Below are 57,139 nucleotides of genomic sequence, written 5' to 3'. Positions count from 1 at the left end.
CGATCTCGTCGAGCGCGAATCGACTTCCGCCGCGAAATCCGTACCGAAGTCCACACACGCGGTCGCCGCGCAGGCGAGCCCGTGCGATGAACTCGTCATCCGCGCGCAGCCCACGGCCGTCGACCGGCCGTGCCGGCGCAAGCGTCTCGCGCTCGCGGCCACCATACTCGGCTCGAGTATGGCCTTTATCGACGGCTCGGTCGTCAACGTGGCGCTGCCGTCGATTCAGGCCGAACTCGGCGCGAGCGTCGCGGCCATGCAGTGGGTCGTGAACGCGTATCTGCTGTTTCTCGGCTCGCTCGTGCTGGTAGGCGGCTCGATGGGCGACAAACTCGGCCGCCGTACGATTTTCATCGCGGGCATCGCGTTGTTCACGCTCGCGTCGGCCGCGTGCGGATTCGCGTCGAACGCGGCAGCGCTGATCGCCGCGCGCGCGGTGCAGGGGATCGGCGCGGCCTTGCTCGTGCCCAGCAGCCTCGCGATCATCGGCGCGGTGTTCGACGATGCCGCGCGCGGACGCGCCATCGGCACCTGGGCGGGCGTGGGCGCGATCACGTCGGCGGTGGGGCCGGTGGCGGGCGGCTGGCTCGTCGACGCGCTGTCCTGGCGCGCGATCTTCTTCCTGAACGTGCCGCTCGCCGTGCTGACGACTGCGCTCGCGCTGGCTTCGGTGCCGAACAGCCACAAGGCCGATGCGCCCGAGCGGCTCGACTGGCCCGGCGCGCTGGCGGCGGCCGCGGGACTCGCGGCGCTCACGTTCGGGCTGACGCTGGCGTCGACGCTCGGTTTTGCGCAGGCACGTGTGTTGGGTTCGATCGGCGCGGGCGTGCTCTTGCTCGGCGTTTTTGTGTGGATCGAGGCGCACAGCGAGAACCCGATGATGCCGCTCGACGTGTTCCGTTCGCGCGACTTCAGCGGCGCGAATCTCGTGACGTTGCTGCTGTATTTCGGGCTGGGCGGCGCGCTGTTCTTCCTGCCGTTCACGCTGATCCGCGCGCATGGCTATCACGCGACGCAGGCGGGCGCGGCGCTGCTGCCGGTGCCGGTGATCATCGGCCTGCTCTCGCGCTTCACGGGCGGTCTGACGAGCCGCTTCGGCGCGCGCGCGTTGCTGACGGTGGGGCCGGGCATCGCCGGAATCGGTTTCGCGCTGCTGGCGGCGCCGTGGGCGCGCGGCGGCGGCTACTGGAGTGGATTTTTTCCCGCGCTCGTCGTGCTCGGGATCGGGCTGACGATCACCGTCGCGCCGCTGACCACGGTCGTGATGGGCGCGGTGGCGGCCGATCGCACGGGCGTCGCGTCCGGCATCAATAACGCCGTGGCGCGCGTGGCGAGCCTGCTCGCGATTGCGGTGCTGGGGATCGTGTTCGTGTGGGCGCACGATGCGGCGCTCGCGGCGCGGCTCGATGCGCTTCAGGTGCCGCGGGAGGCGTGGCAGACCGGGTTGTCGCTGGAACCGGCGGCGCATGCGGATGCGAACCCGAACCCGGCTTCCGTGCCGCTGGCGACGCCGGTCGCGCGTGCGCAAGCCGAGGCGATCGCCGACGCGTTGCGCGCCGTCGCGCTCGTCTCGGCGGCGTGCGCGTTCGCGGCGGCAGGGCTCGCGCTGACGACTATCCGGCCCTTGAAACCTTCGGCGCTACCGCCCCAGATCGCGCATCACGGAGATCAGTGAGCGGATCGATGAGGCGGTGAACGTTGAAGCGATGCTTCGATGCTGCGGATTACTGGCCGAAGTAGACCGGCTTCATGCCGTCGTAGGCGGGGCGCACTGCGGCGACCGGCGCGCCCGAAGCGGCCGAACCGTTCGCCACGCCGCCGACGGCGTTGTTCTGCGCGGCAACCTTGGCTTCGGCGGCAAGGATGTCGTCGGGGTAGTGCGGGTCGTTGCCGCGCGACGGGCTATAGCCGGCCTTTTCGAGCTGGACGAGTTCGGCGCGAACCTGGGCGCGGGTCAGCGGGCCATTCGACTGGGCGAACGAAGCAACCGGGACAACGAGAGCAACGGCAACTGCAACGGCCTGGATCAGGGACTTCATGATTACTACCTCCGTGGTTTTCTGGTTTTCGGTTGGGCTGATTTGTCGCAACCGATGACCAGAGTCTAGGAGTTTCGCGCCCTGGGGTTAACCATGATCTGGCGAAGGGATTCTTGCAGCCGGCAGCAAGATCGGAGAGTGCTTTGCGGCGTTGAGCGGAGTGGGGCGGTGCGGGGGCGGCGAAAGTCCGTCGCGCGAGGGCGTTCAACCGCCCGAACGCGCGCGGAATGACTTTCGACGGTCTCCGGCCGGGCGTTTTACGCGCAAATCGGGGTGTCAAATCGGGCGCGATCATGACAAAATGTCGCTTTGAGTCCCGATGAGGCGGGACATTTTGTCGTTTTTGTTGTTTTCGTCGAGACAGTCATGAAACCCGCAGATCTCTCCTACGCCCTCGCGCGCCTCGGCTGGACTCACGTGACGTTCGCCGACTATTCGGGCTACGACCGCCGCACTATCGGTCGATGGATCAACGGCCAGTCGGCGATTCCGCTGCTGGTGGAGCGGCACATCGACCTGCTGCTGGCGATACGCGACCGGATGCCGTGAGGGCGTGCCGTTATCGCCTTCGTTGATCGCGGGGTGCTGCGCACCGCGAACCCGCGAACCTTCGGTCGATCGCCCCGATGGGCGCATTGGCGCGTCGCCTCCGCGACCCCTTCAAGGCCCGACCGGCGCCGTCGTGTATCGCAGAATCCGGTCGCGTGAAGTCTCCAGCAAACGCGTCATCGCCCCCGCCGCCGCGTCCGCTTCGCGCGCCACGATATGCCCGCGGACGGCGTCGTGCAGTACGAGATCCTCGCTCGGCTGCGCGGCCTCGCGCTGCATCATCTCCGAGGAGACGCGCAGCGCGGCCTTGATCGCATTGCCGATCGTGATGAACATGCCGTTCTGCGAAGCCGTGATGATCGCGAGGTGAAACTCCAGGTTCGCGTCCGCCGCCGCGCGAATCGCCGACACGCCATGCTGCGCCGACTGATCGTAGGCGGCCACGAGTTCGAGGTAACGCCGCTCGATGATCTGCACGGTGTCCTCGTTGCCGTGACGCGCTGCGAGAAAACTCGCGCGTGGCTCGAAACAGATGCGCATTTCGAAAATGTCCTCGACGATCTTCGAGTCGAATTGCGCATTGAGCCGCCACGCGAGCACGTCGCGATCGAGCAGATTCCAGTCGGAAAAAGGCAGCACGCGTGTGCCGATTTTCGGCGACACGGCAATCAAACGCTTGCCCGCCAGTTGCTTGATGGCTTCGCGCAGGGTGGTGCGGCTCACGCCATACGCACTGCACAGTTCGCTTTCGACCGGCAGCGCGTCGCCGGGCGCGAACTCGCCCGAGACCACGCGCATGCCGATAATCTTGGCGATCTGCGTCGTGATATTGCCGACGATCGGTTCGCGCTCGAACATCCCTTCCCCTTCGTAGACATCGTGCACGGCGTGTCCGCGCCGTGTTATCGGGCGGTCGTCACAATCACGTTCCACGAGCCCGGTTTGAGCTTCGCGCGCACGCGTTCCCCGTCGACCGACACGGCGTCGTTGATCGCCGGCGCCACCGTCGACGGCGCCTCCACCGTGTTCACCGCTTTCATGTTGGCATGATACAACTCGAGCGCGTGATCGAGCGTGCGTTCCTTGCCGAGTCCGCGCAATTCGATATTCAGTTCCATCTCCTCGCTCAAATGCCGGTTGAGCGCGAAAATCGCCGTCGTGCCGGTCGCGCGATCGTCCACGACCGCCGGGCAGAGATACGGAATTTCAGGGAACGTTTCCGCTTCATACGAGGCCGATTCGACCACCGGTTTGAGCACGCGGCCATGCGCGAATTTCGAGGCCTGCGAGAACGGATGGAAAATCGTTTGACGCCACGCGCGGCCGCCCGGCTCGGTCATGATCGGCCCGATCACATTGACGAGCTGCGCGAGACACGCGGTCTTCACGCGGTCGGCATTGTTCATCATCGTGATCAGCGCGCCGCCCACCACGAGTGCGTCTTCGTGGTTATAAACTTCTTCGATCAGACGCGGCGCTTCGGGCCAGCCGGGCTTGCGCAAATCGTTGATCGTTCGCGCCTTGTACCAGACATTCCATTCGTCGAACGAAAGCATGATGCGTTTGGACGAATGCTTGCGCGCCGCCACGCTGTCCGCCACCGCCACGATTTCCTTGATGAACAGATCCATCACTTCGATATTGCCGAAGAATTCGGCGGTCGAATCGCGCTTGTTTTCAAAGTAAGTATGTAGCGAAATGAAATCGACCTGCTCGAAACAATGATCGAGCACGCGGTCTTCCCACGCGCCATACGTAGGCATCTCATGCGTGGACGAACCGCAGGCCGCAAGCTGGATCGTGGGATCGACCGAACGCATCAGCTTGGCCGTTTCGAGCGCGGCGCGCCCGTATTCCTCGGCCGTTTTGCGGCAGATTTGCCATGGGCCGTCCATCTCGTTGCCGAGGCACCAGAACTTGATGTCGTGAGGTTTTTCGTGGCCGTGTTCGTGGCGCAGATCGGACAGCGCCGTGCCGCCCGGGTGATTGCAATACTCCACGAAACGGCGCGCTTCGTCGGGGCCGCGCGTGCCGAGATTCACGCCATACATCGGCTCGATATCGAGCTTGCGGCACCATTCGATGAATTCATTGGTGCCGAACTGATTCGTTTCGGTCGAGTACCACGCCAGATCGAGTCGGCGCGGACGTTTTTCGCGCGGGCCCACGCCGTCTTCCCAGTTGTAGCCCGAGAGAAAATTGCCGCCCGGATAGCGCACGATCGTCGGACCGAGTTCGCGCGTGAGCGCCATGACGTCCTGACGAAAACCGTTTTCGTCGGCTTCCGGATGGCCAGGTTCGAAAATGCCGGTGTAGACGCAGCGGCCCATGTGTTCGACGAACGCGCCGAACACGCGCCGGTCGAGATCGGAGACGACAAAGTCGCGGTCGACAATGAGGCGTGAAGCGATCATGGTGTTCCTCTATCCATCTTTGAGCGTTATCGGAAGGCGCGCAATGCCTGCGCGCCGTTACCTCGATTACCTGGTATGACGAACTAATCGCTGGCGGATTTAACGCGCCAGCAGGGCGTTCGTGCGCTGTTCCGCTTCCTTCTGCACATCGGCGACGGACTTGCCGGTCGAGAGCATATTGCTGATTTCCTCGCCCACGATCTGCTGGATCGCGAACTGGCGCGGCACCGTATTCGGCAGCGCATAGCCGGTGCTGGAAATCTCCTTGATGGCGTCGCGATGCGGCAGCGCGCTAAACGCGGCGCTGGTGATGACCGACTGACGCGCGGGCAGATGGCCGGTGCGGGCCCAGTCGCCGTCGTGGTCGTAGAGGAACTTCAGGAACACCAGCGCGGCGTGGCGGGTCTTTTCGTCCTTCGCGCCGCCCTTGAGCATCACCCACGAATGACCGTCGGCCCACACGGCCTTCTTCTGGAACAGGTTCGGAAACGGCACCACGTCGTAGCCGTTTGCGAGCGCGCTGCCCGGCTTGTTCGAGAGATTCGTGAAGTCCTCGATCACCCACGTGCCGCACATGAGCACGCCGGCCTTGCCGTTTTCAAATGCCTGGTTCGCCGCGCCATAGTCGAGCCCCGGCGTAATGTCGCCCGCCTTCATGAGCTTGTCGTAAAGCGTGAGCGCATTGGTGGCCGCGGGCGTGTGCAGGTCGATCTTCGTCGGCCCATTCGGGAACAGCGTGCCGTTCTGCTGATACACCCAGGTATAGAACGTACGCGTTTGCGCGGCCGATTCATTGGCGATCGGCACCGCGAAGTAGGGCAGTCCGGTCTTGTCCTTGAACTGCTTCGCCTGCGCGAGCAATTCGTCGGGCGTTTTCGGCAGGATGGGCTTGCCGTTCGCATCCACGAGGCCCGCCTTCTTGAACAGATTCACGTTGATGTGCCAGAGCCACGAATGCGTGTCGAACGGCAGCGCATAGGTCTTGTCGCCGAACGTGACGCCGCGATGCGCATGCGGCGTGAAATCGTTTTTGTCGATGCCGACTGACTTGAAACCGTCGTCGAGCGGCTCGACGAGATTGCGCTTCACGTAGTCGCCGAGCACGGCCTCGTGCATGACCGAAATGGTCGGCACATCGCGGCTCAGAATGCGCGCGTCGAGCTGTGTGTAATACGGCGACCATTCGATGATCTGCGGCTTGACGACGATGTCTTCCTTGTTCGTGGCGTTGAACTGATTCACGAGCGTCGTGATGATGCCGCACTCGCCCGACGCCTTGCTCACGTCGTTGACCTTGCCGTACTCGGCGTCGCAAGCGCCGAAAAAGCGCGACAGCGTGATTTCCGTCCTGGCCTGCACCGGCGCGGTCAAGGTTGCCGCGAGCCCGAGCGCCGCGAGTGTGAGCACGCCGCGCACCAACGTTCTTCTCATGTCTCTCTCCTATGGACGTCCGGATGGCGCGAATGAATCGAACGGCGCGCGCGGGACGCTATTTTGTTTGCATAACGAATCAATAAAAATCGGAGGCATGTGTGCATGGAACGGCACGCCATGCCGGACGAGTGATGCCGGGGACTAGCGAACCGCCGTGCCGGCCACGGCCGCCACGATGTACTTCTGGAAGAACAGATAGAGCACGAAGATGGGCAGCCCGGCGAAGATCGCCTGCGCCATCAGATAGCCGATGCCTTCGGACTGCGCGAAATTGCCTTGCGTGGACGCGAGACCGATGGTCAACGTGTACATCTCGGGCTTCGACGCGGATACCAGCGGCCACAGATAATCGTTCCAGGCGCTGAGAAACGTGAAGATCGCGAGCGTGGCTTGCGCGGGCAGCGAAAGCGGCAGCACGACGCGCCAAAACACCTTGAAACGCGAGGCATTGTCGAGCAGCGCAGCTTCTTCGATCTCGACCGGCACCGCCTTGAAATACTGCGTCATCAGATAGACGCCGAACGGCGAGGCAAGACGCGGCAGGATCAGTGCGCCGTAGGTGTTGTGCCAGTCGAGCGTCGCGAAGATATGATGCAGCGGAATCACGAGCGCCTGTTCGGGCACGGCGAGTCCGCAAAGGCAAATGACGTAGACATAGCGCTTGCCCGGAAACTCCGTGCGCGCAAAGCCATAACCCGCGAGCGACGCGATCATCAGCGTGAGCAGCGTCTGGCCGATCGAGACGATCAGGCTGTTCACCAGCCAGCCGCCCACCGCCGAGGTCTGCAGAATGTTCGTGTAGTTTTGCAGCGTGAACGGCGGAGAAAACAGTACGTCGGTGTGCTGCTCGAGAAACGCATTCGGCTTGAACGAGAGACACAGCACCCAGACCAGCGGGGTGATCCACAGCAGGGCGAGCGCCACGACCGCGCCCAGCATCAGGCGATCGCCCAGACGTCCGGCCAGCGCGCCGCGCGGCCGCGATTCGAAAGCGAGCGTGCTCATGCCTTCTCCTTTTTACGCAGCAGCCATGCTTGCGCGACCACGCCGATCAGCATCAACGCGAACAGAACTTGTGCCGCCGCGGCGGAATAACCGAACGACCATTGGCGGAAACCGGTCTCGTAGATGAACTGCACGAGCGGGCGCGTGGAGTTGTTCGGGCCGCCGTCGGTGAGCAGTTGCGCCTGACCGAACACCTGAAATTGCAGCACCGCTTCGATCACCGCCACAAGCGCGACTGTGCGCCAGATCGAAGGCAATGTGATCTTCGTGAAGGTGCGCCAGCGTGTGGCGTTGTCGAGCGCCGCCGCTTCGTAAAGCTCTTGCGGCATCTGCTGGAGCGCGGCGAGAAAGAGCATCATCGGCAGCCCCACGATCCACCAGACCGTGACGACGGCGACGGCCGGCAGCGCCGTGGCTTCGTGCATCAGCGGCAGGAATTCGGGCCAATGGAGTGCGTGGCTCACATCGGCGAGCAGACCGTTTCCGGGCATCATCACGAGCTTCCAGACCAGCGTGACGATGGTGACCGACAACACCGACGAACCGAAAAAGAGTGCGCGCAATGCGGCGCCGAAGCGGCCGGGGCGGTTCAGCACCAGTGCGAGCGCGAGACCGAGCAGCACGAAAACCGGAACGGTCAGAATGACGAAATAGAACGTGTTGCGCATCGCGCCGCGAAAGATCGGATCGAGCGCGAGGTCGAGGTAATTGCGGATGCCGATGAAGTCGCTCGTGCCCGCGAGCAGATCCACGCGTTGAAGACTGAGCCACCAGCCGAATGCGAGCGGCACGATCAGCAGCAGCACGTAGACGATCACGAAAGGCAACACGAACAGCGCGTTGGACCACGGCGCGCGCAGCTTGCGGCGGCGGTCCTCGCGGGTGGTCGGCAGCGGCATGGCGAGCGAGCGGTCAGAGGCCATGATATGCCGCGCCCGTTTCGTCGAACAGATGCAGGTGCGCCGCGTCCAGACTCAGGCGGACCTCGTCTCCGGTTTCGAGTTCGCGCTCGCGCGGCAGTTCGGCCACGATCAACTGGCCGTTGGGCAGGCTCACGTGGGCGAGCGAGCGGTCGCCGAGCCGTTCGATGACTTCGGCGCGGCCCGTGATCGGCCCTTGCGGATCGAGCACGACATGTTCGGCGCGCACGCCCAGCGTGAGCTTGCCCGCAGGCAGGCTGGAGGTCGCGACGGCGGTGGGAACGGTCACGGAGTCGAAGGGCAGCGCAACGGTCAGCCTGCCGCCGTTCTCGCCTGCGCGTTCGACGTCGATGAAATTCATCGCCGGTGCGCCGATAAAGCCCGCCACGAAGCGCGTAGCGGGGCGGCGGTAGATGTCGAGCGGCGCACCGATCTGCTCGATACGCCCGCGGTTCATCACCACAATGCGAGTGGCGAGCGTCATCGCTTCGACCTGATCGTGCGTGACGAATACCATCGTGGCGTGCAGACGTTGATGAATGCGCGCGAGTTCGAGCCGGGTGCGATTTCGCAGCGCGGCGTCGAGATTCGAGAGCGGTTCGTCGAACAGAAACGCTTCGGGTTCCTTAACGACTGCGCGGCCGATCGCAACGCGCTGACGCTGCCCGCCGGACAGCTGCGCCGGACGGCGTTGCAGCAGGGTGCCGAGTTCGAGCATGCGGGCGGCTTCGTTAATGCGCTTGTCGACCTCGCCCGCGTTCACGCCCGTATTGCGCAGACCGAACGCCATATTGTCGTAGACGGTCATGTGCGGATAGAGCGCGTAATGCTGAAACACCATCGCCACGCCGCGCTTGCCGGGCGGCTGCTCGTTCACGCGCCGCTCGCCAATGCTGATCTGACCGTCGCTCACGGTTTCGAGCCCGGCGATCATGCGTAGCAAGGTGGATTTCCCGCATCCGGACGGGCCGAGGAAAACAAGGAATTCACCGGAGTGAATGTCGAGGTCGAGGCCGGTAATGACCTCGGTGTCTCCGTACCGCTTCGTTACGCCGCTCAGCCGGATGCCCGTCACGGTGCCTCCTGGGTGGTTGTCTCGTATCGTCGCTTGTCGATTTAGTGCGTTGATATTATGAAAAGAACGAGGACGTGACCCATTCGTGTAAACACTGATCATCCGTAATCCCAAATAATGAGCAAAGAATCATTCGATGCGATACGAATATTCAATTCGAAACGCTAATAAAAATCGCGCGGCACGGTGATTGCGCAATGCAAGTCATGATCGAGCCTGCGCGTTTGCGTGCGCCGATCTTCCTGTCCAACTCACGGAGGAACGGATCATGAAAAAGGGCACTGGCACTTTATTGGCAGCCGTTGCGGCACTGGCACTGTCCGGCGGCGCGTTTGCACAAACGAGCGGCGGCATGAGCAGCGGTTCGTCGAGTCATGGCGCGACGGCCAATCCGGCAACGAATCAGATGAACGACACGACGAGCGGTTACGGCATGCCTGGCGCAACCAATTCGGACAGCGGCATGAGCGCGCCTGGCTCGAACATGGGTCAACAACCGGGCATGAATAACGGCGCCACGACCGCCACCCCCGCGCCGAAGACCAACAACACGCTGGCTACGCCGAGCGTGAAGTCGCCTGTCGGAAATTAATTAAGGCGACGCGTTGGAATTGATAAAACTGTCTGTGTAAAAAAAGCCGCTAGCCTTTCGGTTAGCGGCTTTTTATTTTCCCACGTCATTCCGCTCGAATTACGGTTTCGCGCGCAATTCGGTTTGCAGTTTTCCGATCCAGTCAGCAAGCTGGGCTTCGCCGCTTTCGTCGAGTTTGCCCTTGAGTTCGCGATACCAGTTCACGACGTCTTCACGCGGGAGATTGCCTTCGAGAATGGGCAGACTCTTTTCCAGAAAAGTCTCGAAGAACGGCACGCCGCGCATGTACAGGAACGTGGAATCGGTGATGTGCAGATGTGCGTAGGCATCGCGCATCCACGTGATATGCGGTAGCGCTTCGCTCAGATAGCCGCGCTGAACCAGCGCCGAAAGAAAGTTCGTCCGCGCCGACACATCGGACTGCTCGTGCGTTTCCTGATTCACCTGCATCGACTTCGTCAGCCACGCTTCTCCGCGTTCGACTTCGCCGCACATGACGGAGGTCGTCGCGAGTTGCACGGCGTTGTGCGCCGTGGGTTCGTGCTCGAATAGCGCGAGCCAGTGTGAGAACGCTTGCGGATAACGGTGCGATTGCGAATAACTGAGTGCGCACAAGCGGCTCGCGTCGGCGAAACGCCCGGTGTGCGGCGTGGCTGACGCGATGGCGTCGTCGTAGCGACCGGCCTTGAACGCCGCCAACGCATGCGCGAGTTCGGGCGCGATCTCGCCGCCGCTTTCCTGCTTCGGCGTGTCCTGCATGTCTTGCCTGGCGGCTGCCGACGTGGCGTCGATAGTGTCAGCCGGACGTTTCTTGCGGAAGAGCGTGCTGAACAGGCTCATCGTGGTTGGAGGCGATGGAAAGCGCCCGATGATACGTGAATCCGTTACGGGATTCGCCGATCCCTGCGCATTCGATTCGCGATGCATCGCCTTTCGCCATGGGCGTTGGATTGACATACCGCTTCGCATACGCGAACACGATTTCCCACTCGCGCATCGCGACGGAAAAAACTCGACTATGATGGAGCGCTCTTGCGTCGACCGCGCATGTTGCCGCGCTCGACGTTCAGTCCGACGACCCTCGCGCGGGCTGCGGCGCGCGCCTCGATTCACGACGAGCCGACATTGACTTCCCCACACGGTTTCAAGGCGCGGCTGAGCGCCGCCGCGTTCATCGCTTGCACGTTGTCTACTGCCGCGCACGCGCAAACGACGACCGATCCCGTCGCGTCGATTTGCCAGGCACGCGCGCATAACGCGCAACTCGTCGCGCAAGACCGCGACGCGGGCATCACGCGCGAGCAGGAAATGCAGAAGGCGTATCGCGTAGCGGGCGCCATGCCCATCGGGCGTCAGCAATATGCACTCGCGGAAATGAGCCAGTTTGTCGACGGGCTTTATGGCCGCTATGCGAAAGTCTCGCCGCAGGACGCCTATACGAAGTACCTCGCGTATTGCGAAGGGCAGCAGTCGCGCGTGCCGGTGCAGTGAATCGTCGGCCGATTCACGTCATGCACAACGCAACAAGTGAGCAAGCCGGCGTGGCTTGCTTCGCGTGACGCTTCGTGAGTTCGCATTCGCCTGCGCGCCCCGGCTTTTCGCCGCCAAAGATGGACGATCGTCGTCGTAAAGCCATCGACGACAACCGACTATCGACGGGAGAGCGCCTGTGGGGAATCCGTTCAACTTCAACATTCGATCATTGCTGGGCGGCGGTTCCGCCGCCCAGCAGCAAGCCCCGCAGCCACCGGCGCCGCAGGCGAACCAGCCCCTGACGAATAGCGATCCGCTGCCCGATCGGCGTGCGCCGGACAGTGTGCTCGGCGGCCTGAAGTCGCTGAAAAACGAGTTACCGAATGCAACGCCGCCCGCGAACGGCGAGGCGATGCCGCCCACGTCCGCGTTGCGCAAGAATCTCAGCGGCGGCGGCATTCGACAGAACCTCACGCCGTTCGCGGCGTCGAGCAGCGTCAGTGCCTCGCGGCCTGCGCCGCAAGTCGAGGTGGCGGCCGACCAGATCCGCACGCCGAAGCCGAACGCCAAAACGCCGCTTGGTGTTGCGTCGCAGCACCCCACCAACGTGAACACGGCGCTCGGCAAAAACGCGCGTGAGACGGCATCGAGCGCGCACCTGGAATTGCGGCAGGACGATGCGTTCGATCGCAAGCTCGAAACGCTGTTCCCGCTGCCCGCCCATGCCACGGCGCAGGCGCGCCAGGAGCGCACGCAACTGATTCAGGACGTGCGTGCCGCGATCCCGCAGAACGTGCGCGGCGAGCCGCCGCTCGCGAAGGCGCGCTATCTGGGCCATGCGCTTGCCGAGGCGAGCGGCGGCGACGTCGCGCGCGCCCGCGCGGCGCTCGCGAATCTGCAAGGCACGCCGGGCGCTCCGCAGGCGCAGCAGGACGGCTTCGCGGCGCGCTGCGCGATGGCGCGTTCGCACGCGGCGTTCGGCGCGTTGCGCGATGTCGATCAGGGACCGGCGATCAATCCGCGCAACGGTCCGGGGCAGGGCGGCGTCGATGCGCGTGACCACAAGATTCACGACGAAGCCGACTGGCAGACCTGGCGCGCCGCCGATGCGCTGCTCGCCGCGTGGCCGCGTAACGCCGCTGCAAACGGTGCAGCGCCGCCCGCGCCACCCGCTTCGCTCGACGAACTTGGGCACGCCGCCAATGCGATGTTGCCCGCCGCCGAGCGTCTGGATTTGCCGAACGCACCAGTTGCCAATGCTACGGTATCCGAAGCACTGGCCGGACAGACGCAGAACGCCAAGGCGTTTCTCTGCGCGCGCGCGCTCGTCGACGACACGCACGCGCAACCGCCCATCGCATTGCGCTCGGCCTATCTTGCGCATCGCAACGGCATTGCCGAAGCCGACGTCGGCAAGATCCAGGGGCGTATGTACTCGCTCGTCAAACACGCGCAGCGCAACACCACCGCGCCGCGCACCGGCTCCTGGCTCAATCGTCAGACGCAGCGCTTCAAGCAGGCCATGACGCACGACGTCAAGCAGGGCGTGAAGCAGGCGTTCGGCCACGAGAAGAATCCGATCGGCGCGCTCGGTCTCGGCACGGCGGGCGGCGTGATGGATCATCCGGAGGAAGATTTCAGCACGCTGCATTCGATCGATGCGGTGGTCAATCATCTGAACGGGAATGTCGCCAGCGCCGCGCCCACGCAAAACATGCAGCCGAACGATCCCGTGCTGGAGCAGGCGGTCCGCGCCGCCGCATTGATCCAGTGGAAGAATTCGATCGGCACCAAGGGCTGGCTTCACGACGACATGAAACTCGGCCGCTTCCAGCGCGCTCAGATGGCGCGCGACGTCGCGCAGGCGCTGCATATCGACAAGGAAACGGTGCGCAGCAATCCGACTTTCCAGTCGCTTTCGAAGATGCGCGGCGCGAAGAAACTGAACGCGCAGACGCTCGATGAGTGGGCGACCGGCGCCGGCATGAACATGGGCGCGGCGGTCCCCGGCAGCGGACGCTCGCTGCGCGAGAACCTCGACCGCATGAAGGCGATTCGCCAGGACCCGATCGAAACGCCGCAGACGCCGCAAGGCAATGTGGGCGCGCTGTGCAATCTGATCGACACCATTCCGAAGACGTGGAGCGTGCAGATGTCGAGCGGCGGCGTCTACGGGCTCGATGCGAATATTTCCGAAAACCTCGCCACGGCGCTGGGCCTCGTCGGCGCGCCGAGCGCCTCGGTCGCGCCCGACGTGCGCTACCTGAAAGGCCGTCATGCGGTGCTCGAAGTGGGCTCGACCTCGCACCACGGCGAAGTGTTCATCGGCACCGATACGCGTAAGTCCGCGCACCTCGGCGCGTCGGGATTCATCGGTTGGAGTCTCGCGGGCGGCAAGGTGCTGGCGAGCGTGGCGCCCTCGCTCGTGGGCGGGCGCGACAAGAGCAGCCCGCGCGGCGTGGTGATCCGCGCGCCGTACTCGCAGACGAATCATCCGAACGACGACAACGCCTGGCGCGGCAAGCTCGGCGACGCCGTGCGCACGATCGGCGGTTCGGGGCCCGGCGGCACGATGCCGCAAAACAAGGACGAGATGTGGAACGGCATGGCGCACGAATATTTCGCGGACCCGGATCTCTCGATCGGTTGGGTCGAGAACAAGGCGCATACCGATTACGCCTCGCTCTCCGGCACGGGCGGCGTGCGCTACGTGACCTCGGCGAACGTGAAGGTGGGCGCGTTCGTGAGCGGCGAAGTGACCGGCAATCGCAGTGTCGCCCACGCGACCGACGAGAGCGGTGCGCGCACCGTCAACAAGTCGTCGAACAGTCTTAACTTCGCGGCGAACGCGAGCGCCGCTGTGGTGGCGAGCCCGCCGCCCGTGCCCGTGTCCGGACCGGGGCCGTTCAACTCGCTGTCGTTTTCGAGCGTGCCGGTTTATGGCATCGGCACCACGGTGCTGCAATCGGGCAAGGGCTCGACGTTGCGTCTTTACGAGGAGCACGGCGAGATCGTGCCCGAGCGCACCTATCGCGACACGGAGTTCACGCGCGTGGGCGATTATCTGCAATACATCGACAGCCGCAACGACGCGTGGGTTACGTCGATGGAGGGCAACCAGAACGAGCTGAGCACGTATCAGACACGCGTGAAGCTCAACGCCACGCGCAGCAACCAGTATCACGGCGAGCGCCAGCGCATGGTGCCGGGCGCGGCGCGCGAGATCAACGCCTATCGCGGCGCGCTGCGCATGTACGAGGAGCGCGGGCACGAGCCGACGCAGTCCGAGCAGCAGGAGATGCTGCGCATTCGCGGCGAGATCGCGCGCGTGCTCGAAGCGCCGTCGAGCTGGACCAATCACGTGCTCTACAGCTACGAGTCGAATCAGGCGCAACGCACCAAGGGGCTGTCGTACGTGTTCGCCGCGCAGACGGTGCGCTCGGTCACGGCCCAGCGCGAACTGAGTGCATTGTCCGCGCGCGCGTGACGCGGACGCCGCCGTTGCGTGCGTCAGCGTCATCCGTTGCCTGTTTGATTCGCGGGCGCGTTCGGGTCCGGTCGCGCGCGCTGATCGACTCGTTCGAGCAAGCCGAACGGAACGGTCTGCGCGAACAGTTCGCGGTCGCCGGTCGCGCTCGTCTGCGTGTTCATCTGCACCATGAAATTCAGGCCGGGGCTGCGCGTGACGGTGGTGCGCTCTTTCACCTTCAATTCGGCGGGCATCCATGATGCCGGGTCCTGGAGAATGCGTGCCGACTTCGCGTCGAGTTGCGCGTGCTCCGCGTGCGCGTCTGCGGGCAACTGCATTTTGACGGCCGCGACCGTATCGAGCCGGGACGCGGCGTCGCGACGCAAACGATAGCGGTGGAAGTAAGTCTGATTGGGCCGGCGATTGGCCTTTACGTCGCCCAGATGCTGATCGAGCCGTTCGGCCGCGAGTTCGCGCGGCGGTCGTAGCTGCACGTCGGGATCGGCTTGACGCTGCGTGTGCTGCTCATCGGCAATCTGTTCGGCAAACAGATCGATCCATTGCTCGCGGCTCGCGTCGATCGCCTGCGTGTAGCTGTGCGCGCTCGAATACTCGGTGTCGAACAGACAGGCGCGGTGCATCAGCTTGCCGTCTTCGCGCACGAGCTGGATCTTCGCGAGATGGCTGTCGTCGGCGAAAGTCAGTGTGCCCGAGGGCGCGTCGAGCGACGCGAAGCCGACGCCCACCTTGCCCACGTTTTCGGTGGCGCTCACGCTCGCGCCGAAGCGTCCCAGCAATCGCGAGCCCGCGCCCACGCGATGCTGCTCGATCTGCATGCGTCCGCTGGTTTCCTTCGAGTCGAGCGTCTGTTTCGCGGTGCGTTCGTAGCCGACGCCGGCCGTCGCGCCCACGCGCGCGAACGAAGCCGGGCCGGGCAGCTTGACCGATACGCCGACGTCGGCGGACGCGCCGCGCTTGACCGTGCGCGCGACGGTGTCGGTCCAGCTCACCGACACATCGGGGTCGTCGAAATAACGCTGCGCGAGCCGGTTCCAGGTGCCTTGCGAACCGCCCGAATCCGGTGCGTGCGCGTGCGTGGTTTCGTCGAACACATGATCGATGATGCCGCTGAGTTTCTCGCGCATCGCGTTGTCGTCGTAACCGGTGCCGTCGTCTTTCACGCGCCGCGCCACGCGCAGCGAAACGCCGCTCGGCTCCGAGAGTTCGCGCGAATGCAGCACCGCTTGCGTGGTCAGGCCCGCGCGCATCTGCGTGAGGCCGACGTCGAAGTCATAACCCACCAGCACGCCCGCGCCCGCATGGCGCACCGAGGTTTTCGTGGTGCCGAGGAACATCTCGACGCCCTGCGTGCCGCGGCTCAGTTCGACCACGGCCTCGCGGGATTTCGACGCGCGCAGATCGAGGCGCGGCGCGACGGGCACCGCGCCCGCATGCAGCACCTTGCCGATGTTCGCGCTCAGGCCGCGCGTGCTCACGCCGAGGCGCGCGCCATCGGTCAGACGCAGACGCGAACTCGACTGCAACCCGTTGGCGACGTCCTTGAGCGACTGGCGCAGATCGTCGGCGCTCCTGGGATCGGCGGGCGTGGCGGTCGAGACGTCGGGCGTGGCTTTCTGCTTCAGGTCGTCGAGTTGCGCCCAGAACGGCGAGTCGGCGGGCACCTGCGCGACCTTGCCCCACGACGCGAGGCGTTCGAGATCGAACGGGCCGCGCGCGATCGATTTGAACGGCGCGCTGCGTGCGAGTTCGTGCGGCGTGGCGGCGGCCCAGCGGTGGGCGACGTCGCGCACGCGCGCGAGCGTGGCGGGCGAGGGCACGTCGCGCGGCGTCAGTTCCGTGGCCACGGTTTCGGCGCGTTGCGCGATGGCGCTGAGCTGCTCGGCGTTCGGGCGGCCGTTGGCGAAGCCGCCGCTTTCGAGCCAGACGTGCAGCGCCGCCAGTTCGGCGATCGAACGTTCGGGCCGCGCGTGCGCGAGCGCGGCGGCGGGGCGCATCTCGGGGCGCTCGACGAGCGGCGGCAGCGCGTCTTGCATCGCTTCCTTGAGCGCCTTCCGCTCGTCGGCGACGGTCTTGCGCGGCACGCCCTGGGTGCCGTAACGCAGTGCCGAGAGCGGCGAGCGCTGCTTGCCGAACAGGCGCGGCAGAAAGCTTTTCCAGCGGCTGTCGCCCGCGCGGTCGATGGTCTTGCCCGAGAACTTGTTCAGACGCTCGCGGGCGCGCGACAGTTCGGTGCCGGGACCGTCCTCGCGGAAGTTCTGCCGCCACGCGAAGAACGCGCCTTTTTGGTCGTCGGTGAGCGCCTGGCGGCCGTAGCGCGAGAACGTCGATGCCGCGTTGTACGCGCGCCAGGCGAGCGGCGTGTCCTTCAGCGATGCGCCGGGCGCGGGCGCGTGGCGCGCGGCGACGGCGGCGGGCGAGACATCGTGCGTGGCGGCGTTCATCGCGGGTTCGAGCGTATCGGCGGTTTGCAGCATCATGCGTTGGGCGAGGCGCTGCGACGCTGTCTGCGTGGGCGGCTGCGCGGCTTCCTGTGAAGCGTCGGGCGCGGCGGCGCCCGCTTGCGCGCGCAAGTGTTCGAGCGCTTCGAAGCCCGCGTCGCTGCGCGAGAGCAGCGTCGCGACATGCCACGCGCGGTTCTGCGCGGGCGTGACGGGCGCGCTCGACTGCATGCGCGTGAAGTCGAGTCCGCCGAGCGCGTCGAGCACGTCGTTCGCTTGCCGCGCGTCGCCGACGTGCGCGCCGTGCAGCGCCTGCGCGAGCAGCGCGCCGCGCGTGGCGGCGGGGGCGTCGGCGGGCGCGCCGAGCGTGTGCAGCCGCTGCGAAAGCCGCGCGGAGGCCTGGGCGTCGTCGCGCGGGCCGGGCAGACGCTGCGCCACGTAGCTGAGCAGCGCATGGCCGCCGTCCATCGCGTCCGCGAGCGCGTGGCCCGCGCCCTGGTCGGCGGCGGTGGCGGCGACAGGGTGGGCGGTTTGCGCGGACGCCTGCGCGCTTGACGCCGCCGTTTTCGCCAGCGCCGCGCGGCCCGTCTTCGCGCCGTTTTCGAGCGGCGTGGCGGCGACGGTCGAGGCCGTCACCGGCCGCTCGGGCAGGCGCTGGCCCTCGGCCTTGAAATCGGTCGGCGCGAACGGCTTGCCGTGCGAACTGCGCTGCCAGGCGGCCGTGCTGATATCGAATTTCGCCGCGCGCAGACGCTGACCGGTGCGCGACAGCGCATGAGCGAAGCGGCCCAGCGTCGAGTCTTCGGTGAGTGCTTGCGGCTGGGCTTGCGGCTCCGTCTGCGCCTGCTGTTGGGCCTGACGTTGCGCCTCGGTCAGCGCGGCGGTCTCGTGCCCGGCGGCTTCGTGCGTCGCGTTCGTTTGGGGCGGCGGGAGGGCGTGGAGATCGGACATGAGTCGGGCGTGCGGTGGGCAGGCGGCGGGACGCGATGCAACCCACGTTAGGCACCGACTGTGACACCCCGAAGCACGACGCGAAGCGCCGTCAGCGAATCCGAACCTGTTCGCTCGCGCGCGGCACGTCGAGCGTTTCGATGTCGACCGTGATGCGCAGCGCGACCCGCTGCGCATGGCAGCGCCGCGCCTGCGCGAGCGCCGCGTCGAGCCGCGCGCGCACGCTTTGCGTGGACTCGCCGGCCGCGAGGCGCAGCGCCGCCTCGATCCGTTGCATCTCCGCCGCGTGCCAGAGTTCGCCGACGCGTTCGGCGCGCAGCAGCGCCATGCGCATGGCGGCGCCGAGCGCCGCGGCCAGCGCTGCATCGTCGGCGAGCGGTGGACGCGGCAACAGCGACGCGACGAACGCGATATCGATCAGATAGACGCGGTCGCGGCCCAGCCGCCGCGCGACGCCGTCGAGCAGCATGCGCGCGGCGTCGCGGTCGCCCGCGAGCGCGTCGAGCCAGAGTTGCACGTCGAGGCCTGCGCGCAGCCAGCGGCGCGGTCCGCCCGCGCGCGCGCAGGCGATTAGCGCGGCCGAGCACGACTGGGCGCGCGCGGTGTCGCCGTCGAGCACGGCGAGCGCGCAGGCGATGGCGAACGCGGCGCCGCGTGCGGCCAGGTCGGGGTCGTCGTCGGAGACGTCGAGCGCGCCGCTCAACGGCACGCCGACGAACCAGCGCGCGACCGCGAGCACGGCGCTCGCCACCAGCGGCAGCGCGAGGCCGAAGCCGCGCGCCATCGCTTCGGCGTCGAGCAGCGTCTCGTGGTCGATCCCGGCGAGCGTGAGCGCGCCCGACGCGGGCTTGCTGAGCGCGGCGATCGCCTGCCCCGGCGTGGCGTCCGCGCAGGCGAGGCGGCCGGGCGTGTAATGATCGACGAGCGGCGCGAGCTTCTCGATGGCGGACTCGAATTCGCCGTGCCAGGCGTGCACGAGGCCTTCGAGACAGTGCGCGTTGACGAGCGCCGCCGGATGCCGCGCAATCGCCGCGATCTCGCCGAATTCGGTGACGAGCGGCGCGGCGCGCGTCACGTCGCCCGCATCGATCGCGTTCATCACGAGCCGGAACAACGTGTAGAGCCGATACGGCGTATCCGCGCATTCGGTCGCGAGCGCGTAGGCGCGGGACCAGTTCGCGTCGATCTCGGCGGCGCTCGCGTGAGTGGGCGGCAACGCGCGCGCGAGCGCGGCGTGCAGGCGCATTTCGTCGCGGATCAGACGCACGGGCGCGGCCTGGGCACGCGCCAGCGCCGCGCGGATCCAGCCCACGTACTCGTCGGTCAGCGCGAGCGCGGGCCACAGCGGCGCGCCCTGATCGAGCAGTTCCGCGCACAGTTCGACCTTGTTGGCCGCGAGCGCCCAGTCGAGCGCGGCGCGCAGATTGTCGATGTCGTGGCGCAGCATCTGCGTGTTGACGCCGGGGTTGCCGCACGCGTTGCCTCGCTCGCGCACGGGCAGTGCCACACGCCGCGCGAGGATGCGGGCGAGATGGTTCGCGTGATGCGCGCTCGCCTCATGGCTTTCGCGATGACGATCGAGCGCTTCGAGCGCGAAGCGCCGCACCGCGGGCGGCAGGCGCAGGCGGGCGCAATCTGTTGCGACGACGGAATTGGCCGCTGGGGTTTCATCGGCTTCGTTGATGAAACCGAGATGGGCGAGCGTGCGCAGCGCGTGTTCGAGCGTGGCGGGCTTGCTTTCGGCGTTCTCGTCGAGATTGAGCTTGTCGTTGTCGGGGAGCGCGAACGCGCCCAGTAACTCGAGCGCCGCCGCGCGCGAAAAAGCGCCCGCGAATATCGCGAGACGCCGCAGCGCGACAGACGCCGTTTCGTCGAGCGCGGCGCTCGACCATTCCAGCACCACGCGCACGATCTCCGCGTGAGGCAAGGCGATGCGGCTCGCGCCCGCGCGGCGCGTCACGAGCGCGTCGAGTTCGTGCGCGCAGGCGGCGAGCGTGGCGTAGAGCGGTGGCGCGGCATCGGCGCTGGCGCTGGCGTCTGGGTCTGGGTCGGTGTTGACGGCGGGCGTGCAGGCGCATGCGTGCGTGCGCGCGGCGATGGCCGACGCGGCCAGTTCGAGCGCGAGCGGCAAGCCGTCGACGCGCTGACACACGCGTGCCGCCGCCATCAATGCCAGGTAGACCGAACCATTCGGCGATGCGGTCTGCGTCACCTGAGCGGCGGCATGAAGCGCGCTCAGATGCGTCTGCGGATCGTGCATCGCAGGCGTGGGGCGCTGTGTGCGCGATTGAACTGGCGAATAAGCGGCCAACTGACCAAGCCGTTGCCCGAGCTTCGCCAGCAGCAAGGGCAGCGCATCGTGGCTGGCGAGCGGCGCGCCCGCGCCGGTCTCGCGCACGCCTGTGCCGTGCGGCGGCGTGCGCAACGGCGCGATGGCGACCGGCAGTTCCCCGCTGATGAACAGCGGCGTCTGCGCCGTGACGAGCACGTGCAGCCCGCTCGCGCCGGCCACCAGCGCTTCGATGGTCAGCTCGGCGGCCTCGCCCAGTCCGTCGCAATGATCGATCACGATCAGCACGCGGCGCGCGCCGATGCGGGCTGCGAGCGCCGCGGGCGAACCGTAGTCGGGCACGGGTGCGAGACCGAGCGCCGCGCCGGTCGCGTGGGCGATGCGCTCGGGCTGCGAGAGCGAGGCGAGATCGGCCCAGAACACGCCATCGGGGAAATGCGAGCCCAGACGGCTGGCCGCTTCGGCGGCGAGGCGCGTCTTGCCGATTCCCGATGCGCCCGTGAGCGTGACGACGCGCCGCTCGGGCACGACGGCCAGCAACTCGGATAGCTCCGCATGGCGTCCCGTGAACGGCGTGAGCGGCGCGCCGCACTGGGCGCGTAGCGCCGCCTCGACGCCGGCCGGCCCGAACGCGGCGAATGCAGACGTCGATGCAGGCATCGATGTCGACCCTGAGGCCGTGTCGGCCCCGGACAACGGTGCGGGCAAATCCACTTCGTGGTGGCCCGGCAACGCCGTCTGGGCGACGCCCGGTTGGCTGCCGGCGTGGGCTGATGCAGCGGCGACGGCAGGCGCGGCGGGACGTGTCGCCGAGAGCCGCTTGGCGCGTGGCGCGGCGGCGCGCGGTGCGGTCTGATCGACGATGCGCTCGCCCGGCGCGCCAAAGTCGGCTTCGACGGCGCGCGCGAAGGCCCGGTCGAATTCATGACCTGGGACGGGGGCCGGGGCGTGGCTGTCGGGGTTGGCGCGGCCGCCGTCGTCGCGGGATTCGCTGGCCGCGCCGGTCGATGCCGTGGGCGCGTTGCCTTGTGCGGCATCATCGCTACGCGTGAAGGCCGATGCCGATGCCGACGAAGACTCGCCACCCGAAGCCGCCGCACGCGCCTCCAGCAGCCGGATCGTGCCGCTGAAGCGATAGCCGCGCCCCGGCACGGTCACGATCAGATCGCGCTCCTCGTCGAGCGCGCGGCGGATCGCGGAAATCTGCGCCTGCACGGTGTTGGCGTCGACGGGCGCGCCGTTCCAGACCAGCTCGCGCAGTTCCGCCGCCGACACCACGCGGCCATCGGCGTCGAGCAGCGCCACGAGCACGGCGAACGGGCGCGCGGCGAGGTCGATCGCGGCGCCGTCGGCGATCAGCAGACCGGCGTCGCGCGCGAGCCAGAAACGGGAAAAGGCCAGGACCTGACCGGTCAGCCGGGGTAGGGACATCGCAAGCGTCTCGGGAAAAATTCGCAGCGCGGTGGCGCTGCGCCATGGCGGAACGCATGCTGAAACGCTGCATTATTCGTCAGACGTTTGCATTATCGCCGCATTTGTGAACAAATGCCTCGCGAGTGCAATTTTGCTCATTCCGGCGGCGCCGGTGCGTGCATGCCGGATGGCGCGCGCCGTGCTCACGCTTCCGCCAGTTCCCAGCGCATGGTCGAGCGCAGCCATTCCACGCCCGAATTGGGCGCGGGCGGCGGCACGGGCGCGGCGCGCGTGAGCGCGTAGAGATAGCTGTCGGCGGCGAGCAGTCCGCGATTCGGGCGCGGTTCGTAGTTCGCGAGCGTCGCTTCGCGCACGAAGCCGAGGCGCTCCATCGCGCTGTGCGCGAGCCCGTCGACGGCGCAGCAGGCAAACACGCGGTAGACGCCGGGTTGCTCCATGAGCCAGTCGATCAGTTGCTGAAGCGCGAGCACGCCCGCGCGCCGCCGTCGCGCGCCGCCGTCGCGGCTGATCATCACGCCGATCTCCACGCGCGGCAGCGCAGGCTTCAGTTCGATGAGCGCCGTGAGCCGCTGCGTCTGCTGGCATTCGAGCACGTAGCGGATCAGCGTGCCGTCCTGCCAGCCGCGCAAGGCTTCGTCGATGAAGGCCGCCGTATCGTCGAGACGCGTGTGGCGCGCGAGCGGCAGATCGCGCATGGTGTCGGCGTCGCCGAGCATCTGGTCGAAGAGCGCGGGCGCGTCGGCGCGCGTGAGTGGGCGCACGAGCAGCGTCGGCGCGTTGATGCGGTCGAGTGGAATGAAACGCATGGTGCGGGCCTCCCGGTGCCGGTCTGTCGTGAGTTTGTCGTGAATTTGTCGTGGATTCGTCGTGGATTCGTCGTGGACTAAGCGGGCGCCGTCGCGTGTTCTATCGGATGGGCCGAAGTGCGATGGCGTGTCAGTCACCGGGCGAGTGTGAGCGCATCGCGGCAGCGCGCGCGACCGCTCCGCGAAGCCGCGCGCGACGGCGCGAAGTGGCGAAGATCCGGCGATCCGGCGATCCGGCGATCCGGAGCGTCGCGGCGCGCGCAGCAAAGCACCTTGTGATCCGCGCCGATCGCCCGCATCGCTGCGCTTTGCTTCGCGCGCTTTGCGTCGCGCGCTTCGCATCGCGCGACACGCGTTCGCGCCGAGCCAGCGATGCGCGTGCGAGCGTTGTAAGGTCGAGCGTATCCGTCCGGCTGCGGGCCTCGCCGCGCTTGCTCGCGCGCGTGACGTGCAGCCGTGTCGCCCCGCGACCGATCGCATCGAGGAGGACGCCCAGCGATGAATGCACCCACCATCGGCCGTACGCACGGCACCACGCCGCTGCCGGATACCACGCCCGCGCACGAAGCGGGCGCGCCCGCGAAACTTCCGGGCACGCCCCAGCCGCAAACCGAAGACGGGAAACTCGCCACGCTGTCCGCGCTCAATAGCGGCGCGCAAACGGGCGGCCAGGCGGCGGCGGGCAAAGGCAAGCGCGCGTCGTTCGCCGCGAAGCCCGACACCGCGCAGACCGGCAACGCGAGTTCGTCGCACACGCAGACGCCCACAGCCACCGCCGCCAACGGGCAGCATGGCGCGCCCGTCGCGCCGGTGCAGCATGGCCAGCCGCCGGCGTTCGCGCCGCAGCAGTCGGCGTTCGGCAAGGCGTCGAGTTTGTTGCAGGATGCGGCGCCGCTGGTCAGCGGCGGGGCGGGTGTGCTGGGCGCGGGCATGCAGATCGCGGGCGGCGTGATGCAGGCGATCCAGTCGGCGGAAATGGCGATCGCCGAAACCATCAAGAACGGCGCGCACAACGTCGAAGAAGCGTCGCGTCCGGTTTGATTGAAGCGCGGCGCGGCGCGCTTGTTTAATTCGGTATCCTGTTCGATTCGCAGTGCGCAGATGAAGTGCGCAGATGAAGTGCGCAGATGAAGTGCGCAGATGAAGTGCGCACGACGCGCACTTACGCCCTGAGCCAGAACAGCTCGCCCGAGGCGATGCCCTCGAACATCTCATCGCTCGATTCGACGATATTCTGCCGCCAGTAGCGGCCATGATCGGCGTAATGCGCGAGCAGGTCGGCGAGCGCTTCGCCGTCGAGGCCGGTTTCAAATGGCAGACGCAGCACGAGCACGATGCCGCCCGTGTCGCTGTCGATGCCGAGTTGCGCCTGGTCCTGCGCGTAAATCAGCAGATTGGCTTCGAGCATCAACCGGAACACCACGAGCGTGCGCCCGGCCGTCACGGTGCCGAAGTGAAAATTCGCGTACATCGCGTCGAGATCGCGCTCGAAAAAATCAAGCCGCACGTCGAAGCCTTCCACCTCGATCGTGCGTGTGCGCAGCACCTGATCGACGTCGGCGAGACCGACCGTCGCGCACAGGTCCGCGACCAGGCTGGCATAGCGTTCGCTGCTCATCGTCCTCGCGGGAAAAAGAAGGGTGACGTGGCGAAGGGCGCGCCGCCCGCCACGCAGGCGTGGACAGAGCGGCGCGCCACACGCAGGGCGTTTAGCCGCCGCGCGATGCGTCCTTCACATTGCTCGCGCCGCTCTTGGCGACGTTCGAAACGGATGCGTACATGCTCTGTTCCACCTGCATCTGGGCGGACATCATGGTCATCTGGTCCATTTCCTGGGTGAGACCTTGCATCATGGAACCTGCCGAACCTACGGACATATCGACCTCCGTTGACTGCGATTGAACAACTTGAAAAAGGGCGTGGCCCTGCCTGATATTGCCGCCTCGCAAGCGCGCACGCGAACGCGCCCGCTTGCGAACTGGCCCGGTGACCGGCGCGGCGGCGAGCGCCGCGCCGGCAATAGACGTATTACGCGTATCGATATCAGCCGCGCGCGAGCGCCTGCTTTTCCTGCAGACGCGCGATCACGCGCGACGCGGCGATAAAGCCGCGATAGAGCTTGGCGAGATTGTTGCGGTCGACTTCATTGACGACCTGGGTCTCGCTGATCTGCTGCGCGGTGGCTTCGAGCGCGGCGCGGATCGCGTCCACGCGCGCAGCGGCGGCCGGATCGGCGAGCGTCTTTTGCAGATCGTTGAACTCGCTGCCATAGGGTTCGAGGTGCTGGTACATGTCGCTCTCCTGTTTGCCAGTGTGTTGACGTGTGATTCAGTGGGCTTGCGCGGACGTGGCGGCGCCGGGCAACGTCGACGGATCGGGTAACGCCACGTATTGCGGCGCGCCTGGCGTCACTTGCTGCGCGACGTGTTCCGCGCTGCGGCTGGCCGTGGCGACATCGACCGACGAAGTTTGCGGACGCGCCGCCTGCGTGCTGGTTGGTTCCGATGCCGTTGCGGTCGCCGACGAAGCGGGCGTTGCCGCTGCATCCGCCGCGCTCGCATCGGGGACGTCGACGGCATAAATGTGCTTCACGCCATCCGGCGTTTGCGCGTAGCGCACGTCGTCGGAAGAAATCATTTCGGAGTACGACGCGGTACTCGACGCGTTCGAACCGAATCCGCCCGACTCCGCCACATCGACGGCAATATGCTTCACGTTCGAATCGAGGTCGGCACGCACGCGTTCGAGCGCCGCACTCAGATCCGACTTGCTGGCCACCGTGCCCGTGACGGCGAAATTGCCGTCGCCGTCGTAACGCACATGCGCGCCCGCAATGCCGAGCGAGTCCTCGATACTGCGCGCGTCGTTCTGCGCCACGTCGTAGTTGCCCGACAGACCGCCTGGCGCGACGCGATCGAGCAGCGCGCGCACGGCGTCGTCGTCGGCGGAAGTCGCAACCATGCCGCTCACGACCACCGTATTGCCGAGCGCGCGCGCCGTGAGTCCGCGCACCTGTGCGGAAGCCAGCGCCGCGTTGACGCGCTGCGCACGCTCGCCGGCGTTGTCGGGCGCGGCGGCGCGGCTCATCTGCGTGGTCGTGACGAGCGAGGCGGCGGCCACCACGAGCCCCAGCACGAAGACGGCGGCGACCGCGCCCATGTAGCGGCGCTGCTTGCGGCGCGCGGCCGCGAACTTCGCCTCGGCGGGCCGCGTGAGCAGCATCGAGAGCAGGTCGAGGTCCGAGGGCCACGCGGCGTCGGCGGCGCCGACGCACAGCACGATCTCGTCGAACTGCATCGGCACGAAATCGACCAGCAGCACCGTTTCCGGCGGCGCTTCGCTTGCCGCTTTAACGGCTTCCACTTCGGCGTCGTCGCGTGCGGATTCCTCGCTGACGCTCGCGCCGCTTTCACGCTGCGCGCTGACGACGCCCGTTGCATCGACATGCAGCAGCGCGCTCGTGCCGCGCCAGTCGCTCAACTGGATATCGGCGTCGTCGGCGGCGCCGATGCGGTGCGTGCCTGGCGCGAGCTGAAGCTGCGCACCTGCATGCACGCCCGTCAGTATGCGCAGGAGTTTCATCGTGCTTGCACCGTCTGATTCGAGGGATGGCCGCACGTCCGCGCGGGCTGCGCAAGACGGGCCGGATCGTTGCTAATTTAGGCGGTCCGCAAGCTTTCTCACCGACGCGACGCGAAGGCGCCGCGTGCGATGCGAAGCGACGTTCATCGCGCCCTGCCGCGCGTGAACGCGGAGATCGACGACGCGCCGGGCGGCGCGGTGTTGCCGCTTGTGTCAGTGCTTGCGTTTTGCGCCGTCTCCTGCGGTTCGTGTGCCGCGGCCGCGCGCCCCAGCACGCCGTTGCGCAGCGCGTTCAGCGCACCGAGCGCGCGCGCCCCGCGTGCGCGCGTGTGAGGCAGGTCCGTGTCTTTCCACAGCAGGCCGACGAGCAGATTGAAATGGCGCGCGCGTTCGGGCAGCAACGGCCGCGTGTCCGCGGAATGTCCGGCACGATCCGCCTGCGTGCCACCGCGCTCGCGCAGCGCCGCGATGCCGCCGCCGCGCGGCATCGAGCCGATCTGCTGCTCGACCTGCAACCAGTCGATCTTGAGCTGATGCACGAGCGCGCCGACGTCCGTTTGCGGATTGGCCGCGACCTGTTTGTGGAGCGCGAGCAGATCGCTTTCCCACGCGTCGCGCACGGCGGCGGCGCGCGCGCCTTCCTCGCCGGGACCGAAGCGCGCGGCGATCGCTTCGAGCCGCCCCGAGGGCGGCGGGATGGCCGCGGCGAGACGCGGCTTGACCGAAGGCAGTGCCAACGCGTCGTGATCGCCGTCGCGCTCGTCCTGTGATTGACCGCCGCCGCCGCCGCGCTGGCCGCCGTCACGCGTCACGCGCAGCCGTTCGCCATGCGCGCCGCCGCGTTCGCCCGCGCCTTCGTCATCGCCGCCGCGCCGCAGATTGCGCTGCTGACGCTTTTCTGCGCGACGCTTGCGCGCGAGCGAGTCGGCCATGCGCCGCGCGCGCTGCGAACTCACCGTCGGCCCCGATTGCGGCGCGCTGCCGTACGTGAAGGTGGTTTCGCCGCGATAGAGCGCGGCGAACTGCGCGCTGTTACGCGCGTTCTGGGCGTTGGCGCTGCGCTGCTGCGCGTCGGTGGCGCGTTGCGCGCCCGCGCTCGCCGCGTCGTGCGCGGGATTGTGCGAAATGCGGCTCATCGTGGCTCCATGCGGATCAGAGCGGCACGGCGGCCTGCAGGATTTCGTTGGCGAAATGCAGCACGGCCGCGCACGAGAGCGGCGCCGCCACGACGATCGTGACCGTCACCGCGATGAGCTTGACCGCGTGCGACAGCGTCTGATCCTGCATCGACGTGATCGCCTGCAGAAACGACACGCCCAGCCCCACGACCGCCGCGACAATCACGGGCGGCAGCGAGACGGTCAGGCACAGCAACATGCCCTGCGTGGTGAAACGAACCAGCGTATCGGTATCCATAATCTCTCCGGCAAACTGCGTGCGCGGCATCAGCGATAAGTCATCACGAGGCCGTGTATGAGCGTCGACCAGCCGTCCATCACCACGAACAGCAGCAGCTTGAACGGGATCGCCACGTTGGTCGGCGTGACCTGGTTCAGACCCATCGCAAGCAGCACGTTGGCGATGATGAGATCGACCACGATGAAGGCGATGTAAAGCAGAAAGCCGATCTTGAACGCGTCGGTCAGCTCGCTCAGCGTGAAGGCGGGCGCGAGCACGATCAGGTCGTTTTCCTTGAGCGATTGCGCTTCTTCCCTGGGCCACACGACGCTCGCCGAGCGCAGGAAGAAGCGCTTTTCGCGCTCCTTCGCGTGCTTGATCAGAAACGCGCGGAACGGTTCGCGCGCGGCGCCGAACGCCTGGATCAGCGCCTGCGAGGGCTGCGAGGCGAGCTGCTGGCCTTCGAGCGATTTGGCCGCTTCCATGCCGATCGGCGCCATCACGTAGATCGACACGAGCACGGCGATGCCGTTGAGCACCATGTTCGGCGGCACCTGCTGCACGCCGAGTGCGTTGCGCAACAGGCCGAGCACCACGACGATCTTCGCGTAGGACGTCACCACCATCGCCACGAACGGGAGCAGGCTGATCGTGACGACGACGAGCAGCAGCCCCGTGATATCACTGAACTGGACCATGCCGGTGCGCCATGCGGATGATTCGGATTCCCAGGTGTTCGCCGACAGTGACGAGTTCGCCGTAGCCGATGGTCTGGCCGTGCGCGACGAGCCGCAGACGCGCGTCGGCGACCGGCACGGGCAACTCGACCACATAGCCCGGACCGAGCGTGGAAAGCTGCGCGAGCGGCAGCGCGACGGTGTCGATTTCGAATTGCACCGGCAGTTCGAGCTCGCCGATGTGGATCGGATTGTCGGGTTGATCGACGGCGAGACCGGCGTCGGCGTTCGCCGGGTCAAGCTCTTCGGACATGTTCGGCTCCTTGAGGATGACGGGCGCTGGCCCGTCGAATGCAATTTCGGCGATCAGGCGCGCGAGCCCCGGCGTACCCCACGCGGCCAGCGCGCGCGGACGCGCGGAGGATGCGGGCGGCGCGTCGGGCGCATCGTCTTCGTCGTAGAGGTGGCTTTCGAGCTGCTGCGGCGTGTCGGATGCTGCGAGTGCGGCGAGTGTGGCTGCCGTCCACGAGGGAAACAGCGCGCGCAGCAGCACGTCGCCGACGTCGAGCGAGCGCAGCGTCTGCACGTCGAGCGGTTTCATGCCGACGATCAGGCTGCCGGGTAAGGCGAGCGCGGGAAAGTCGGGTATCGGTGCGCCGGATGTCGGGTGGGTGTCCGGCGCGCGCAGGCGGGCGTCGATCAGATCGAGCGCGCGCGAGCACGCCGCGATGCGCAGCGTGTGTAGCGTGGGGGTTGCGGTGTCGATCGGCGTCGTGAAGGACAGGGCGATCTGCACGTCCGCCTGCAACGTTGCGCGCCGTACCGATACGAGGCGGGCATCGCACGCCAGCACTTCGCCGATGCGGGTGAGCATCGGTTCGAGCAGTACGCCGGCCACGGCGTCGCGTAGCGCGTGTTCGGCGGCATCGCCGTGTGCGCCTGGCGTGTCGGCGCGCGCGCCGGTCGCAACAACCGCATCAAACGCAACAATCGCGAGCGCAGGATAGGCCTGCAAATCCAGTGCGATTCGCAACGAAGCCGGTTTGAATTCAGCGCTGTCGCGCGCGCTCAATGCAATCTCGACGATGGCGGGATCGGCGAAATCCGCCGCGTGCGCCTGCGTTCGATTGGTATCGATCACACGCACATCGATCGTTTGCGCGCCGAGCTGCGCGCGCGCGAACGGCGCGAAACGCGCGTCGCCGATCGTGCGCGAGGTGCGGGCGGCCGCGCGGTTCAGCGCGGGCAACGGCAGCGGGCCGACCTGCGCCGCCTCGATCTGTGCATGCGCACGGGTGCGTGACGGAGGCGAGCCGGTTTCGGTCAGATCGACGGTGGCGGGTACCGCGAAGGGCGCGTTCATGCGTCGGTGAGGTCACCAGAATGTGAGTTCGATATCGCGGGGTTCGCCCCAGGCGCGCAATATCGCGTCCAGTTCGCGTTCGAGCAAACCGCTGTGCTCCAAGAGTAATTGCCTGGACTCCGGCGCCTGCGTATCGAAACGAAGCTGCAGCCGGAAACGCGAAAGCGAGAGGTAGAGCGTGGTGTGCGGCAGCACGGCGGGATCGATCGGCAACTCGACTTCCCAGTTGCCCGCTTCGGCCACCGCGGGGTCGCCGCAGAACGCGCCGATGTGGCGCGCGAGCGCCGCGAGCAGCGCGACCATGCGCTGCTGACGCACCAGCACGGCGGAGACGGCGGGCGCCGCCGCGTGCGCGATGTGCGAGCCGAGCGCGCTGCGTTGCTTCGTCAGGCCGGCGTCGGCGTCGCGATCGGGCGTGTCGCCGTGGGGCGCGGAGTCGTCGGTGTGGGCGAAGGGCGTGGGCGCGGCGGGGGCGTTATTGTCCTCGTCATCGTCGTGCGCTGCTCGCGTTGCGTCGGCGCTGTCGTCTTGCGATGCCGCTTCGCGCGTGCGTGCATCGCGCGCGGGACGCCGCCACGCGCGGCGGCCTTTGAGCAGCGCGGCGTAGTCGAAGTCGTCGGCGCTCGCGTCGTGCGGAGCGTCGCTGGAATCCGCCGAGCCCGGAATGATGCGCAGATGGCGCGAGCCGATATACGTCACGTCGCGCGCCTCAGATCGACACGCGGCCGAGCGGCTGCAATTCGACGTGCTCGCCGAGTTCCTGATACGAGTATACGGCGAGCCAGCCGAGCCGCGCCTCGATCATGCGGCGCACGTAGCGGCGAATATCCATCGACGTGACGAGCGCCACGCCGTCGCGCGGCGCGGTGCCGACGAACGACTGAATGCGGTCGATCAGCAGCGTGGCTTCGTCGGGCGGCAGCGCGAGGAAATTGCCGGTGGGCGTTTGCTTGATCGCCTGGCGGATGTGCTGCTCGACCGGCATGTCGAACAGCACCGCGCAGAGCGTGCGCGCGCCGCGCGTGGCGCGATGCGCGATGAAGCGCGAGAGATCGCCGCGCACGTACTCGGTCAGCATCAGCATGTCCTTCTCTTTGGGCCCCCAGGTGATGAGGCTTTCCATGATCGAGCGGACATTGCGGATCGAGATCTGTTCCTCGAGCAGACGGCGCAACACGTCGGCCATGCGTTGCGGCGGCAGCGCTTTTTGCGCCTCGGAAACGAGGCCGGGATAATCGGCGGCAAGCTGGTCGAGCATCCACTGCACTTCCTGAATGCCCAGAAAAAGCGGCGCGTGGCGGCGCAGCAGCGCAACCGACGCGTGTGCGATGACTTGCTCCGCGCGCCATACCGGCGTCTTCGCGGGCACGGCGCGCTCTTCGAGCCAGTGCGTGGGCGTGCCGCTCGCGTCGATCGGCGGGCCGGGTTCGCAGCGTTCGATGAGCGCGGCCCAGGCGTTGGCGTCTTCGGGTGAGGCGTCGGCGGCGGGCTGGGCGAGCGCGGGCAGCATCACGCGTCCGGCGGGCAGTTGCAGCGTGAGTTGCGGCACGTCGTGCACGAGGATCTCGCAGGTGGAGGCGGGCAGCGCCGCATACGACCACATCGTGATGCCCGGAAACGGCAAGCCCAGTTCTTCCTGCAAGCGCGCGCGTTCCGCTTCGAACGATTTGTCGAGCGCGGGCATGGCGAGCCGCGCGACGAGATCGGGCGCGATACGCACGCCCAGCGGGCAGGTGAATTGCGGCGGCCGCGACAGGATGGCGGGCACGTCCACCTTCGAACCCGAACGCTGCATCGCATGCAGCGCCTCGCGCTCGTGCTCCTGTTTTTGCGGCTCCTTGCGCGAAAGCCGCCACGCCGTGAAGGCGAGCGTGCCCGCGAGCAGCACGAAGAGCGCAGCGGGAAAACCGGGCACGGCGGCGAAGCCGAGCAGCAGCACGGCGGCGAAATAGAGCGCGCGCGAACTCGAACCGAGCTGCCGCCCGATCTCGTCGCCGAGCGAGCTTTGCTTCGTCTGGCGCTCGTCGGCCACGCGCGTGATCATCACGCCGGCCGCGACCGAGAGCAGCAGCGAAGGAATCTGCGAGACCATTGCGTCGCCGACCGAGAGCACCGAAAAGCGGTTCGCCGCTTCGCCCGCGCTCATGCCGTGATACGCGACGCCCACCGCAATGCCCGCGACGATGTTGATCATCGTGATGATGAGCCCGGCGATGGCGTCGCCCTTGACGAACTTCATCGCGCCGTCCATGCCGCCGTGCAACTGGCTTTCGACAGCGAGCGTCGCGCGCTTGCGCTTCGCTTCTTCGGCGGTCAGCAGGTTCGCGCGCAGATCGGCGTCGATGCTCATCTGCTTGCCGGGCAGCGCGTCGAGCGTGAAGCGCGCGCCCACTTCCGCCACGCGCTCCGAGCCCTTCGCGATCACGATGAACTGCACCGTCGTGATGATGACGAACACCACGAGCCCGACCACCAGATTGCCGCCCACCACCAGTTCGCCGAAGCTCTCGATGATATGACCGGCTTCCGCGTGCAGCAGAATCGATTTCGTCGACGCGATATTCAGCGAGAGACGATAGAGCGTGGTGAACAGCAGCAGCGAGGGAAACGCGGAGAGCGACACCGCATCGGGAATATAGATCGTCACCATCAGCAGCGTCACGCTGATTGTGATGTTCACGCCGAGCAGCACGTCGATCACGGCGGGCGGCAGCGGCAGGATCATCAGCGAGATGATCGCGACGATCAGCGCGACGATGCCGACTTCGCCACCGGCGGGCAGTCTGAGCGATTTGAACATGATGGCGGCGGGCTCCGGGCGGCGTTTTGACTCGGGATCAGTGCAGCGGATCAGTGCAGTGGCGTGGCGTCGCGATCGGACGCGGGCGCGGGCGCGTCCTTGCGCGCGCCGATGGCGTCCACCCAGCGCAGGATGGCGGCGACGGTTTCGAACAGTTCCTCGGGAATGGGCTCGTCCACGCCGATCTTGTAGAGCGCGCGCGCGACGGGCGGATTGCCGACGATCGGCACGCCGCTTTCATGCGCGGCGCGGCGCAGCAACATGGCCTGGTCGTCCATGCCCTTGGCGATCACGCGCGGCAGCGGATGTTCGGCGGGCGCGTAGCGAACGGCCACGGCGTAGTGCGTGGGATTCACGACCATCATGTTCGCGAGCCCGACCTTCGCGGTGGGCGGCGGCGAGTTCAGAATCTCGCGCGCGAGACGGCGGCGCTCGCCCTTGATGCGCGGATCGCCTTCCTGGTTCTTGTGCTCGCGTTTGACCTCGTCCTTCGACATCTTCATCTTCTTGAGAAACATGAATTGCTGAAGCTTGACGTCGGCGGCGCCGATCAGCACGAACACGGCGGACGCGACCATCAGCAACTTGAGCAGCATGTCCCAGAACATGCGCGTGAGGCCCGGCAGCGGTTGATACAGCGAACCGACGATGAGCGGAAAGAGCCACTTGATCGTCATCCACATCACGGCGAAGATGATGGCCGCTTTCACCACCATTTTTACGGACTCGATCACGGTGCGGATCGAGAAGATGCGCTTGAGACCCGAGCCCGGGCTGACGGCGTTGAGGTTCGGCGTGACCGGCTTGGTCGCGATCTGCAGGCCGACCTGGCCGATGCCCGCCGCGACCGCCGCCAGTGCCGCCGCGCACGCAATCGGCACGCTCGCCTTGAGCGCGAGGCCGCCGATCGTGTAGAGCTGGGTCTGCATGTTCACGATCGAGTGATCGCCGTGCACGAAGTCGAGCGCGAGCGTCATCACCGCGCGGAAGATGTCGCTGAGCTGGCTCGCGCTGGCCGCGAGCAGCACGACGACGGCCGCCATCGAAATGGCGTCGGTGAGGTCGCTGCTGCGCGAGACCTGGCCTTCCTTGCGCGCGTCCTTGAGTTTTTTCGCGGTGGGTTGTTCGGTCTTTTCTTCGCTCATACGGCGGCAGGATCGTGATTCGGCGCCAGGGCGCGGGTGGGGTGACGATAGCCTTGGCGCTCGCCAGACGCGGCACGCGGTGCGAAGGCGTTGCGCGTGGTGCGAATCGGGGGCGCCGTTTTCGTCGACGATGAATGGCGGTATGTCGCTCGAAGTCGATCCGCTGATCGCAGCAGCCACGCCCCTCCATTCAGCCGCTTCGCATCCCCGGTCCCATCTTCGCCTGCCGCGCGGGCCTGCCCGCAACCCGTTGCTAATGTGCCCACATCGAGCGCCGGCCGCACGGCGCCCATGTTTCCCGACCCGGGCCGCGCCTCACGGCACGCCCGCCCAACCAGGAGCAACACGCCATGTCCGCGAGCACGCCGGAATATCTGAACTGCAGCCCCGACGTGGTCGGCGGCCTGATCGAAACCGTTTCGACCGCGCTGCTCGGCGACTTCCCGAAAGTCCAGGCCGATCCCTACGACATCGAACTCGTGCTCGACGCGCTGCGCGTGCTGCGTCCGCGCGTCACTGAAATCGACACGCTCGAAGGCATTCTGCACATGGTGCGCGGTCACTGGGACGATGCGATTCACGTGCTGCGTCAGGTCGGCGAGAACGCGCCGCGCTTCGGTTATGCGCGCGCGCTGCTGGCGTTCTGCCTCTCCGCGAAGGGCGATCCCGACTGGAAGCAGGAAGCCGCGCAGGCGATGGCGCTGAATCCCTCGCGCGATACGCAGCATCTGGTGCGTGCGCTGGAGGCGCGCGACGACCTCATCAACGCGATTCGCACGAAGCGTTCGGGCGGCCAGTTCGTCACGCCCGCGTCCGTGGACGAACTCGCGACGTTCAGCGATGAAATCGATGCGGAGCCTGCGCACGCAGCGGCGTCGCAATCGACATCGCAATCTGCGTCGCAACCATCCGCACAAGCGCCCGCGTTCGAAACGTCTTTCCTGCGCGCCTGATTCGTCCGCGTGCGCGGCAGCCCAGTTCCACGGAGCAGCAGATGAGCATAGATCCGACCAGTCAGGCTAGTCAGGCCATGCAGGCCTCGCTCGAACAGATGGCGGACGGCGCGTCGTCAACGGGCGGCGCGGGCGGCACCCCGCAGGCGCTCGCCGACAAGTTCCAGTCGATGATGCAGCAGTCGCCCATGAGCGCGCCAGCCGCGCCGGAAAGCGACGGCACGGCGGTGGCGTCGAAGCTCGTCGCCGCGCAGGACGCCGAACTGCAGCAGACCGTCAACGACGCGCTGCAACTCGCCCAGCAAGCGCCCACGCTGTCGATGAACGAGATGAGCGCGGGCACGATCCGCATGACGCTCGAACTCGCCAGCACGCAGCTCGATCTCGAAGCGAAGATGGGTGTGGTCGATTCGTCGAAATCGGCCATCGAAACGCTGATGAAGAATCAGTGATCGCGAGGCGCTGGCTACTCGCCGATCGCCGCGTTAAACCCCGTTTCATGCCGCAATCCGCCGCCGTTTGCGGCCCTCCTCACGGAGTCCCTGTGACCTCGAATCTCCATGCGCGGCGCCTCCGGCGAGCGGCGCTCGCGAGCGCGTTCGCGCTGTGCGCGCTGCTCGCGGGCTGCAAGAAGGAGCTGTACGGCAATCTGTCCGAGCAGGACGTCAACGAGATGCTCGTGGCGCTGCTCGAACGCGGCGTCGATGCGCACAAGGACAGCAACGACGGCGGCAAGACCTGGTCGCTCGACGTCGACGACGGCCAGCTCGCGCGCGCGATGGAAGTGCTGCGCGCGCGCGGCCTGCCGCACAAGCGCTATGACGATCTCGGCGATCTCTTCAAGAAGGACGGTCTCGTGTCCACGCCGACCGAGGAGCGCGTGCGCTTCATCTACGGCATGTCGCAGGAACTGTCCTCCACGCTCTCGAAGATCGACGGCGTGATCGACGCGCGCGTGCAGATCGTGCTGCCGAACAACGATCCGCTCGCACAGACGATCAAGCCGTCGTCGGCGGCGGTGTTCATCAAGTATCGGCGCGACTCCGATGTCAGCGCGCTCGTGCCGCAGATCAAGACGCTCGTGATGCACAGCGTCGAAGGGCTCACGTATGACCAGGTGAGCGTGACGGCGGTCCCCGCCGATCCGGTGCAGATCGAATCCGCGTCGCCTTCGGGCATGCCGGGCTGGCTGCCGGGAGCGCTCGCGGGCGTGGCGATCGTCGTCGCCGGCCTGTTGCTGATGCTCGCGCGGCGCATGCTCACCGGCGTGCAGGCGCGCGGCGAAGCTCATGGCGATGCGGCCGCCGAAACCGGTGGTGCAAGCTCGACGCAACCGGGCGCCATCGTGCGGAATCTGCTCGCCCGCGTGCGCAAGCCGGGCCAGGCGCGCGGTGCGTGATCTCGCGCGCGAGCGGCCTGGCGCAGCGGCGCAGACGCTGCCGTTCCGGCGCGCGGCGACGGTGCTGAACGCCTGGCAGCGCAACGTCGATACGGCCGTCGACTGGGCCGATCCGTCGTGGACCGCCGCGCTGCTCAAGCTCGACGCGGACCAACTCGAACACGTGCGCGTGGCGATGCAGGCGGCCAGCATCGCGGCGCGCGTGGCGTGTTCGCGCGCGCTGGTGCGTGCCGCGGGCGTGGTGCCGCCGGACTTTGCCGACCTGACGCAAGGCGCGGCCCAAGCCGGTGCGCACGCCAATGCGGCTTGGCTCGACGCGCTGCCCGCCGAGCGCGGCGTGCAGGTGCTGCGTATGCGCGCGCTGCTGTTTCGCCGCGCGGAAGTGCGCCGGTTGATCGACAAGCGCACGCGTCAGCAGCTTTCCGATTGGGTGGGCGTGAGCGTCGATCGTCTGACGCAGGACGCGCATGCGGGCGAGCCGCCCGACACCGCGCGACTGATCGCGCGCGCGGGCATGCCGCCGCTCGCGGCGCTGGATGCGGCGAGGCTCGCGATCGAAGGCTGCGCGCTGCTGTTGCGCGATTTCGCGTCATCCGTGTCGCCGACGCGTTGCGTGCCGTTCACGCTGCTGCGTCTCGCGCTGCCGCGCGCGTTGCCGCCGGTGCCGTGGCTCGCGCAGACGCCCGCCGACATCGACGCGCCCGGCAGCGCGCGTCTGTTCGCGCGGCTTCCCGATCTGTTACCGGAGTACTCATGGCTATCTGGCTGAAGCGCGCGCGCGACGCGGTGTTCGAACCCGGCGCGTCGCTCGCAGGCGGCACGACGAACGACCTTGCGCTGCGCCTCGGCGCGGCGTCGGACATCGTGCGCCGCGACACCTTCGGCGAACTGCTCTCGCTCGACGCCGCGCGCGCCGCGCTCGTCGAGGAACGCGCCGCGTTGCTCGACGAGGCGCGCGCGCTGGCGCAAACGCTGATCGACCACGCGCGGGACGAAGCGGCCGACATCGTCGCGAACGCGCAGCGCGACTATGCCGAGGCGAGCGAGCAGGGCTATCGCGACGGCTGCGAGCGCGCGCTCGCGGACTGGATGGAGCGCCTCGCACAAGCCGCCGACGCGCAGAACCGGTTGCAGTCGAGCATGCGCGAACGCCTCGCGAATATCGTCGCCACGGCGGTCGAGCAGATCGTGCGCGTGGAGTCGCACGAAGCGTTGTTCGAGCGCGCGCTCGCGACCGTCGATCGTATCGTCGACGGCGCGACGTATCTGCGCGTGGCCGTCTGTCCCGGCGATTTCGACGGCGCGAAAGCGGCCTTCGACCGGCTCGCTGCGCGCTGGCGCGATCTGGGCCAGGCGATCCCGATGTCGGTGATTGCGGACAAGCAGCTCGACCCCGGCAGTTGCGTCTGCGAAACCGACTTCGGCACCGTCGACGCAAGCCTCGACATGCAGTTGCGCGCGATGCGCAGCGCGGTGTCGCGCGCGCTCAAGCGCTCGGCGCATACGTCGGCCGAGGCGCAAGATGCACCTGACGCGTTCGATAACGCAAGCGCAGGCGAAGCGTCCGCGACGGAGGCCGTATGAGCGCGTCGTGGACGGCACACAGCGTGGACCTCGAACGCCTGACCGACGACATCGAGCGCGAGATTCTCGCCGCGCCCGCCGTGGCGCGCACGGGCAAGGTGCTTGAAGTGATTGGCACGCTCATCAAGGTCGGCGGCCTCGACCTCTCGCTCGGCGAACTGTGCGAGTTGCGCGCGCCCAATGGCGAGCTGCTGCAGCACGCGGAAGTGATCGGCTTCACGCGCGACGTGGCGCTGCTCTCGCCATTCGCGCGACTCGAACACATCTCGCGCTCGACGCGCGTGATCGGGCTCGCGCGGCCGCTCGCCGTGAAGGTCGGCGACATGATGCTCGGGCGCGTGATCGACAGTCTCGGCGATCCCGTGGACGGCGGTCCGCCCATCGAATCCGATGAAATGCGGCCGATCTTCGCGTCGCCGCCCGACCCCATGAGCCGCCGCATGATCGACGCGCCGCTGTCCACCGGCGTGCGCGTGGTCGACGCGATGATGACGCTCGCCGAAGGTCAGCGCATGGGCATCTTCGCGCCCGCCGGCGTCGGCAAGAGCACGCTGCTCGGCATGTTCGCGCGCGGCGCGTCGTGCGACGTGAATGTGATCGCGCTGATCGGCGAGCGCGGGCGCGAAGTGCGCGAATTCGTCGAGCTGATTCTCGGCCCCGAAGGCATGGCGCGTTCGGTGGTCGTGTGCGCGACCTCGGACCGTTCGTCGATGGAGCGCGCCAAAGCGGCCTATGTGGCGACCGCGATCGCCGAATACTTTCGCGACCGCGGCCAGCGCGTGCTGCTGATGATGGACTCGCTCACGCGTTTCGCGCGTGCCGGACGCGAGATCGGACTCGCGGCGGGCGAACCGCCTGCGCGGCGCGGCTTTCCGCCGTCGATCTTCGCGGAGCTGCCGCGTCTGCTCGAACGCGCGGGCATGGGCGCGACGGGCTCGATCACCGCGCTCTACACCGTGCTCGCCGAAGACGAAAGCGGCAGCGATCCGATTGCCGAAGAAGTGCGCGGCATTCTCGACGGCCACATGATTCTCTCGCGCGAGATTGCGGCGAAGAATCAGTATCCCGCCATCGACGTGCTCGCGAGTCTGTCGCGCGTGATGCCGCAAGTGGTGCCCGGTTCGTTCGTGGGCGCAGCGGCGCGCATCCGCGAATTGATGGCGCAGCATCGCGAGGTGGAGATGCTGTTGCAGATCGGCGAATATCAACCGGGCGGCAATGCGCTCGCCGACGAAGCCATCGCGAAAGCGCCTGCGATCAAGGCGTTTCTCTCGCAGCGCACCGACGAATACGCGCCGCCGGGCGACACCGAAGCGCAGCTCTATGCGCTCGCGGAGGCGGGCGGATGAGTGCAAGCATGAACGCAAAGACAAGCGCCGGCACGAGAAGCGGCACGAGTAGCAGCACGAGAAGCGGCGCGGGCCGCCGCGTGATGGCGCTGGAGCGTTCGCTCGCACGCCGCCGCCGTCTGGACGACACCTTGCGCGCAACGCTCGCCGCGCATCGCAACGCGCTGGCCGAACGCGAACGCGCGCGCGAGGCGAAGGCGCAGGAAGTCGCGCGCGAAGCCGAGGTGTTGCGCTTCTACGAACACCGCATCGAATCGATGATGACGGGCGCGCAAGCGTTCGCGCCCGACGCGCTGACCGCGTGCCGCCGCTATATCGACGTGGTCGCCGACAAGCTGCGCGTGCTCGACGCCGCGCTCGCGCAAGCGCAAGAACGGGTGCGTGAGAGCGAAGACGCGATGACGCAAACGCGCCGCGAGATCGAGCAGAACCTGGGCCGCATCGACCTGTGTGGAGAGCGCATCACGCAGATTCGCCGCAAGCAGGACGAAGCGGCCAGCGACGCCGCCGACGAAGAGGCCGAGGAAGCCGCACTCGCGCGGCGCTTTCGCGAGCGGGGCGTGGCGGCATGAACGATATTGTTTCCGCGCTGCCGCAACTCGGCACGCTGATCGTCGGCTATATCACGTTGCTGGGCGTGTGTTCGCTGCGGCTTTTCATCATCATGTTCATGTTTCCGCCCACCGCGGACGGCGTGATGCAGGGCGTCGTGCGCAACGCCGTGGTCGTGCTGTTCAGTTCGTGGGTGGCGTATGGGCAGCCTGTCTCGTTCGTTCAGGAACTGCATGGCGTGAAGCTGTTCGAAATCGGCTTGCGCGAGGCGATGATCGGCGTGGTGCTCGGCTACGCGGCGTCGATCGTGTTCTGGGTGGCCGAAGGCGCGGGCACCTATATCGACGACCTGACCGGTTATAACAACGTGCAGATTACGAATCCGATGCGCCAGGAGCAATCGACGCCCACGGCCACGCTGCTCGCGCAGATTGCATCGGTGTCGTTCTGGGCGCTGGGCGGCATGACGTTTTTGCTCGGCACGCTGTATGAGTCGTATCACTGGTGGCCGTTGACGTCGTCGACGCCGGTTGCAGGCAATATTCTCGAATCGTTCGTGCTGCACCAGACCGATACGCTGATGCAGACGATCGCGAAGCTCGCCGCGCCGATGATGTTCATTTTGCTGCTGATCGATTTTGCCTTTGGCTTTGCGGCGAAATCGGCGTCGAAGCTCGATCTCATGACGTTGAGCCAGCCCGTGAAGGGCGCCGTCACCGTGCTGATGCTTGCGCTTTTTGCGGGTATTTTCGTCGATCAGGTGAAAGAGCAGATTACCTTGCGCGGATTCGCCGAGGATTTGCGCACGATGACAAATGGCGACGCGGAAAGCGGGAAAACGGTGAATGGAAAGGCCGCGCCCGCTTCGGGCGCATCCTCAACAAATCCCGCTTCGAATCTCAACAGTTCTCAAATAGAACCTGAAAATCAGATTAATTGAAGTTCTGACTAAATCGCTCCGGTACATTGAGTTCATGCACGCCGTGTCAGCCAGCGTGCCGTGCAACCAAGGAGTCGATTATGTTTTCGATGCTGTATTTCCCGCTGGTTTCTTCACTCGCCACGCCGGAGCCGGTCGTGTCGGGAAATCAGGCCGAACGCTTCGGCTTCGCGCTGCGCGAGGGCAAGCTGCTGGCCGCTTCGCATCTGACAAGCCGCTGGATCGACGAAACGAATGCGGCCGGCATGGGCGAACAGGCGTTGCATGGCCTTCAGTTGCACGCGGATCTGCAACTGCTGTTGGGTGTGGAAGTGGAAGCCGAGGAAGCCTATCGGCGCTCGCTAAAACTGATTCGGAGTTCGAAGCGTGATATACGCGCCTCGTCGTGCCGCAATGCGGCGTGGCAGGCGCTGTTCCGGCATCGGATCGGCACCGCGCTTTCGTGTTTCGCGCGCGTGGTCGACGAACCCGGCATCGAGCCGGCGCGCGCGGCGGAGGCGCGCTTCGGCATCGTCTGCGCGCTGCATGAGTTGGGGCGAACCGGCGAGGCCTTGCAGGCGCTCGACGAGTTCGTCCATCGTCTTGATGAAGATATCGACGGTCCGCACGGTCATTGGCACGATCTCGCCACCACCGTGCGCTTCGATCTGGAAGTGCAGACGGCCCTGCGCTGCGCGAGTGAATTGAGCGATCACGTTTATTGGCAGTCGGGTGCGGCGGGCGTGACGGCGCGCACGCAGGAAGATGTCTTGCGTGCCGTGCGGGTGCCGCTTTTGCGCGCGCGCATCGAGTATCTGCGTCATTTGCAACTGGCCGCGCTGGCCGACCGCAATGCGATTGGCGGCCTGCAGCATCATTTGAACTGGGCGCGCGAGCAGGGCGTCGGTGATTATCAGCGCACCTTGCGGCTGGAGATTGCACTGGCTGCGCTCGCGGGCGCGCAGCCGCATTACGCGCACGCGATGCTGGAGCCGCTGCATCCGCTCGTGCGTGCGGGCGCGATTGGCCATCGTCACATCGAATACCTGTATTGCGCGGCCAAAACGCGTCAGGCGCAGGGTCGCGCGCAGGAGTCGCTGACCTTGTACAGCCGTTACGCGCTGGTGGCGATGCAGTGTCTGCGCGAGGATGCGAGTCTGCAAATGCCGCTCGCGAGCCGCATGTCGAAGCCCGGTCCGCAACTCGACGATGTGGGTGCGCGCTTGCCCGCGCGTTATCGGCGCGCGTATTCGTATGTGCTCGACAACCTGGACCGGCCCGACCTTTCGGTGCGCGAGATCGCCGCGGAAATTGGCGTGACCGAACGCGCGCTGCAAAGCGCCTTCAAGAATTTTCTCGGCCTTTCGCCGAGCGAACTGATCCGCCGTCAACGTATGGAGCGCATTCGCGCCGAGCTGACCGAGCGCGCGTATGCCGCCGATCGCGGCGTGCTGGTGGCCGCGAACAAATGGGGCGTGCAGAACCGCTCGACGCTCGTCAACGGCTATCGCAAGCAGTTTCACGAAGCGCCTTCGGAAACGCTCGAACGCTGACGCCGCCGGTTTTATCCGCATCTTCGCTTGCACCTTCGTTCAATTATCACGATCGACTCCATGAAATCGAAAACGCTGTTTTGCGCCGCGTGGCTCGCGGCGACGCTGGCGCTCGCGCCATTCGACACGGCCAGCGCCGCGCCGGTGCGCTGGCGCAGTTCGACGGTCCATGTCGCCGTCGAAGGCAAGGACCTCAAGGACGTGCTGCGCGACTTCACCGCGAGCCAGGGCGTGGCGGCTTCGATTGCCAACAACGTCGCGGGCACCGTGACGGGCCGCTTCGATATGTCGCCGCAACGCTTTCTCGACACGCTCGCTTCGACGTTCGGCTTTGTGTGGTTCTACGACGGCAGCGTACTGTCGATCAGTAATGCAAACGATGTCACGCATCAGGTCATCAAACTCGATCACGCCGCGCCGGGCGATTTGCGTGGCGCGCTGCAGTCGCTCGGCATCGAGGACCGGCGCTTTCCCGTCGTCTACGACGAAGCCGGCGACACGGCGATCGTGAACGGGCCGCCGCAATATGTGCAGATGGTGGCCGAAGTGGCGCGACGTCTGGACGATAGTGCGGGACGGCGCACCGGTTCGGTGATCCGCGTATTCAAGCTCAAGAATGCGTGGGCCGCCGATCACAAGGTGCAGATCGACGGCAACACTATCACGGTGCCCGGCGTGGCCACGGTGCTCTCGAACATGTATCACGCGAAGCAGAAGGAGGGCGGCGGCGCGAACGGCTCGCAGAATGCGATGTCGCCGAACATGCAGCGCGTGCCGCAAATGGCCGATGTGGGCGGCGGCACGTCGGGCGGCGGCTCGCTCAATCCGCCCTTGCCGCAGAACATGCCACAAGGCGCGGATGCGAGTCTCGGCGGTCTCATCAGCGGCACGCCTGCGCCGGGCCAGGGCGCAGCGGGCAACGTGGGCTACGCCAATGCGCCAGGCAGCAGCGGACAAGGGACATCGCCGAGCGGCGGCGATCTGACCTTGCCCGTGATTCAACCCGATCCGACCACCAACACTGTGCTGATTCGCGATCTGCCGCAGCGCATCGACCAGTACGCGTCGCTGATCGGGCAACTCGATACGCGGCCCAAGCTGATCGAGATCGAGGCGCATATCGTCGAGATCGACGACAACCTGCTGCAACAGATCGGCATCGACTGGCGCGCGCACAACAGCCATCTGGATTTCCAGACCGGCACGGGCACCTATCAGCAGAACGGCTATGACGGCAATATCAATCCGAACTTCGGCACGACCACGCTCGCGGACGGCACGACCGTCGTGCAGGCGACGCCCGTGGGCGCGTCGCTGACCGCAGTGCTCGGCGATGCGGGGCGGTATCTGCTCGCGCGCATCAATGCGTCGGCGGAGGACTCGAAGGCGAAAATCGACGCGACGCCGAAGGTCGCGACGCTCGACAACGTCGAAGCCGTGATGGACAACAAGACGCGCTTCTTCGTGCGCGTGTCGGGTTATACGTCGGCGGATCTTTACAGCATTTCCACGGGCGTTTCGCTGCGCGTGCTGCCGATGGTCGTGGACGAGAACGGCCAGGTGCGCATCAAGATGAACGTCCATATCGAGGACGGTCAGCTTACCGGGCAGCAGGTCGACAGCATTCCCGTCATCACGAGCAGCGAGATCAATACACAGGCCGTGGTCGGGCAGGGCGAGAGTCTGCTGATCGCGGGCTACAGCACCGACAACCTCTCGAACGGCGTGACGAGCGTGCCGGGGCTGTCGAAGATTCCGATCATCGGTGCGCTGTTCCGCAACAACAGCGACACGCATTCGCACATGGAGCGCGTGTTCCTGCTCACGCCGCGCGTGCTGGATCTCTGAGGCATGGCGCGCCGAGTTCGTTCAATTGCGCCGCCGCGCATTGGCGAGCCGGGCCGCGCGCGGCGACAACGCGGGCGCGCAGTTCGCTTCGCGCTCGTTCGCGGCGTGGGCGGCGAGGTTATCGGTCCGCGGTGTGCCGCTGTATGGCATGACGCAATCGGGCGTGCGCGTGGCACTGTAGCCTGCCGTGAAATCGGCGTTGAAACTGGCCTGATAGCCCGGCGCGCAATCGGTGGCTTCCACGGCCCACGGTTGCGCCTGGCGGGCCGCTTCGCTGCTGCTGTGATGGACGTCGAGCACGCGCGTCGGGCGCGCGACGGGCGCGCTGTCGTGCTCCGGCAGGGTCAGGGCGAGGGCGGGTGCAGGGGGCGCCGTGCGAGCCTTTTGTGCCCTCTGTGTGGCCTCGGCGGGCACGCAGTCCTCCTGCTCGTCGCCCATCTCGATGCGATAGCCGTGCGCGTACATCGTGCGCAACTGCACGCCGGCCTCGCCATTGAGTTCGAGCTTTTTGCGCAGCTTGTAAATGTGTTGTTCGAGCGTGCGCCCGACGATGTCTTCCGTGCTGCTCCAGATCGCGCCCGCAATGGTACGGCGGCTCACGTATTCGCCCGTGCGCGAGAACAGCAGCCACGCGATCGCGAATTCGCGCACGGTCAGGCGAATCGGGCGGCCGTTGAGTTGCACGGTGCCCGCGCGCCGGTCGAGCCGGTACGGTCCGAAGCGAATCTCGCCGTCGGCGCGCGCGCTGGAAGCCGCTTCGAAACGCCGGCGCGCGAGATGCGTGCGCACGGCCAGTTCGCTGCGGTCGATGGGCGAGCGCACCACGTCGTCGGCGCCCGCATCGAAGGCCTGTTCGATGTCCGCGCGCCCGTCGAACGCGCCGACCACGATCAGCGGGGCGCGTCGATCGTCGTAGCAGGCCCGCCGCGCGAACACGGCGCGGTTCGGATCGACCCCGGTGGCGGCATCCACGATGATCGCCTGATAGTCCTCGCGATAGATGGCGCGCGTGAGCGCGACGTCGTCGCTGAAGCAGCTGCATTCGATCAATTCGTCGAGAAAGCACAGGCAGATCAGATTGAACAGCCTTCGGTCGTTAGTCAAAACAGCGAATTTCAACTTGCTCTCCAATAGCGAGGCTTCAAGCGCCGCATTTGTTATTTCATGGATGCGGCTTTGAACCGCGTATGGCGAAAACTACGGTTGTTCATAAATCAGGGTTGTAAGGAATTGTTTCGCGGAAATTTCTCGTCGGATGAGGAATAAAACCCCGTCCAGGACGGCAATCAAACGTTTGCCTGGCGAAAGTGGCTAATTGCTTGGGCCGGCACATGAAATCCTTTTCATCGAACAAGTCGGTATTTATTGCGCCTTCGCGTGAATGGAGCGGTAATCCTGACGGGCGATGCGCATAAAGGATTGATGGATAAGGCTTAGCGGAATCTTTCAGATCGGAAAGGGAAGTTCAGACTTTTTGAGGGTTGCGTCTACGCATCGCGTGGGGCCGCTTCGCACCCGAATGAGCTTTATTGAAACTGGCTGCGAAAAACGCGCTTTACACTCGATCGGCAAAAAGCCGCGTGCACGTCGCGCCATCGCCTCGCAAAAGCCGTTCAGCCGCGATGCAAGCCGGTTTGAATGACCGGCTGCGGCCTTTAAAGCTTTTTTTGTGCTTTGCGCCATGTCGCGCAAAGACCTGCAATAGACCGTGGATGGGAGCTTTGATGTCGTTTCTATTAAACGCCTGGTATGTGGCCGCATTCAGCGATGAATTGAACGGAGCGACGCCGCTGGCGCGCACGCTGCTCGATCGTCCCGTTGTGTTGTATCGCGATAGCGAGGGCGCGGCGCATGCGCTCGACGACCGTTGCGCGCATCGCTTCGCGCCGCTGTCGCGCGGACGCGTGGTCGGCGGCGTGCTCGAATGTCCGTACCACGGTCTGCGTTTCGACGGCGCGGGGCGCTGCGTGCACAATCCGCACGGCGACGGCCGCGTGCCCGCGCAGGCACACGTCCGCGCGTATCCGGTCGTGGAGCGCTTTGGCGCAGTCTGGTTCTGGCCTGGCGAAGCCGCGCGCGCCGATATCGCGTTGCTGCCCGCGTTCGATTTCGTCGATCCAGCGCAGAACCACACGCATCATGGCTACCTGAAAACGCGCGCGCATTATCAGCTCAGCGCCGACAATCTGCTCGACCTCAGCCATTTCCAGTTTCTGCATCCCGATACGCTGGGAAGCGAGGCGATCGCTAGCGGCGACGTGCAGTCGGGTAGTCTCGGCGAGACCGTGTGGGTGCGCCGCGCGGTGTTCGGGGAGATCCTGCAGCCCTTCGTGGCGGACGGATTCGGCATTGCGGCGGGGACCTGCGTGGATCGCTGGATGGACGTCAAATGGACGCCGCCGGGTCTGCTCACGATCGTGGTGGGCGTGACCGGCGCGGGCCAGCCGCGCGAGGCCGGACGCATCGCGCCATCGGCGCATTGGCTCACGCCGGAAACGGCCTGTACGACGCACTATTTCTTCGCGTTCGGTTTGCCGAAAGCGATGGGCGACGAGGGCCGCGCGCTCGTGCGCTATGCGGTGGAGGGCTTGATGAAGCCCTTCGAACTGGAGGACTTGCCGATGCTCGAAGCGCAGCAGGCATGCATTGGCGAGGCGGATTTCTGGGCCGCGCAACCCGCCTTGCTGCCGATCGATCGCGGCGCGATACGCGCGCGCCGCATCATGGAGTCGATGATCGTGGCCGAGCGCGCGGGACACGATCCGCGCGACGCGAACCACCACGACGGTGCGCGCACGATCGCGATCCGATCGTCGTTCGAGGTGGCGTGATGGCGAGTGTGCCTGAAACGCAGCACGGGCCCGAGCCCTCGCTCAACGCCGCGTGGGTCGACGCGATTGTGGCCGCACTGGAGGCGGCGGGCGTGCGCCGCGCAGTGCTGTGCCCTGGCGGCCGCGCGAGCGCGATGTGCCTCGCGCTCGACCGTCACGCGCGCATCGCCGTGGAGATGGTGAGCAGCGATGAGCGCAGCGGTGCGTTCGTCGCGCTGGGTCTCGCGAAAGCGAGCGGCGAACCCGTTGCGCTGGTGACGACGTCGGGGTCCGCAATTGCGAACGCACTGCCCGCTCTGATCGAAGCCGAGGCCTGCGATATCGCGCTCGTGGCGATCACCTGTGATCGTCCGCGTAGCTTGCGTGGCGCATCGTTCGGGCAGATGGCCGATCATTGCGGCGCGACGCGCGCGTTCATGCGCGCGCAGGTCGACCTCGACGATCCGCGCGATACGCCCGAAGCCGTGCACGCGATGCGCGCGAACGTGGCGCAGGTGTTGCGCGCGATGCTTGGGCAGGGCGATGATGCGACCGACACGCCACGCGCCGATGCGTTGCCGTCGCCGCACCGCCGCACGCGTGGGCCCGTGCATCTGAACGTGCCGCTCGCAGGCGTCTACGATGCGATGGAAGTGTCGGGCGTTTCTGCGCAGACGTGGGCGGTGGCCATGCAACCGTGGCACGACAGCGGCTTCGCACAAGATGCCGATAACGGCGCGCATGAAATCGAATCAGCCGTAGCGCGCGTGTTGGCGCGAGCGCGCGAGCGCCATGCTTCGCAATCGCCTGCTGGAGTCGCTGGAATGGCGGGCCTGATCGTCGTGGGTGCGGAGCCCGCCGTGCCGCTCGACGCGATTCTCGCGCTTGCCAGCGTGACGGGTTTTCCCGTCGTCGCCGATGCCGCGAGTGGCTTGCGCGCTCAACCCGGCGCATTGAGTCCTGAAGCGGCAGCGCGCGGCGAACCCGGCGCGCTGATCGTCAACGCTTTCGACGTGTTCGGCACGGCGCGTCTTGCCGATGCGCGTCCCGATCTGGTGATTCGCTTCGGCCTTGCGCCCGTGCTTCCCGCGTTGCATGCGTGGTTCGAGCAACATGGCGACGCGCCCACGCTGCGTGTCGCGCCGTCGAGCATTGCCTGCGATTACCTGCACCCGGGTCTTGATCCGCGAGACGTGCTGGTTGCGCCGAATCGCGCTACGCTCGATGCGCTCGCGCGCGCGCTGTCAAATGCGGCGCAGGCCACGACGCGCACCGGCCAGGCCGTCGCGTGGCGCTGGCGCGAGCGTTGGGCGAGCGTGGCGGCATATTCGGCACGTGAGCGGCGCGCGTGCGTGCGTTCGCTCGCGTGGGGCGAAGTCGCGGCCGTGCATCGCGTGCTCGATGCGCCGGGTTTCGACTTCGTCCACGTGGGCAATTCGATGGCGGTGCGTCACGCCGATATCGGTTGCGACGTCCGAAACAATAATCAGGTGTTCTACACGAATCGTGGCGTGAGCGGGATCGACGGCACGATTGCGACGTTTCTCGGCGAAGCGCTGGCGCGCCGCGACGCGGGTCTGCTAGTTATTGGCGATCAGGCCTTCGTTCACGATCTTGGCGCGCTGGCTCTGGCGCAGCGCATCGAGTCGCCGGCGTGTATCTGTATCGTCGATAACGGCGGCGGGGCGATTTTCGATTTTCTGCCCGTCGCGCGCGAGCCGGGTTTTCGCCGCGCGATCCGCAATCCGTACACGCTGCGATTCGCGGCGCTGGCGCAGGGTTTTGGACTCGCGTATCGGCGTGTCGATAATCGGGACGCGCTCGACGCCGCGTTGAACGCCGCGCGCATGCACGCGGGCGTGACGCTCGTGGCGCTGGCCGTCGACGCCCATTCGGGCGCGGCGCAGATGCAGCAACTGGTTCGTGCAGTGGGAGGCGCATGATGGATTGGCCGCAATTCGACGACCCCGTTCGCAATTCGTATCGCGCGTTGCATCGCTACGCGAGCGCTGCCGCGCCCGACACGGTCTTTCTCGACGACATGCAGGCGCGCATCGACGCGGCGCGCTATCTTGGTTCAGATCGCGCGTGTGCCGCTGCAAACGCCGCCAGGCCGCGCGTGCTTTTGCTCGGTTATCACGGCGCGGGCAATACCGGCGCGGACTTGCGCACCATCGAAACGATCGCACAGTTGCGGCGGATCTTCGCGCCGCGCGAACCTGTGCTCACGCTGTTCGCGCTCGGCGATGTGTTCGATCATGCGGTGCTGGCGCAAACGCCCCGTCTCGCGCCCACCTTGCCCTATGTGCCGGACGCGCTGGACGCGGCGATCCGTGAAGCGGATCTCGTCGTCAATGTGGAGGGTTCGACCTATACGTCGAAGTTCTCGGATTCGTTGTCGGGGATTCTGATTGGCGGCATCGCACTGGCGCACGCGTATGGTTTGCCCGCCGTGTCGTATGGCGTCGATAGCGGTGCGATGAGCGAGCCGCTCACACGTTTCGTCGCGCATCATGCCGCGCGCGCCGGACACGTGATCTGCCGTAACGCGCAGGCCCGCGTGAAGTTGCGCGAGCTGGGCGTCGAGACGATCGCGGGCGCGGATACCGCGTGGACGTGGCGCGCGCCTGCTGTTTCGCGTGCCTCGCGCGTCGCTGCGTTGTGTCCCACCAATCCGTTCTGGTGGCCCGTTCGCGCGGATGCTGCGCGCGCCCGTGCGCTCGACGCGCGTGGCGAGACCTCGCCGCATCGATACGGCTTGTTGCACTTTCATACGTGGGATGACGAGCGGGAGAGTGCCTACGAGGCGTATCTCGCGCGCTTTGCTGCGGGCGCCACCGCGTTGCGCGCGCGTGGCTATACGCCGGTGATCGTGGGGATGGAGCAGGTGGATCGCGCGGCGTGCCTCGATCTGGCGGCGCGTCTGCCGTTCGACGCAGCGTGCGTGGTGCGCGGCGAGCGCGTGCTGGATGAGGTTGCGAGTGCCGTCGCGCACGCGCAGTGCGTGGTGACGACGCGTTATCACGCGAGCGTGCTCGCGCTATCGCACGGCGTGCCGGTGTTCGGGCTTTCGATGGATACGCGTATCGACCGCTTGCTGGCCGAAGCCGATTGCGAAAGCTGGCTGGCGCACTGCGATGCCGACGACGCGCTGCAACGCTGCATCGACGCAATCGATTCACTGGAGCATGCCGGCGTGCGCGAGCGTTTGCGCGCGAAGCAAAGGCACTACGCGCAGCAGCAGCGCGCGAAACTGGATGCGATGGGCCGACGTCTCATGGCGATTGTCGCGGCCGCCGGCCAGCGCGTTTGATCGATTGACGCAACCCTGGCGCAACCCTGGCGTCACCACGCGAGCGCGGGCTTCCACGCATCGCGCTCCGCCGCCGTTTGCGCGGCCGCTCGCTCGCGTTGCGTATCTTCCACTAGCACGGGCAGCACGTCGGCGGCGAAACGGCGCATCGACGCCATGACTTGCGCGTGTTGCAGTGCGCCGAACCAGAAGCTCGCGCTGAAGTAATCGCAGCCGAGCCCGCGGCGAATGCGGCGCAGCTGGTGGATGCATTCGTCGGCCGTGCCAATCACCAGAAAGTCGTCGCGCAACACGCGCTCCGTCGGTTCGTCGGGAAACGCAGCATCGGGCACGACGCCGTCGATCACGTTGCCTTCGCCATGACGCAAACGCAGCGTCGCGCGCCCGTTCCAGCGTGCGTGCTCGATGGCCTCGCTCGCTTCGGCCTCGCTTTGTGCTACATAGACGGGCCGCTGCGTGCCGACGCGCGTCGCGGGCCACGGCGCGAACAGATCGGGATAGTGCGTGCGCATGTCGGTGAGGCGCGAGATTGGTTCGAGCACGCCGGTGAAGAGATTGGCGCCCCGCGCTAGCGCTCGCGCGACCGATTCGCGGCGGCTCGAATTCACGACGAGCCACGCGGGCATGCGTGGCTGCAGCGGCTGCGGAACCAGTTGCGTGCGGGGAATCGCGAAGTGCTCGCCGTCGAAATCGAATACGGGCTCGCGCAGAGCGCGCAGCAACACGTCGATCGCTTCTTCATCGCGCCCGGCGGTGCGCTCGCGACGGACGCCGAAGCGCTCGTACTGATAGGCCTGGTAGCCGTAGCCGAGACCGATTTCGGCGCGTCCTTGCGAGAGCACGTCGAGCGTGGCGAGTTCTTCGGCCACGATCAGCGGATGATGCAGCGGCACGGGGATGATCGCGGGCCCCAGACGCAGACGGCGCGTGCGGGCCGCGATATGTGCGAGCAGTTGCAAGGGCCGCGACGAGGCCGAGTAGTTCGTGAAGTGATGCTCCGCGAGCCAGAAGTGCGAGAAGCCGAGTTGATCGGCAGCTTCCGCCATGTCGATGGCGCGCGCGTAGAGCGTGGCCGCCGCCTGCGGTTGCGGTGCGGGCATGGTGAGAAAGAGGCCGGTTTGCACGCGCGCCGCCTAGTCGACCGGGTTGGCCGTTGGAGTGGCCGATGAAGTGGTCAGCGGTGCGGCGCTTTGCTCGCGATAGATCATATACGTCGCCGCATACGGCACCAGCAGACGCACGCCTTCGACCGTGCAATCGGGCTGAGGCGGCAGACCGCCTTTGGTATCGATGCGCTGGATCGACGTGACATCGGCGAAACGTCCTTCGCCTGGACGGCGCGCGGCGTCGAACTTCGCCTTGTAGCGCACCCACGTGAGCGTGTTCGCGCCGATCTGATGTTCGGCGAGCGGCGTGCCGATCACATAGCTGCCGTCGTAGGCGATGAAGTGCGGGCCGGGCACGACGGTGCCTGCGCTTTGCTTGTCGGCGGCGACCAGCGTGGCTTCGGAGCCTTGCTCGGCCCACAGCAACTGCGAGCCGCCCGCTACCGCCGACGGCGTGCGGCGGCAGACATAGGTCTGGTCGCCGTTCGCCGTGAGCACTTCCTTGAGGACTTCGTTCGGGGAGGCGCGCAGATCGGCGGGCAACGAATCGTTCGCGGTAGGCGGTTGCGCAGACGTCGCACAGCCGCTCAGCGCGAGAAGGGCGAGAAGCGCGCAGGCGGACAGTAGCGCGCGATCACCACGAGACGGAAGGGAGGAGCGAGGTACTTTCATCGGGCGTCGAAAAGAGGCGTCCAGATCCATGAAGGCGGGCGTTCGACGGCGCTATGCCTTGAGGCCCATCATCTGCTGCATGGCGTATTGATCGCGCGTTTCGCCCTTCGCGAGCACGTCCTGACCGAGTGCATTGGCGAGATCGTCGCGTGCGCTGCCGTTGATCTTGCCGCCGCCGTTTTCGTTCGCGGTCTGCTGCAGATCGCTGCCGATGGCGGCGGCGTCGCTCTGATCGAGCTTGCCGGAACGCACGGCGTCCGCGAGGATGTGCGTGGCCTTGTTGCCGTCGCCCGATTGCAGCGCGCTCATGAACGCGTTGAAGTCGGTCGGGTCGCTCTTCTGGAAATTCTGCATGCCGGTTTGCGCGCCTTGCTGCTGCGCCGCGCTGCCCATCTGCGTGAGATTGTCGGTCGTGGGCGTGGTCTGCGTGGTGGGCGTGGTCGTGCCGGTGTTCGTCCCCGTGTTGGTGCCCGTGTTCGTGCCGCTGCCCGAGCCTGAATCCGAACCGGAGTTCTCTTCCTGCGTGATCTCCATGAGGAGTTGCTCGATCTCCTGTTCGAGTTGCTGCGTGGTCTGCAACTGCGAGTTGATCAGGCTGTCGGTGCTTTGTCCGGTGCTTTGGGGCACGGTGGTGCCCACGGTGAAATCGTTCATCTGACCTCCGCGAAAGTGCAATGAGCCTGACGATGCAGGGCAGGCAGGCGGAATGGCACCGCCTTGACTCTCCTGACGATATAGGGCCCCGGTTTGCACGCCGGGTCGGCAGCGGAATCGATGTATGAGTTTGCGAAGTTTCGCGTGGCGATGCGCTGCGGATCGATTCACAATCGATCCACAAGCGGTTTGCGTCGCGACGATCGGCGCTTTTTGCCATGAATTCGACGGAGTGCCTTAACGTCATGCTGGATCGGATTGCGGCCGATATCACCGATGCCTCATACCGGCGATGCCCGGCGCATGTCACCGCGCTCTTGCTGAAGATATTCGACCTGGGTTTGTCCTGCGCCTCGCGCGATGAGCTGGAAGATCTGCTCGCGTGCATCGACGTGCTCTGTGAGGAATGGCCGCCGGTGTGTCTCGCGGCGGTGCGTCTGCATATCCGCTACGCCGACTGGATTGGCGCGGTGCGTCTGCTCAAGCGGCTCGAAGCCGCGCAGACCTTGAATCCGACTTCGCTCGCGCTGATGGCGGGCTGCCTCTTCAAGCTCGACGACCCCGACTGGCAGCGCTACGCTGCAACCTTGACGCGCGGCGAGCCGAACCCGCGCGCGGAGACCATTCTCCTCACCTTCGTGCGTGGCGCGGCGACCGTGCAGGGCGTGGGCACGCGGCCCGGCAGCGCGCCTCAGGTGGGCGGACGCACGGTCCTGCCGATCTCTGGCACGAAGACGCTCTATTAGCGACGACTGCCGCCGCCCTGCGTCGAAAAGTCCGTGCGCGTTTAACCCTCTCGCATTTCACCCTCTCGCATTTAACCCCCTCGCATTTAACCCCCTCGCATTTAACCCCCTATTACCCGCCGCGCTTCAACGCTTGCTACAGTGTTTTCCGCATTCCCGCTCATCACCGCATCACAGACAGGAAACGGAACATGTCCAAGCGCATTCTCATTCTCGCCGGCGACTTCGTGGAAGATTACGAATTGATGGTGCCGTTTCAGGCGCTCGCGGCGGTCGGTCATTCGGTGTCGGTGGTCGCGCCCGACAAGCGCGTGGGCGACGTCATCCGCACGGCGATTCACGACTTCGAAGGCGATCAGACCTACACGGAAAAGCGCGGCCACAATTTCACGCTGAATGCCGATTTCGCGTCGATCGATCCGGCGAAATTCGATGCCTTGCTCGTGCCCGGCGGCCGTGCGCCCGAATATCTGCGGCTCAACGAAACCGTGATTGCCTGGGTTCGTCATTTCGCCGAAACGAACAAGCCGATCGCCGCGGTGTGCCACGGCGCGCAACTGCTCGCGGCGGCGGGCGTGATCGAAGGGCGGCGGATTTCGGCGTATCCGGCTTGCGCGCCCGAGGTCAAGCTCGCGGGCGGCCAGTATGTGGCGCTCGACTGGCCCGACGCGATCACCGACGCCAATTTCGTGACCGCGCCCGCGTGGACCTCGCACGCAAACTGGCTCGCGCAATTCCTCGCGCTGCTCGGCACGCGTATTACGCTTTAAGGTTCGCGGCGCACGCGTGCAGGAATGGCTAGCCTGGCAGTGCAGGATTTGAGACTATTACGCAATGTAATGCGTGGTGCGCAGGGCGCCAGTGCTCCGGCGCGAACCCGACAGCACAAACAGGAGCGGTCCAAATGTGCGAAATCTATATCAACGCGGATCCCATTCTTTATGAACCGCGCACGCGCGCGCTACGCATCCACGGCGTGGTGACCACCGTGCGACTCGAAAATCTGTTCTGGGATGTGCTGCAGGAAATCGCGCATCGCGAGCAACTCACCACGAGTCAATTCGCCGTCAAGCTTTACGACGAATTGCACGCGCTGCGCGGCGACGAGCCGTTTAATTTCGCGTCGTTTCTGCGCGTGTGCTGTCTGCGCTATCTTTCGACGCTCGCGCCGCGCGAAGAAGCCGCGGGCGATGGCTCGCGTCTCAAGGCGTTTCAGCCGAAAGTCGTACGCGCGGGTTAGCGTCGCCTGAAGCCGCTTGCAATAAAAAGACCGCTGCCCGTGAAGGCAGCGGTTTTTTATATGGCGACGGCGTCAATCCATTGCGATTGATTGCGCGGCTTACTGACCCGAAGGCGACTTCGTGGAAGGCGTTGCGAGCGTGTTGTTCGTGCCGTAAGCCGGCGCGATCGACGTCGCGTTCGAATTCGCGCCATTCGCCTGATTCGCATTCGACGTACCGGCGCCGCTATCGGAATTGGCGAGGCCCGGCGTGCCATAGCCGCTTGCGGGCGGCGCGACCGGCGACTTCACGCTCGGCGTCGCGAGCGTGTTGTTTTGCGCGAATGCCGCGCCCGACATCAACAAAGCAGTGGCGGCAGCGGCTGCGAACAGCGTGCTGGTAATGGGCTTCATGATTTGCTCCTCCATTATTGGACTGAATTTTCGACATAAACGACGCAAAACGAGGTTTTCGTCATGCGCGGTAGCGCAGATAAAACGCCATGCCGTGTATCGACGGCGCGAATTCGAGTCCGCGCCATGTCTTGCCAAGTTTAGGAAAGGCGGCGCTGATAATGAAGCACGTTGTTCGCAATGGTGAATTTCGATTTTTGATGACCGATCGAAAGCACTATTGCGTACAGGGTCTTTGCGCGCGCATCGATCGATTGCGCCGCGCTCATTCAATTTCATTCAATTACGGCCCGAACCAGCCGACCGCGTGAATCTGCTCGATGCGCTGCGCCAGCGAAATCGCGCCGTGAATCTCGCCGGGCATCGGCAGATCGATCACATGCCAGCGCCCTGCATCGTCGAGATCGAGCCAGAGGGCGGGGCCGTGCTTGTCGAGTGCATCGGGTGCATCGAGCGGGTCCGATCTGTCGATGCGTAGCGACGCGCCGGACGCCGCCATGTCCGTGCGCTGCATCGCCGCCGACATACTCGCGAAACGCGCGGCATGGCGCTGTCGTGCCTCGTCCTGCGTGCGCCGTACGCTGTTGCGCAGCGTGTCCCACACGTTTGCGCTCGCGCGTCGCTGCGGATGCTGACTCGCGGCCTGCTGCGTTTCGCCGCCCGGTCGCGGCATCGCGACGCCGAGTCCGAGCGTGGCTTGCCCGATCGCTATCAGCACCCAGATGCCCGCGAACGCGATATCGACATTCAGATGCTCATCGCCGACCTTGAGCCGCGCGCCGCGCTGCTCGCCGTATTCGTCGACGATCGAAACATCGCGCGGCGCGAGCCCGCAGAGATTCGCGCCGATCCAGCGCAGCATGATGCGGCTCGCGACATAACGATGGCGCTGCGCGGCGTTCGGATGCAGGCGCGCGCGGTTGCGCTCGGCGTCCGAGAGCCAATGCTCGCTTTCGTGAATCGCGACGGGCAGCCAGCTCGCGCGAAAGCGCCACACATGCAGCACGCCCGCGCCTGGCATAACGAGCGGCGCGGGGAAACTGCGCGTGAGCCGATGTGTCGTGAACAGCGGCGTGAGCGAAGCGGCGCGGGTGTTGCGGGTGCTGCGCGCGCGTCGCGCGCCGTAGCGTCGTGTCGAATCCGGTTGCGTGACGATGGTTGACATGCGGTATGGCCTCCACGCGAGGGTCGGTTCAGGTCTTGGGCGCGAACTTCAAAGCGTGCCGGTGCGCGCGGCGCGCTGCGGCCGCACTTCCTCGACGATGCGGCCGTTTTCCATGCGGATATAGCGGTCCGAGGCGTCGAAGTAGCGGTCGTCGTGCGAGATCACGATCAGCGTCTTGCCCTGACGCTTCAGGTCCGGAAGGATCTCGGTGTAAAAGATGCGGCGGAACGTCGGGTCCTGATCGGCGGCCCATTCGTCGAGCACCATCACCGGGCGCTGTTCGAGATACGCATGCACGAGCGCGAGGCGCTTGCGCTGGCCCGTCGAGAGGTCGGTGGTCGTAAACGCGCCGTCGCGCACCTGCACCTTGTGCGCGATCTCCAGACGTTCGAGGTAACGCTGCGCGTCGGCGCCGAGGCGCGCTTCGCCCGGAATCAGCGTGTCGAACAGGTAGTAGTCGGAGAACAGCGCGGAAAAGCGCTGGCGATACGCGTCGAGATCGCGGTCGTCGACGGGCTGGCCGTCCACGCACAAACGTCCCGCGTCGGGCCGGTAGAGGCCGAGCAGCAGCTTGATCAGCGTGGTCTTGCCGCAGCCGTTTTCGCCGACGATAAAGAGCGTTTCGCCGCGCGCGATCGTGAGATCGACGGGACCGAGTTCGAAGCCGCCGGGGGCGTGGTTCGCCGCGTCGTTGCCGGCGACGTCCTTGTCGGCGGCGGGCGGCGCGGCGAAGCGGTAATGCACGTGATCGAGCGAGATCGTCGTGAAGTTTTCCCAGTCGATGGTGCTCGTCGTCGCCTTCGCTGCCGTTTGCGTATTTTCCGCGGCCACGAGTGCGGGCTCGCGCGTCGAAAAACGCGCCTGCAAATCGGCGATACGCTGGAACGCGACCTGCGCGCGGCCGATCACCGGCAACGCGCCGACGATCTCCTGGATCGGCCCTTTCATGTAGAGCAGCACGAGCACGAAGCCGGTCGTGACCGCGCGATCCGCGCCCGCCACGCCGTT

51 protein-coding genes (2 of these 51 running past the window's edge) are annotated in these 57,139 nt (G+C 66.3%); 22 read left to right on the top strand and 29 right to left on the bottom strand.

Features of this window, described 5'->3' with window-relative positions; all coding sequences use genetic code 11:
- Window positions 1-1,675 carry the 3' portion of an MFS transporter gene (locus SB764_RS32915; RefSeq protein ID WP_408583316.1) on the top strand. 11 nt of this gene lie to the left of the window's left edge, so only the last 1,675 of its 1,686 coding nucleotides appear in the window; its start codon lies beyond the left edge, outside the window; its stop codon occupies window positions 1,673-1,675.
- A 49-nt stretch (window positions 1,676-1,724) separates the two neighbouring features.
- Here the strand turns inward: SB764_RS32915 and SB764_RS32910 are convergent, their stop codons facing one another.
- Window positions 1,725-2,039, bottom strand: a complete 315-nt coding sequence (locus SB764_RS32910; protein ID WP_065060806.1) for a DUF4148 domain-containing protein — start codon at window positions 2,037-2,039, stop codon at window positions 1,725-1,727.
- A 366-nt stretch (window positions 2,040-2,405) separates the two neighbouring features.
- Here SB764_RS32910 and SB764_RS32905 point away from each other — a divergent pair, with 366 nt between their 5' ends.
- The gene (locus SB764_RS32905; RefSeq protein WP_065060805.1) at window positions 2,406-2,588 is read left to right on the top strand and encodes a helix-turn-helix domain-containing protein; all 183 of its coding nucleotides are present in this window, start codon (window positions 2,406-2,408) and stop codon (window positions 2,586-2,588) included.
- 111 nt (window positions 2,589-2,699) lie between these two features.
- Here SB764_RS32905 and SB764_RS32900 read toward each other — a convergent pair whose 3' ends face one another.
- The 6 genes from SB764_RS32900 to SB764_RS32875 form a co-directional block, all read right to left on the bottom strand.
- Window positions 2,700-3,473 (bottom strand): FadR/GntR family transcriptional regulator, encoded by a 774-nt coding sequence (locus SB764_RS32900; RefSeq protein WP_410865975.1) that lies wholly within the window; start codon window positions 3,471-3,473, stop codon window positions 2,700-2,702.
- Window positions 3,474-3,490: 17 nt separating this feature from the next.
- Entirely contained in the window at window positions 3,491-5,002 is a 1,512-nt protein-coding gene (locus SB764_RS32895; RefSeq protein ID WP_410865974.1) for an alpha-N-arabinofuranosidase, read from the bottom strand.
- 99 nt (window positions 5,003-5,101) lie between these two features.
- Complete coding sequence (locus SB764_RS32890) at window positions 5,102-6,433, bottom strand: extracellular solute-binding protein (RefSeq protein ID WP_065060802.1); 1,332 nt, start codon at window positions 6,431-6,433, stop codon at window positions 5,102-5,104.
- Window positions 6,434-6,577: 144 nt separating this feature from the next.
- On the bottom strand, window positions 6,578-7,441 hold the full coding sequence (locus SB764_RS32885; RefSeq protein WP_065060801.1) for a carbohydrate ABC transporter permease: 864 nt from the start codon (window positions 7,439-7,441) through the stop codon (window positions 6,578-6,580).
- A complete protein-coding gene (locus SB764_RS32880; RefSeq protein WP_410865973.1) occupies window positions 7,438-8,364 on the bottom strand; it encodes a carbohydrate ABC transporter permease in 927 nt (308 codons plus the stop codon). Before SB764_RS32880 ends, SB764_RS32885 begins: the two co-directional genes overlap by 4 nt.
- The gene (locus SB764_RS32875) at window positions 8,354-9,436 is read right to left on the bottom strand and encodes an ABC transporter ATP-binding protein (protein ID WP_410865972.1); all 1,083 of its coding nucleotides are present in this window, start codon (window positions 9,434-9,436) and stop codon (window positions 8,354-8,356) included. Before SB764_RS32875 ends, SB764_RS32880 begins: the two co-directional genes overlap by 11 nt.
- Before the next feature lie 268 nt (window positions 9,437-9,704).
- Between SB764_RS32875 and SB764_RS32870 the strand changes: the two genes are divergently transcribed.
- Window positions 9,705-10,028 (top strand): hypothetical protein, encoded by a 324-nt coding sequence (locus tag SB764_RS32870; RefSeq protein WP_074982070.1) that lies wholly within the window; start codon window positions 9,705-9,707, stop codon window positions 10,026-10,028.
- A 99-nt stretch (window positions 10,029-10,127) separates the two neighbouring features.
- On the opposite strand, the gene SB764_RS32865 is transcribed toward SB764_RS32870, so the two are convergent.
- Complete coding sequence (locus tag SB764_RS32865) at window positions 10,128-10,868, bottom strand: hypothetical protein (RefSeq protein WP_183714865.1); 741 nt, start codon at window positions 10,866-10,868, stop codon at window positions 10,128-10,130.
- Between the two features lie 192 nt (window positions 10,869-11,060).
- Here SB764_RS32865 and SB764_RS32860 point away from each other — a divergent pair, with 192 nt between their 5' ends.
- Window positions 11,061-11,519 (top strand): hypothetical protein, encoded by a 459-nt coding sequence (locus tag SB764_RS32860; protein ID WP_410865971.1) that lies wholly within the window; start codon window positions 11,061-11,063, stop codon window positions 11,517-11,519.
- 178 nt (window positions 11,520-11,697) lie between these two features.
- Window positions 11,698-14,988 (top strand): hypothetical protein, encoded by a 3,291-nt coding sequence (locus SB764_RS32855; protein WP_410865970.1) that lies wholly within the window; start codon window positions 11,698-11,700, stop codon window positions 14,986-14,988.
- Window positions 14,989-15,017: 29 nt separating this feature from the next.
- Here SB764_RS32855 and SB764_RS32850 read toward each other — a convergent pair whose 3' ends face one another.
- From SB764_RS32850 to SB764_RS32840, 3 genes are all read right to left on the bottom strand, one after another.
- Complete coding sequence (locus SB764_RS32850; RefSeq protein WP_410865969.1) at window positions 15,018-18,380, bottom strand: autotransporter; 3,363 nt, start codon at window positions 18,378-18,380, stop codon at window positions 15,018-15,020.
- 91 nt (window positions 18,381-18,471) lie between these two features.
- Window positions 18,472-22,101, bottom strand: a complete 3,630-nt coding sequence (locus SB764_RS32845) for a winged helix-turn-helix domain-containing protein (RefSeq protein ID WP_410865968.1) — start codon at window positions 22,099-22,101, stop codon at window positions 18,472-18,474.
- Between the two features lie 185 nt (window positions 22,102-22,286).
- A complete protein-coding gene (locus SB764_RS32840) occupies window positions 22,287-22,910 on the bottom strand; it encodes a GNAT family N-acetyltransferase (protein ID WP_074982079.1) in 624 nt (207 codons plus the stop codon).
- A gap of 498 nt (window positions 22,911-23,408) precedes the next feature.
- Here SB764_RS32840 and SB764_RS32835 point away from each other — a divergent pair, with 498 nt between their 5' ends.
- Complete coding sequence (locus SB764_RS32835; protein WP_065060790.1) at window positions 23,409-23,951, top strand: hypothetical protein; 543 nt, start codon at window positions 23,409-23,411, stop codon at window positions 23,949-23,951.
- 121 nt (window positions 23,952-24,072) lie between these two features.
- Here the strand turns inward: SB764_RS32835 and SB764_RS32830 are convergent, their stop codons facing one another.
- The 11 genes from SB764_RS32830 to sctU all read right to left on the bottom strand — a co-directional run bounded on the left by SB764_RS32830 (window position 24,073) and on the right by sctU (window position 33,875).
- Entirely contained in the window at window positions 24,073-24,528 is a 456-nt protein-coding gene (locus SB764_RS32830; protein ID WP_065060789.1) for a CesT family type III secretion system chaperone, read from the bottom strand.
- A 91-nt stretch (window positions 24,529-24,619) separates the two neighbouring features.
- Complete coding sequence (locus tag SB764_RS32825; protein WP_156773769.1) at window positions 24,620-24,787, bottom strand: hypothetical protein; 168 nt, start codon at window positions 24,785-24,787, stop codon at window positions 24,620-24,622.
- Between the two features lie 166 nt (window positions 24,788-24,953).
- The gene (locus tag SB764_RS32820) at window positions 24,954-25,202 is read right to left on the bottom strand and encodes a type III secretion protein (RefSeq protein WP_321891268.1); all 249 of its coding nucleotides are present in this window, start codon (window positions 25,200-25,202) and stop codon (window positions 24,954-24,956) included.
- 36 nt (window positions 25,203-25,238) lie between these two features.
- Entirely contained in the window at window positions 25,239-26,492 is a 1,254-nt protein-coding gene (locus SB764_RS32815; protein WP_410865967.1) for a secretion protein, read from the bottom strand.
- Between the two features lie 143 nt (window positions 26,493-26,635).
- Window positions 26,636-27,628, bottom strand: a complete 993-nt coding sequence (locus tag SB764_RS32810) for a hypothetical protein (protein ID WP_410865966.1) — start codon at window positions 27,626-27,628, stop codon at window positions 26,636-26,638.
- A gap of 16 nt (window positions 27,629-27,644) precedes the next feature.
- On the bottom strand, window positions 27,645-27,908 hold the full coding sequence (gene sctS / locus SB764_RS32805; RefSeq protein WP_065061009.1) for a type III secretion system export apparatus subunit SctS: 264 nt from the start codon (window positions 27,906-27,908) through the stop codon (window positions 27,645-27,647).
- 29 nt (window positions 27,909-27,937) lie between these two features.
- Entirely contained in the window at window positions 27,938-28,588 is a 651-nt protein-coding gene (gene sctR / locus SB764_RS32800) for a type III secretion system export apparatus subunit SctR (RefSeq protein ID WP_065060785.1), read from the bottom strand.
- Entirely contained in the window at window positions 28,572-29,930 is a 1,359-nt protein-coding gene (gene sctQ, locus SB764_RS32795) for a type III secretion system cytoplasmic ring protein SctQ (RefSeq protein WP_410865965.1), read from the bottom strand. Before sctQ ends, sctR begins: the two co-directional genes overlap by 17 nt.
- Before the next feature lie 12 nt (window positions 29,931-29,942).
- Window positions 29,943-30,629 (bottom strand): type III secretion system protein SctP, encoded by a 687-nt coding sequence (sctP, locus tag SB764_RS32790; protein WP_410865964.1) that lies wholly within the window; start codon window positions 30,627-30,629, stop codon window positions 29,943-29,945.
- 10 nt (window positions 30,630-30,639) lie between these two features.
- Window positions 30,640-32,730 carry a type III secretion system export apparatus subunit SctV gene (gene sctV / locus SB764_RS32785; RefSeq protein ID WP_065060783.1) on the bottom strand — a complete coding sequence of 697 codons (2,091 nt, stop codon included), beginning with the start codon at window positions 32,728-32,730 and terminating at the stop codon, window positions 30,640-30,642.
- A 50-nt stretch (window positions 32,731-32,780) separates the two neighbouring features.
- Complete coding sequence (gene sctU / locus SB764_RS32780; protein WP_410865963.1) at window positions 32,781-33,875, bottom strand: type III secretion system export apparatus subunit SctU; 1,095 nt, start codon at window positions 33,873-33,875, stop codon at window positions 32,781-32,783.
- Between the two features lie 350 nt (window positions 33,876-34,225).
- Between sctU and SB764_RS32775 the strand changes: the two genes are divergently transcribed.
- The 10 genes from SB764_RS32775 (at window position 34,226) to sctC (ending at window position 44,032) form a co-directional block, all read left to right on the top strand.
- Window positions 34,226-34,828 carry an HrpB1 family type III secretion system apparatus protein gene (locus SB764_RS32775; protein ID WP_183039898.1) on the top strand — a complete coding sequence of 201 codons (603 nt, stop codon included), beginning with the start codon at window positions 34,226-34,228 and terminating at the stop codon, window positions 34,826-34,828.
- Between the two features lie 41 nt (window positions 34,829-34,869).
- The gene (locus SB764_RS32770) at window positions 34,870-35,280 is read left to right on the top strand and encodes a type III secretion protein HrpB2 (RefSeq protein ID WP_074982090.1); all 411 of its coding nucleotides are present in this window, start codon (window positions 34,870-34,872) and stop codon (window positions 35,278-35,280) included.
- 47 nt (window positions 35,281-35,327) lie between these two features.
- The gene (sctJ, locus tag SB764_RS32765) at window positions 35,328-36,227 is read left to right on the top strand and encodes a type III secretion system inner membrane ring lipoprotein SctJ (protein ID WP_110327288.1); all 900 of its coding nucleotides are present in this window, start codon (window positions 35,328-35,330) and stop codon (window positions 36,225-36,227) included.
- On the top strand, window positions 36,220-36,996 hold the full coding sequence (locus tag SB764_RS32760; protein WP_410865962.1) for a type III secretion protein HrpB4: 777 nt from the start codon (window positions 36,220-36,222) through the stop codon (window positions 36,994-36,996). The genes sctJ and SB764_RS32760 overlap by 8 nt, the downstream gene beginning before the upstream one ends.
- Complete coding sequence (gene sctL, locus SB764_RS32755; protein WP_321891258.1) at window positions 36,981-37,811, top strand: type III secretion system stator protein SctL; 831 nt, start codon at window positions 36,981-36,983, stop codon at window positions 37,809-37,811. Before SB764_RS32760 ends, sctL begins: the two co-directional genes overlap by 16 nt.
- A complete protein-coding gene (gene sctN / locus SB764_RS32750) occupies window positions 37,808-39,160 on the top strand; it encodes a type III secretion system ATPase SctN (protein WP_410865961.1) in 1,353 nt (450 codons plus the stop codon). The genes sctL and sctN overlap by 4 nt, the downstream gene beginning before the upstream one ends.
- Before the next feature lie 8 nt (window positions 39,161-39,168).
- Window positions 39,169-39,732: a type III secretion protein SctO gene (locus tag SB764_RS32745; protein WP_181440978.1), complete on the top strand. Its 564-nt coding sequence runs from the start codon at window positions 39,169-39,171 to the stop codon at window positions 39,730-39,732.
- Window positions 39,729-40,652: a type III secretion system export apparatus subunit SctT gene (gene sctT / locus SB764_RS32740; RefSeq protein ID WP_183714886.1), complete on the top strand. Its 924-nt coding sequence runs from the start codon at window positions 39,729-39,731 to the stop codon at window positions 40,650-40,652. The genes SB764_RS32745 and sctT overlap by 4 nt, the downstream gene beginning before the upstream one ends.
- Window positions 40,653-40,732: 80 nt before the next feature.
- On the top strand, window positions 40,733-42,184 hold the full coding sequence (locus SB764_RS32735; RefSeq protein ID WP_410865960.1) for a helix-turn-helix domain-containing protein: 1,452 nt from the start codon (window positions 40,733-40,735) through the stop codon (window positions 42,182-42,184).
- Between the two features lie 60 nt (window positions 42,185-42,244).
- Window positions 42,245-44,032: a type III secretion system outer membrane ring subunit SctC gene (sctC, locus tag SB764_RS32730; RefSeq protein ID WP_074982095.1), complete on the top strand. Its 1,788-nt coding sequence runs from the start codon at window positions 42,245-42,247 to the stop codon at window positions 44,030-44,032.
- Between the two features lie 21 nt (window positions 44,033-44,053).
- On the opposite strand, the gene SB764_RS32725 is transcribed toward sctC, so the two are convergent.
- The gene (locus SB764_RS32725) at window positions 44,054-45,151 is read right to left on the bottom strand and encodes a response regulator transcription factor (RefSeq protein ID WP_321891255.1); all 1,098 of its coding nucleotides are present in this window, start codon (window positions 45,149-45,151) and stop codon (window positions 44,054-44,056) included.
- Window positions 45,152-45,756: 605 nt separating this feature from the next.
- On the opposite strand from SB764_RS32725, the gene SB764_RS32720 reads away from it, so the two are divergent.
- From SB764_RS32720 to SB764_RS32710, 3 genes are read left to right on the top strand one after another with little or no spacing between them, the layout of a single operon-like run.
- Window positions 45,757-46,863: an aromatic ring-hydroxylating dioxygenase subunit alpha gene (locus SB764_RS32720; protein WP_082991988.1), complete on the top strand. Its 1,107-nt coding sequence runs from the start codon at window positions 45,757-45,759 to the stop codon at window positions 46,861-46,863.
- Window positions 46,863-48,785, top strand: a complete 1,923-nt coding sequence (gene menD / locus SB764_RS32715) for a 2-succinyl-5-enolpyruvyl-6-hydroxy-3-cyclohexene-1-carboxylic-acid synthase (protein ID WP_410865959.1) — start codon at window positions 46,863-46,865, stop codon at window positions 48,783-48,785. The genes SB764_RS32720 and menD overlap by 1 nt, the downstream gene beginning before the upstream one ends.
- Window positions 48,782-50,155 (top strand): polysaccharide pyruvyl transferase family protein, encoded by a 1,374-nt coding sequence (locus SB764_RS32710; protein ID WP_410865958.1) that lies wholly within the window; start codon window positions 48,782-48,784, stop codon window positions 50,153-50,155. Before menD ends, SB764_RS32710 begins: the two co-directional genes overlap by 4 nt.
- 32 nt (window positions 50,156-50,187) lie before the next feature.
- Here SB764_RS32710 and SB764_RS32705 read toward each other — a convergent pair whose 3' ends face one another.
- From SB764_RS32705 to SB764_RS32695, 3 genes are all read right to left on the bottom strand, one after another.
- Complete coding sequence (locus tag SB764_RS32705; protein ID WP_176081291.1) at window positions 50,188-51,279, bottom strand: LLM class flavin-dependent oxidoreductase; 1,092 nt, start codon at window positions 51,277-51,279, stop codon at window positions 50,188-50,190.
- A 9-nt stretch (window positions 51,280-51,288) separates the two neighbouring features.
- Window positions 51,289-51,804 carry a DUF3455 domain-containing protein gene (locus SB764_RS32700; protein ID WP_183039888.1) on the bottom strand — a complete coding sequence of 172 codons (516 nt, stop codon included), beginning with the start codon at window positions 51,802-51,804 and terminating at the stop codon, window positions 51,289-51,291.
- Window positions 51,805-51,984: 180 nt separating this feature from the next.
- Entirely contained in the window at window positions 51,985-52,587 is a 603-nt protein-coding gene (locus SB764_RS32695; protein WP_065060767.1) for a hypothetical protein, read from the bottom strand.
- A 245-nt stretch (window positions 52,588-52,832) separates the two neighbouring features.
- On the opposite strand from SB764_RS32695, the gene SB764_RS32690 reads away from it, so the two are divergent.
- The 3 genes from SB764_RS32690 to SB764_RS32680 all read left to right on the top strand — a co-directional run bounded on the left by SB764_RS32690 (window position 52,833) and on the right by SB764_RS32680 (window position 54,573).
- On the top strand, window positions 52,833-53,333 hold the full coding sequence (locus tag SB764_RS32690; RefSeq protein ID WP_065060766.1) for an HrpB1 family type III secretion system apparatus protein: 501 nt from the start codon (window positions 52,833-52,835) through the stop codon (window positions 53,331-53,333).
- 191 nt (window positions 53,334-53,524) lie between these two features.
- Complete coding sequence (locus SB764_RS32685; RefSeq protein WP_110327298.1) at window positions 53,525-54,103, top strand: DJ-1/PfpI family protein; 579 nt, start codon at window positions 53,525-53,527, stop codon at window positions 54,101-54,103.
- 134 nt (window positions 54,104-54,237) lie between these two features.
- A complete protein-coding gene (locus SB764_RS32680) occupies window positions 54,238-54,573 on the top strand; it encodes a ribbon-helix-helix domain-containing protein (protein WP_065060764.1) in 336 nt (111 codons plus the stop codon).
- Window positions 54,574-54,672: 99 nt separating this feature from the next.
- On the opposite strand, the gene SB764_RS32675 is transcribed toward SB764_RS32680, so the two are convergent.
- The 3 genes from SB764_RS32675 to SB764_RS32665 form a co-directional block, all read right to left on the bottom strand.
- Complete coding sequence (locus SB764_RS32675; RefSeq protein ID WP_065061006.1) at window positions 54,673-54,966, bottom strand: hypothetical protein; 294 nt, start codon at window positions 54,964-54,966, stop codon at window positions 54,673-54,675.
- Between the two features lie 283 nt (window positions 54,967-55,249).
- The gene (locus SB764_RS32670; protein WP_410865957.1) at window positions 55,250-56,131 is read right to left on the bottom strand and encodes a 4'-phosphopantetheinyl transferase family protein; all 882 of its coding nucleotides are present in this window, start codon (window positions 56,129-56,131) and stop codon (window positions 55,250-55,252) included.
- 48 nt (window positions 56,132-56,179) lie between these two features.
- On the bottom strand, window positions 56,180-57,139 hold the 3' portion of the coding sequence (locus SB764_RS32665) for a cyclic peptide export ABC transporter (protein ID WP_322007073.1). 762 nt of this gene lie beyond the right edge of the window; only the last 960 of its 1,722 coding nucleotides appear in the window; its start codon lies off the right edge, out of view; the stop codon is at window positions 56,180-56,182.

Origin of the sequence: Paraburkholderia sp. SIMBA_027, assembly GCF_046535315.1 — a bacterium.
In the GTDB taxonomy this organism is placed as follows: Bacteria; Pseudomonadota; Gammaproteobacteria; order Burkholderiales; family Burkholderiaceae; genus Paraburkholderia; species Paraburkholderia tropica.
This window is presented reverse-complemented; position numbering and strand designations above follow the sequence as displayed.

Coding starts and splice junctions, on each gene's coding strand:
- SB764_RS32910 (WP_065060806.1), bottom strand. CDS start 2,039: ATGAAGTCCCTGATCCAGGCCGTTGCAGTTGCCGTTGCTCTCGTTGTC.
- SB764_RS32905 (WP_065060805.1), top strand. CDS start 2,406: ATGAAACCCGCAGATCTCTCCTACGCCCTCGCGCGCCTCGGCTGGACT.
- SB764_RS32895 (WP_410865974.1), bottom strand. CDS start 5,002: ATGATCGCTTCACGCCTCATTGTCGACCGCGACTTTGTCGTCTCCGAT.
- SB764_RS32890 (WP_065060802.1), bottom strand. CDS start 6,433: ATGAGAAGAACGTTGGTGCGCGGCGTGCTCACACTCGCGGCGCTCGGG.
- SB764_RS32885 (WP_065060801.1), bottom strand. CDS start 7,441: ATGAGCACGCTCGCTTTCGAATCGCGGCCGCGCGGCGCGCTGGCCGGA.
- SB764_RS32880 (WP_410865973.1), bottom strand. CDS start 8,364: ATGGCCTCTGACCGCTCGCTCGCCATGCCGCTGCCGACCACCCGCGAG.
- SB764_RS32870 (WP_074982070.1), top strand. CDS start 9,705: ATGAAAAAGGGCACTGGCACTTTATTGGCAGCCGTTGCGGCACTGGCA.
- SB764_RS32865 (WP_183714865.1), bottom strand. CDS start 10,868: ATGAGCCTGTTCAGCACGCTCTTCCGCAAGAAACGTCCGGCTGACACT.
- SB764_RS32850 (WP_410865969.1), bottom strand. CDS start 18,380: ATGTCCGATCTCCACGCCCTCCCGCCGCCCCAAACGAACGCGACGCAC.
- SB764_RS32845 (WP_410865968.1), bottom strand. CDS start 22,101: ATGTCCCTACCCCGGCTGACCGGTCAGGTCCTGGCCTTTTCCCGTTTC.
- SB764_RS32840 (WP_074982079.1), bottom strand. CDS start 22,910: ATGCGTTTCATTCCACTCGACCGCATCAACGCGCCGACGCTGCTCGTG.
- SB764_RS32835 (WP_065060790.1), top strand. CDS start 23,409: ATGAATGCACCCACCATCGGCCGTACGCACGGCACCACGCCGCTGCCG.
- SB764_RS32830 (WP_065060789.1), bottom strand. CDS start 24,528: ATGAGCAGCGAACGCTATGCCAGCCTGGTCGCGGACCTGTGCGCGACG.
- SB764_RS32825 (WP_156773769.1), bottom strand. CDS start 24,787: ATGTCCGTAGGTTCGGCAGGTTCCATGATGCAAGGTCTCACCCAGGAA.
- SB764_RS32820 (WP_321891268.1), bottom strand. CDS start 25,202: ATGTACCAGCACCTCGAACCCTATGGCAGCGAGTTCAACGATCTGCAA.
- SB764_RS32815 (WP_410865967.1), bottom strand. CDS start 26,492: ATGAAACTCCTGCGCATACTGACGGGCGTGCATGCAGGTGCGCAGCTT.
- SB764_RS32810 (WP_410865966.1), bottom strand. CDS start 27,628: ATGAGCCGCATTTCGCACAATCCCGCGCACGACGCGGCGAGCGCGGGC.
- sctS (WP_065061009.1), bottom strand. CDS start 27,908: ATGGATACCGATACGCTGGTTCGTTTCACCACGCAGGGCATGTTGCTG.
- sctR (WP_065060785.1), bottom strand. CDS start 28,588: ATGGTCCAGTTCAGTGATATCACGGGGCTGCTGCTCGTCGTCGTCACG.
- sctQ (WP_410865965.1), bottom strand. CDS start 29,930: ATGAACGCGCCCTTCGCGGTACCCGCCACCGTCGATCTGACCGAAACC.
- sctV (WP_065060783.1), bottom strand. CDS start 32,730: ATGTTCAAATCGCTCAGACTGCCCGCCGGTGGCGAAGTCGGCATCGTC.
- sctU (WP_410865963.1), bottom strand. CDS start 33,875: ATGAGCGAAGAAAAGACCGAACAACCCACCGCGAAAAAACTCAAGGAC.
- SB764_RS32775 (WP_183039898.1), top strand. CDS start 34,226: ATGTCCGCGAGCACGCCGGAATATCTGAACTGCAGCCCCGACGTGGTC.
- SB764_RS32770 (WP_074982090.1), top strand. CDS start 34,870: ATGAGCATAGATCCGACCAGTCAGGCTAGTCAGGCCATGCAGGCCTCG.
- sctJ (WP_110327288.1), top strand. CDS start 35,328: ATGCCGCAATCCGCCGCCGTTTGCGGCCCTCCTCACGGAGTCCCTGTG.
- sctL (WP_321891258.1), top strand. CDS start 36,981: ATGGCTATCTGGCTGAAGCGCGCGCGCGACGCGGTGTTCGAACCCGGC.
- sctN (WP_410865961.1), top strand. CDS start 37,808: ATGAGCGCGTCGTGGACGGCACACAGCGTGGACCTCGAACGCCTGACC.
- SB764_RS32745 (WP_181440978.1), top strand. CDS start 39,169: ATGAACGCAAAGACAAGCGCCGGCACGAGAAGCGGCACGAGTAGCAGC.
- sctT (WP_183714886.1), top strand. CDS start 39,729: ATGAACGATATTGTTTCCGCGCTGCCGCAACTCGGCACGCTGATCGTC.
- SB764_RS32735 (WP_410865960.1), top strand. CDS start 40,733: ATGTTTTCGATGCTGTATTTCCCGCTGGTTTCTTCACTCGCCACGCCG.
- sctC (WP_074982095.1), top strand. CDS start 42,245: ATGAAATCGAAAACGCTGTTTTGCGCCGCGTGGCTCGCGGCGACGCTG.
- SB764_RS32720 (WP_082991988.1), top strand. CDS start 45,757: ATGTCGTTTCTATTAAACGCCTGGTATGTGGCCGCATTCAGCGATGAA.
- menD (WP_410865959.1), top strand. CDS start 46,863: ATGGCGAGTGTGCCTGAAACGCAGCACGGGCCCGAGCCCTCGCTCAAC.
- SB764_RS32710 (WP_410865958.1), top strand. CDS start 48,782: ATGATGGATTGGCCGCAATTCGACGACCCCGTTCGCAATTCGTATCGC.
- SB764_RS32695 (WP_065060767.1), bottom strand. CDS start 52,587: ATGAACGATTTCACCGTGGGCACCACCGTGCCCCAAAGCACCGGACAA.
- SB764_RS32690 (WP_065060766.1), top strand. CDS start 52,833: ATGCTGGATCGGATTGCGGCCGATATCACCGATGCCTCATACCGGCGA.
- SB764_RS32685 (WP_110327298.1), top strand. CDS start 53,525: ATGTCCAAGCGCATTCTCATTCTCGCCGGCGACTTCGTGGAAGATTAC.
- SB764_RS32680 (WP_065060764.1), top strand. CDS start 54,238: ATGTGCGAAATCTATATCAACGCGGATCCCATTCTTTATGAACCGCGC.
- SB764_RS32675 (WP_065061006.1), bottom strand. CDS start 54,966: ATGAAGCCCATTACCAGCACGCTGTTCGCAGCCGCTGCCGCCACTGCT.
- SB764_RS32670 (WP_410865957.1), bottom strand. CDS start 56,131: ATGTCAACCATCGTCACGCAACCGGATTCGACACGACGCTACGGCGCG.